The 57,671-nt window shown below is 48.5% G+C and carries 42 protein-coding genes, 1 tRNA gene and 1 pseudogene (1 of these 44 running past the window's edge); 26 read left to right on the top strand and 18 right to left on the bottom strand.

What is annotated here, in order from left to right; genetic code table 11:
* The 5 genes from IT233_01005 to gatB all read right to left on the bottom strand — a co-directional run.
* Positions 1-2,680: the 5' portion of a T9SS type A sorting domain-containing protein gene (locus IT233_01005; GenBank protein MCC7301196.1), read on the bottom strand. 1,013 nt of this gene lie to the left of the window's left edge; only the first 2,680 of its 3,693 coding nucleotides appear in the window; the start codon lies at positions 2,678-2,680; the stop codon falls past the left edge of the window.
* A gap of 249 nt (positions 2,681-2,929) precedes the next feature.
* The gene (locus IT233_01000; protein MCC7301195.1) at positions 2,930-3,682 is read right to left on the bottom strand and encodes a UDP-2,3-diacylglucosamine diphosphatase; all 753 of its coding nucleotides are present in this window, start codon (positions 3,680-3,682) and stop codon (positions 2,930-2,932) included.
* Positions 3,672-6,713, bottom strand: coding sequence for a hypothetical protein (locus IT233_00995; GenBank protein MCC7301194.1), 3,042 nt, complete (start codon positions 6,711-6,713; stop codon positions 3,672-3,674). The genes IT233_01000 and IT233_00995 overlap by 11 nt, the downstream gene beginning before the upstream one ends.
* Positions 6,710-7,888, bottom strand: a complete 1,179-nt coding sequence (locus IT233_00990) for an AhpC/TSA family protein (protein ID MCC7301193.1) — start codon at positions 7,886-7,888, stop codon at positions 6,710-6,712. The genes IT233_00995 and IT233_00990 overlap by 4 nt, the downstream gene beginning before the upstream one ends.
* Complete coding sequence (gene gatB / locus IT233_00985; GenBank protein MCC7301192.1) at positions 7,885-9,339, bottom strand: Asp-tRNA(Asn)/Glu-tRNA(Gln) amidotransferase subunit GatB; 1,455 nt, start codon at positions 9,337-9,339, stop codon at positions 7,885-7,887. Before gatB ends, IT233_00990 begins: the two co-directional genes overlap by 4 nt.
* A 62-nt stretch (positions 9,340-9,401) precedes the next feature.
* Here gatB and IT233_00980 point away from each other — a divergent pair, with 62 nt between their 5' ends.
* From IT233_00980 to IT233_00970, 3 genes are all read left to right on the top strand, one after another.
* Complete coding sequence (locus IT233_00980) at positions 9,402-10,016, top strand: peptidylprolyl isomerase (protein MCC7301191.1); 615 nt, start codon at positions 9,402-9,404, stop codon at positions 10,014-10,016.
* A 93-nt stretch (positions 10,017-10,109) separates the two neighbouring features.
* Positions 10,110-13,745 carry a S8 family serine peptidase gene (locus tag IT233_00975; GenBank protein ID MCC7301190.1) on the top strand — a complete coding sequence of 1,212 codons (3,636 nt, stop codon included), beginning with the start codon at positions 10,110-10,112 and terminating at the stop codon, positions 13,743-13,745.
* A gap of 102 nt (positions 13,746-13,847) precedes the next feature.
* Positions 13,848-15,014: a T9SS type A sorting domain-containing protein gene (locus IT233_00970; GenBank protein MCC7301189.1), complete on the top strand. Its 1,167-nt coding sequence runs from the start codon at positions 13,848-13,850 to the stop codon at positions 15,012-15,014.
* 30 nt (positions 15,015-15,044) lie between these two features.
* On the opposite strand, the gene IT233_00965 is transcribed toward IT233_00970, so the two are convergent.
* Entirely contained in the window at positions 15,045-15,260 is a 216-nt protein-coding gene (locus tag IT233_00965; GenBank protein MCC7301188.1) for a hypothetical protein, read from the bottom strand.
* Between the two features lie 155 nt (positions 15,261-15,415).
* On the opposite strand from IT233_00965, the gene IT233_00960 reads away from it, so the two are divergent.
* The 7 genes from IT233_00960 to IT233_00930 all read left to right on the top strand — a co-directional run bounded on the left by IT233_00960 (position 15,416) and on the right by IT233_00930 (position 22,010).
* Positions 15,416-15,489: transfer RNA gene (locus tag IT233_00960), tRNA-Asp, on the top strand.
* Between the two features lie 141 nt (positions 15,490-15,630).
* The gene (locus tag IT233_00955; protein ID MCC7301187.1) at positions 15,631-16,197 is read left to right on the top strand and encodes a DUF5004 domain-containing protein; all 567 of its coding nucleotides are present in this window, start codon (positions 15,631-15,633) and stop codon (positions 16,195-16,197) included.
* A gap of 299 nt (positions 16,198-16,496) precedes the next feature.
* Complete coding sequence (locus IT233_00950) at positions 16,497-17,666, top strand: hypothetical protein (protein ID MCC7301186.1); 1,170 nt, start codon at positions 16,497-16,499, stop codon at positions 17,664-17,666.
* A 45-nt stretch (positions 17,667-17,711) separates the two neighbouring features.
* A complete protein-coding gene (locus IT233_00945) occupies positions 17,712-18,086 on the top strand; it encodes a hypothetical protein (GenBank protein MCC7301185.1) in 375 nt (124 codons plus the stop codon).
* A 120-nt stretch (positions 18,087-18,206) separates the two neighbouring features.
* On the top strand, positions 18,207-19,049 hold the full coding sequence (gene gldN / locus IT233_00940; protein ID MCC7301184.1) for a gliding motility protein GldN: 843 nt from the start codon (positions 18,207-18,209) through the stop codon (positions 19,047-19,049).
* A 15-nt stretch (positions 19,050-19,064) separates the two neighbouring features.
* Positions 19,065-20,075, top strand: a complete 1,011-nt coding sequence (locus IT233_00935; protein MCC7301183.1) for a metal-dependent hydrolase — start codon at positions 19,065-19,067, stop codon at positions 20,073-20,075.
* A 21-nt stretch (positions 20,076-20,096) separates the two neighbouring features.
* Positions 20,097-22,010, top strand: a complete 1,914-nt coding sequence (locus tag IT233_00930) for an ABC-F family ATP-binding cassette domain-containing protein (protein ID MCC7301182.1) — start codon at positions 20,097-20,099, stop codon at positions 22,008-22,010.
* A gap of 47 nt (positions 22,011-22,057) precedes the next feature.
* On the opposite strand, the gene IT233_00925 is transcribed toward IT233_00930, so the two are convergent.
* The 3 genes from IT233_00925 to IT233_00915 all read right to left on the bottom strand — a co-directional run bounded on the left by IT233_00925 (position 22,058) and on the right by IT233_00915 (position 25,337).
* Positions 22,058-23,800, bottom strand: a complete 1,743-nt coding sequence (locus tag IT233_00925) for a PKD domain-containing protein (protein MCC7301181.1) — start codon at positions 23,798-23,800, stop codon at positions 22,058-22,060.
* A gap of 114 nt (positions 23,801-23,914) precedes the next feature.
* Positions 23,915-24,481, bottom strand: coding sequence for a DNA-3-methyladenine glycosylase I (locus IT233_00920; protein MCC7301180.1), 567 nt, complete (start codon positions 24,479-24,481; stop codon positions 23,915-23,917).
* Position 24,482: 1 nt separating this feature from the next.
* Complete coding sequence (locus IT233_00915; GenBank protein MCC7301179.1) at positions 24,483-25,337, bottom strand: ChaN family lipoprotein; 855 nt, start codon at positions 25,335-25,337, stop codon at positions 24,483-24,485.
* Positions 25,338-25,519: 182 nt separating this feature from the next.
* On the opposite strand from IT233_00915, the gene IT233_00910 reads away from it, so the two are divergent.
* Genes IT233_00910 through IT233_00875 form a run of 8 tightly spaced genes read left to right on the top strand, consistent with a single transcriptional unit; the run spans position 25,520 to position 32,542 of the window.
* Complete coding sequence (locus IT233_00910; protein MCC7301178.1) at positions 25,520-26,377, top strand: ATP phosphoribosyltransferase; 858 nt, start codon at positions 25,520-25,522, stop codon at positions 26,375-26,377.
* Between the two features lie 25 nt (positions 26,378-26,402).
* Complete coding sequence (hisD, locus tag IT233_00905; protein ID MCC7301177.1) at positions 26,403-27,701, top strand: histidinol dehydrogenase; 1,299 nt, start codon at positions 26,403-26,405, stop codon at positions 27,699-27,701.
* Complete coding sequence (gene hisC / locus IT233_00900; GenBank protein MCC7301176.1) at positions 27,698-28,753, top strand: histidinol-phosphate transaminase; 1,056 nt, start codon at positions 27,698-27,700, stop codon at positions 28,751-28,753. The genes hisD and hisC overlap by 4 nt, the downstream gene beginning before the upstream one ends.
* Positions 28,754-28,755: 2 nt before the next feature.
* Entirely contained in the window at positions 28,756-29,862 is a 1,107-nt protein-coding gene (gene hisB, locus IT233_00895; GenBank protein MCC7301175.1) for a bifunctional histidinol-phosphatase/imidazoleglycerol-phosphate dehydratase HisB, read from the top strand.
* The gene (gene hisH / locus IT233_00890) at positions 29,862-30,449 is read left to right on the top strand and encodes an imidazole glycerol phosphate synthase subunit HisH (protein MCC7301174.1); all 588 of its coding nucleotides are present in this window, start codon (positions 29,862-29,864) and stop codon (positions 30,447-30,449) included. The genes hisB and hisH overlap by 1 nt, the downstream gene beginning before the upstream one ends.
* Positions 30,446-31,171 carry a 1-(5-phosphoribosyl)-5-[(5-phosphoribosylamino)methylideneamino]imidazole-4-carboxamide isomerase gene (hisA, locus tag IT233_00885; protein MCC7301173.1) on the top strand — a complete coding sequence of 242 codons (726 nt, stop codon included), beginning with the start codon at positions 30,446-30,448 and terminating at the stop codon, positions 31,169-31,171. Before hisH ends, hisA begins: the two co-directional genes overlap by 4 nt.
* A gap of 14 nt (positions 31,172-31,185) precedes the next feature.
* Positions 31,186-31,944, top strand: a complete 759-nt coding sequence (gene hisF / locus IT233_00880; GenBank protein MCC7301172.1) for an imidazole glycerol phosphate synthase subunit HisF — start codon at positions 31,186-31,188, stop codon at positions 31,942-31,944.
* Positions 31,945-31,954: 10 nt separating this feature from the next.
* On the top strand, positions 31,955-32,542 hold the full coding sequence (locus IT233_00875) for a bifunctional phosphoribosyl-AMP cyclohydrolase/phosphoribosyl-ATP diphosphatase HisIE (GenBank protein MCC7301171.1): 588 nt from the start codon (positions 31,955-31,957) through the stop codon (positions 32,540-32,542).
* A 7-nt stretch (positions 32,543-32,549) separates the two neighbouring features.
* Here IT233_00875 and IT233_00870 read toward each other — a convergent pair whose 3' ends face one another.
* From IT233_00870 to purE, 4 genes are read right to left on the bottom strand one after another with little or no spacing between them, the layout of a single operon-like run.
* Positions 32,550-33,884, bottom strand: coding sequence for an MATE family efflux transporter (locus tag IT233_00870; GenBank protein ID MCC7301170.1), 1,335 nt, complete (start codon positions 33,882-33,884; stop codon positions 32,550-32,552).
* Between the two features lie 12 nt (positions 33,885-33,896).
* Positions 33,897-36,011: a hypothetical protein gene (locus tag IT233_00865; protein MCC7301169.1), complete on the bottom strand. Its 2,115-nt coding sequence runs from the start codon at positions 36,009-36,011 to the stop codon at positions 33,897-33,899.
* Entirely contained in the window at positions 36,008-36,820 is an 813-nt protein-coding gene (locus tag IT233_00860; GenBank protein MCC7301168.1) for a hypothetical protein, read from the bottom strand. The genes IT233_00865 and IT233_00860 overlap by 4 nt, the downstream gene beginning before the upstream one ends.
* 18 nt (positions 36,821-36,838) lie before the next feature.
* A complete protein-coding gene (purE, locus tag IT233_00855) occupies positions 36,839-37,351 on the bottom strand; it encodes a 5-(carboxyamino)imidazole ribonucleotide mutase (GenBank protein ID MCC7301167.1) in 513 nt (170 codons plus the stop codon).
* 143 nt (positions 37,352-37,494) lie between these two features.
* Here purE and IT233_00850 point away from each other — a divergent pair.
* The 5 genes and pseudogenes from IT233_00850 to IT233_00830 all read left to right on the top strand — a co-directional run bounded on the left by IT233_00850 (position 37,495) and on the right by IT233_00830 (position 42,475).
* A pseudogene (locus IT233_00850) lies at positions 37,495-38,909 on the top strand (adenylate kinase).
* Positions 38,909-39,916, top strand: a complete 1,008-nt coding sequence (obgE, locus tag IT233_00845; protein MCC7301166.1) for a GTPase ObgE — start codon at positions 38,909-38,911, stop codon at positions 39,914-39,916. The pseudogene IT233_00850 and the gene obgE overlap by 1 nt, the downstream one beginning before the upstream one ends.
* A complete protein-coding gene (locus tag IT233_00840; GenBank protein MCC7301165.1) occupies positions 39,913-40,482 on the top strand; it encodes a phosphatase PAP2 family protein in 570 nt (189 codons plus the stop codon). The genes obgE and IT233_00840 overlap by 4 nt, the downstream gene beginning before the upstream one ends.
* Complete coding sequence (locus tag IT233_00835; protein ID MCC7301164.1) at positions 40,479-40,841, top strand: CrcB family protein; 363 nt, start codon at positions 40,479-40,481, stop codon at positions 40,839-40,841. Before IT233_00840 ends, IT233_00835 begins: the two co-directional genes overlap by 4 nt.
* Positions 40,838-42,475, top strand: coding sequence for an alkaline phosphatase family protein (locus IT233_00830; protein MCC7301163.1), 1,638 nt, complete (start codon positions 40,838-40,840; stop codon positions 42,473-42,475). Before IT233_00835 ends, IT233_00830 begins: the two co-directional genes overlap by 4 nt.
* Here the strand turns inward: IT233_00830 and IT233_00825 are convergent, their stop codons facing one another.
* Positions 42,476-45,268 carry a PD40 domain-containing protein gene (locus IT233_00825; protein MCC7301162.1) on the bottom strand — a complete coding sequence of 931 codons (2,793 nt, stop codon included), beginning with the start codon at positions 45,266-45,268 and terminating at the stop codon, positions 42,476-42,478. It lies immediately after the preceding gene.
* Between the two features lie 146 nt (positions 45,269-45,414).
* Between IT233_00825 and IT233_00820 the strand changes: the two genes are divergently transcribed.
* Both IT233_00820 and IT233_00815 read left to right on the top strand, forming a co-directional pair.
* The gene (locus tag IT233_00820; protein MCC7301161.1) at positions 45,415-46,065 is read left to right on the top strand and encodes an O-methyltransferase; all 651 of its coding nucleotides are present in this window, start codon (positions 45,415-45,417) and stop codon (positions 46,063-46,065) included.
* Positions 46,062-47,078: an aminotransferase class I/II-fold pyridoxal phosphate-dependent enzyme gene (locus tag IT233_00815; GenBank protein MCC7301160.1), complete on the top strand. Its 1,017-nt coding sequence runs from the start codon at positions 46,062-46,064 to the stop codon at positions 47,076-47,078. Before IT233_00820 ends, IT233_00815 begins: the two co-directional genes overlap by 4 nt.
* Here the strand turns inward: IT233_00815 and IT233_00810 are convergent.
* Positions 47,075-47,686: a hypothetical protein gene (locus IT233_00810; protein ID MCC7301159.1), complete on the bottom strand. Its 612-nt coding sequence runs from the start codon at positions 47,684-47,686 to the stop codon at positions 47,075-47,077. The genes IT233_00815 and IT233_00810 overlap by 4 nt on opposite strands.
* A 3-nt stretch (positions 47,687-47,689) precedes the next feature.
* On the bottom strand, positions 47,690-50,218 hold the full coding sequence (locus tag IT233_00805; protein ID MCC7301158.1) for an OmpA family protein: 2,529 nt from the start codon (positions 50,216-50,218) through the stop codon (positions 47,690-47,692).
* Between the two features lie 153 nt (positions 50,219-50,371).
* Here IT233_00805 and IT233_00800 point away from each other — a divergent pair, with 153 nt between their 5' ends.
* The gene (locus IT233_00800; protein ID MCC7301157.1) at positions 50,372-51,931 is read left to right on the top strand and encodes a hypothetical protein; all 1,560 of its coding nucleotides are present in this window, start codon (positions 50,372-50,374) and stop codon (positions 51,929-51,931) included.
* 44 nt (positions 51,932-51,975) lie between these two features.
* Here the strand turns inward: IT233_00800 and IT233_00795 are convergent, their stop codons facing one another.
* Together IT233_00795 and IT233_00790 are read right to left on the bottom strand one after the other, a co-directional pair.
* Positions 51,976-57,153, bottom strand: a complete 5,178-nt coding sequence (locus IT233_00795; protein ID MCC7301156.1) for a gliding motility-associated C-terminal domain-containing protein — start codon at positions 57,151-57,153, stop codon at positions 51,976-51,978.
* 204 nt (positions 57,154-57,357) lie between these two features.
* Positions 57,358-57,671 (bottom strand): gliding motility-associated C-terminal domain-containing protein (locus IT233_00790; GenBank protein MCC7301155.1); only part of this gene is annotated, 314 nt, incomplete at its 5' end.

Genomic DNA, 57,671 nt, shown 5'->3' with positions numbered 1-57,671 from the left:
TTCCCAGTATTCCGTTGATGGTCCATGCCACTTTACTGAGGTTTCCTGTATTCTCCGACACAATCCATCCGTTGGTGCGGGTGATGGAACTCAGGTTGTCGCTGGTTACATTTATTGTTTGGCCATTCAGAAGCAGCTTGCCGTTTGTCATTGCCAGACTATCCTGAACCGTAGGTGAAACATTCAGCGTTACTCCTCCGGTTCCGGTGTTATTGATATGCAGGTCATGGAAAGTGGTAACGGTTGTACCGCCCAGGCTCTGTGTTGTTGCAGAGGTTCCATTGAAAAACACACGCCGTAATTGCTGCTGGAAGGTGCCATCGTTCGTCCAGTTCCCGGCTACATAAATATCCTTGTTGTTGGTGTTGAGCGTTCCTCCGGTGTTGATTGTAATGTTCCCTTTAACAACCAGGTTAAAGGTGTCAATTTTGGCAGTTGGGCTGTTGGTACTGTTAACTAAAAGGTTAAATATGGGAATATTTGAATTGATCTCCATAGTTTGACCGGCGGGAGATGCACCATCTCCAATTCGTAAAATCCCCCCTGTGATATTATAATTGAGAAGACAACCTGAATTTTTATATCCTAGGTCTTGGGCTCCTGTACCGCCCTCCCTTGTTAACCTAATAATGCCTCCTGTCCAATTTAAGGAAGACCCGATCACATCCACATGGAATGGATGCTTGGTAGTAGATGTTGAACTGAAGCGGGCCAGTACCAACTCTCCCCCTGTAACAGAAACGTGGGTAACGGCAACGTAACTGGGGCGATCAAGCCGGCCAGCAACTGTAACTATGCCCCCTGAAACGGTTAGCAGCGCTCCATCGGATTGCAGCATCTCATCCGCCGCATCTCCCACGTGTAAAATTCCCGCGCTGCAGGTAATAGCTCCCTGGAAGTTCAGCGTGGAATGTGCGTACATGGTAGAATTAGGTGCATTCATCCAAAGACCGGCGGTGTAAGGAATTGTAGCGATGGATGTAAAAATGTCAATGTTCTGTACGTTTACAGGAACGGAATATTTAAAGGTTCCGTTGCTTAGTGCCAGGAAGTTGGAGGGTGCTGAGAAGTTTGAAGATGTGACTTCACAAGTGTTACTTACAGAGGCTCCCATATTGAGAGTGATAAGGTTGTAATCGTTAAGTCCGGCCCCCGCCGTGCCACTGATGGTCTGGTTCCCGTTTCTGCTGAAAACAAAATTCGCTATGCGGTTGGCAACCGGCCGCATGGTAATGCTTCCGTTATTCACAATATTGCCCGTGAGGTTGATGGTATGCGTGGCGTTCACGGTATTATTCGGACGGAAGGTACCATTGGTGTTCACCGTTAAGTTTCCGAGAATATTAAAAGTGTAATTGGAGGCAGCATTTCCCAGGATCAGCAGAGAGGCTGCGCCACCTGTGTTAACAGTAAGATCAAAACAGCCCTGGTTGTTGGCGTCAATGGTTACCGTATGACCGTTTGAGATAGTTGCGTTATCTCCTGTTGTGGGTACGGCCATGGCATTCCAGATGGCAGGATTAGTCCAGTTTCCGGAAGCAACGGTGAAGAAAACACCTCCGGCCACGGTGGCTTGTGTTCCGGTGATGGGTGTGCTGATGCAGCCTTCTGTAACAGCGTACACTTTCCACCAATAGGTAGGGGAGGTGAGGTTCGTGGCAACGTAAGAAGTGGCGTTTGCCGCGGTTTGTGACATAAAGTAATAATTTACACCATCGGTGGAATAATAGATTGCATAACCGATTTCATTAGCTGCCCAGTCTGTCCAGTTCAGGGTCATGGTGGTATTTCCAATGGCGGAAAATGTAAGTACCGATCCGGGGTTCAGGGGACAAACGGGGGTAAAGGTGATCTGACTGTTCGGGGTGGGAACAGCGGTACTTAATGCAGGAATCGTGTTATTAAAAGTATTGGAATTGGTTCCTTGCTGCGCCAGTAACTCGGATGCAGCGGGAGGATTGGTAAATATCCTCTGGTTGATCCCACAGGAATAAGGGGTAGGAGAACCAACTGCGGGCGTCATGGTACCATATACATATTCAATTACGCCGGTGGTTTCGTACACTTTAATCTGAAAATTATAATCTGAAAGCAGAGGGCTGGACCAATCATCCATATTGGCATATTCTACAGTGAAGCAACGGTAGGGCGCTGCTCCGGTGGTGGCATAGCGGATGCTGTATGCCAGCGCCTGGTTTCCGTTGGCCGGCCACAAATCGCAGTACATGGCTGCCAATGCCCAATAAGTACCTTCATAGGAGGTGGGAGGGCTTCCTGTTCCACAAGTTGGAGATTGCCAAAGGGTAGAGCCCTGCTCACGGTAAGAATAAAATCCCCCGCACAGACAGGAACCGGTGGTATTCGGGTCACCACTCACAGGCGCATTGCCGTTATATGGGGTACTCGAGAAATCAATAAATCCATTGATGGAGATATTGCAATGGGTGTATCGTGTTCCGCAATACCAGAAGTCAAATCCGAGAGCAACAGGATTACTTCTGTTATCATCGTTCTGGTTAACAAACTGCCCGCGCCAGGAAGGTACGATGGTTCCGAATGCTGCAATAGAACTGTAAGTGATTCCTGTTGTGCGAACCGCAGTGTAGTTGGCCACGCTTTGGGCGGAAACTGCGAGACTGAACAAAAGAGCCGGAATGAAAATCAGTACTGATTTTTTCATAGAAGATGAATAGGTGTCTGTTACAACATATTGTGACTCAAAGGATAGACATGAATAGTACCCTGTGGGTTGCTTACGGCAGTATTCTTATGGAAAGGGTTCATTTTCAGGCTACAAGATAGGTTCAGCGCCCGGTACCTGCAACGATTAAGGGGAAAATTCGACCAACAGGTCTGCAGGGAGGGTAAACCGGGGTGGATTTCCTATGAATTAATAAGGATTCCTATTGAAAAGCACGTTGAATTCCAACTACTTGTCGAATTTCTTCAGTTCGCATCGTTCTCCGTCAAAAACAGCGTAGGTTGAGTAATTCACCCATTCACCCAGGTTGATGTACCTGGAGGTAGCTCCAATTTCCTTGTCGAGAGGCAGGTGACGGTGTCCGAAAATGAAGTAGTCAAAATGTTCCCGCTGCAAGGTGTCTTTGCAGAAACGAACAAGAAACTCCTTTTCGTCGCCAAGGTATTTCTCATCTGCTCCGGCGGTGGATATGCGGCTTCGCCGCGACAAATAATTTCCAAGCCGGAGTCCGCAATTCGGGTGCAGGCGGGCGAAGAGCCATTGACATACCTTGCTGGCGAACACTTTCTTTATGAATTTATATCCCTGATCTCCCGGTCCGAGACCATCCCCATGGCCGAGAAAGAACTTTTTACCATTTAGTTCTCTTTGTACCGGTTTCCTGTATATGGTACAACCGATTTCCGAAGGGATATACCGGAAGATCCACATGTCGTGGTTTCCGGTGAACCAGTGGATTTTCACTCCCGCGTCTGAAAGTTCCGCGAGTTTTCCCAGCAGCCGCACGTACCCGTTGGGCACCGCGCTTCCGTACTCGAACCAGAAGTCGAATACATCCCCCATGAGATAAAGTTCAGCCGCATCTTTTCGTATTTCTTCCAGCCAGCGGACGATCTTTTTTTCCCGTTCCAGGCTGGAGGTGCGGTCGGGTACCCCGAGGTGGAAATCGGAGGCGAAGTATATTTTTTTATCAGAGGTCAAGATTGCGGATCATGTTCAGGGGATTCACGCGGTTCAGGTCGAGGGAAAAGCGGATCAGCTCCCATCGTTTCCATCCGTAAAGAGCTATATCATTCGCGAGGTCTTCCGAAAATACCAGAGGAATGTAAACCGTAATGGTTTCGTTGAGGATTCCGAGGAATACGCCGGCCTCGAACTGTGTCGGTTGATAAGCGGCACTGTCTTCAGGAATGAAAGCGAAGCTGCCGTACAGTTTCAGCAGGGGCACACGCGGTATACCAATTCGCAGATGCGCCGACGCCATCCATTTTTTATTAACGCCCACGGGCGAATCATAGGTAAAGTTACTGTTCTCCGGTCCGATTTGCCGGGAGAGAAGACCGTCGGTCATATTGCGTGCGAGGAAGGCATCTTCATAGAGATAATCCTGGGCGCCGGTGGCATTGTTCAGGCGGAAGGAATATTTATCGGCGGCGGCACCGTTGTCCTGCAAAAACATTCCCCCGGAAAGGCGGAGTTCGGCGCTGCGTTTCAGGCGGACGAAATGATACTGGAAATTTCCTTTCCACATCAGTTTCATATGATCTTTGGAATATTCAGCGATCACTCCTGTGTTCCAGCCGTGAATCGCATGCGGAACACGAAGCTGGTAGGTGAACTGCTGAACAACAGTTTCATCCGTAACGGGATCGAATGTTACACCCGCTCCCTCCATGCGCACGGCAAAATTTTCCGCGAAGATCCGGTGATCACTTAATGTAACAGAATGAGATTTATTATCTCTGGGATTTTTGTTTCGGAAAACGAAGTGAGCGCTGTGTCGAAAAGCCATGAATTCCCGGCTGGAAGGGAAATCGTGATAGGAGAATTTTTTCACGCGACCCGAGAAGGTGATGTCACTGAAGAGCGATTGGGGATGAAAATGCAGGGAAGCATCGGCGATCCCGATGGGTTTCCGGCTGTAGAGGCCGAACATCGGCGCTACGGTAAATTCGAAGTGTTTTTGCGGAATAAGGTTATTGTACATGACCAGGCCGGCGAAGGCCCCATCGTAATAATTCCATCCGCCGGCAGGAACCCAATAAAGAGACGTACGCTCAGGGGAATCCAGGCTGCCGATGAATTTAAATTGCAGGGGTTCTGTTTTTTTCAGAATTCCCCGGCTGCGCATAATGTTATTATTCCGGTTGTACTCCGGAATGTCGAGCCGGGGATCAATCCTGAAATAACGCACTTCTTTTGCATCGGTGGTGAAGGAGAATGATTTTCCCGGCGCAAGTGGTTCCGACCATCCCAGAGACGTGCCGGTTGAATCTGCCGAAAGGAATGCATAGAGGTTAACAGGCGCAGTTATTTCCCCTGTATTTTTAACCGTAACGGTGTACTTGCCGTCACGTTCTTCAACGCCTGTAATCTTAAAATCAATCCGTCGCGTGGTACCGATGATTTCATCGAAGAACCAGCCGAGATCTTTTCCGGAAACTTTTTCCATGACGAAACGGAGATCTTCCGGGTAAGGATGTTTAAACTTCCAGGTGTCAAAATAGAGTTGCATGGCTTTGTCCATGGTTTGTTCTCCCAGCCAGGCCATCAGATAATCGAACATGATAGCGGTTTTGGAATATACGATGCCCCCGTAATTGAAAGGAGTATATTTTGCCGACTGTTCTTCTATGGGCTGATCTTTTCGCACCTTGCAGCCGATCAGGTAGCTGTAATAGTACTGCTCTTTATGAAGCACATTGTCAAGGTCCACCAGACGTGTATACCATGCAGGATCCGATTCTCCCAAAATGCCGGCTTTTGGATATTTTGTTTCAATATACCTGTTCTCGTTGAATGAGTTGATGCCTTCATCCATCCAGGGATGCTGTCGTTCGTTTGATCCGAGAATTCCGTAAAACCAGTTGTGTCCCACCTCGTGCATGATCACCGTTTCCAGTAAAAATGGATTACTCATCTGACCGATGACCGTAATGTTGGGATATTCCATTCCTCCGCCCGCGCTTAGCGCTCCATCAACGGCGGTAGCGTGGGCGTAAGGGTAATCGCCGTTCCACAGTGAATAGTAATAGATGGCATCGTTGATGTACGGTACGGCATCTTTCCAAAGTTTTGATTCGCCGTTGGTGAAGATCAGCCAGGTTTCCACTTTTCTCTTACTGTGTGGCAATTCCACCTCTCCGCGCAGCATATTGTACCGCTTATCAGCGAACCAGGCAAAATCGTGCACATTCTGCTGCCGGAACCGGAGTGTTTTAAAATTAGCTGACGATTCCGGGAACTCATCGTTATATAGTGGAGTCTCTTTTCCGTTCGGCAGTGTGGTGTTTTCTTCAAAATTTTTCTTGCGGGTTTCCTCATCCTTTTTTCTCCACCACTCGTACTCTTTTTCACCGTCCACGAGATCGCCGGTGGCTTTGATGACATAATTTTCAGGCAGGGTGATGGAGACATCAAAACTTCCGTACTCGGAATAAAATTCTCCCTGGTCAAGATAAGGCATCGGATGCCATCCATGTTTATCGTACACGGCCGGCTTTGGATACCATTGTGTGATCTGGTATTGCTGCCCGATATGCCCCATTCGGGAAAAAACACCGATCGGAATTTTCACATGAAAGGGGGTGGTGATGATAATTTTTTCTCCGGGTTCCATCGGCCGGGTCAGGAAAATCTGGCAGACATCGATCCAGTCCGGATGCTGAACCACTTCCACATCCTGTCCGTTCACTTTGAACTGAAGTTTATCTATACATCCTCTTTCATCATCGCGCGCACTCTGAAAACGCGTACTGCCGTTTTCAAGCAATTGCTTTCCGAGGGCCGTCTGATTGTTCTTGTAGGCATTCGGCCACAAGTGCATCCAGATGAAATTCAGTTTATCGGGAGAATTATTGGTGTAAACAATGGAAATGTTCCCGTCCAGCTCATGGTTCACATCATCCAGTTTAACCTGGATCGTATAATTTACCTCCTGCTGAAAATAGGATTTCTGGGAGCGAAGGGAAAAGGTCAGAATCAGCAGCAGAAACAGAATATTTTTTTTCATGGATTCAGCGTTTTCGCGATCATTTGTTCAAGAGCTTCTCCCCTCAGATTAGAGGCAATGATTTTTCCTTCTTTGTCCAGCAGCAGCGTAAAGGGAATGGACTGCACATTGTACATCTGGCAAACGGCGGAATTCCATCCGCGGAGTTCACTGCCGTGCTTCCAGGCGAGCCCGTCTGCAGCGATGGCGGCAAGCCACTTCTCTTTATTGTCGTCCAGCGATACGCCGAATATCTCGAACCCTTTGTCTTTATATTTCTGATACACTTTCACCACATTTGGATTTTCCTTGCGGCACGGACCGCACCAGCTGGCCCAGAAGTCCACCAGTGTTACTTTACCACGGAACTGAGAGAGAAGGATAGGATTGCCATCCGGATCGGCCAGTGTGAAATCCGGAGCCTCCGATCCCACCGCCAGCTTTTTCTTGCTTTCGATCCATGTGTAAAAACCGGAGAGGTTTTTATTGTCAGGATATTTGGCCTTCAGCTGATCATACACTTTTAAAAACTCCGGAAAATCAGACTCCTGATTCAGCAAACCGATGGCAACAAGGTTGGCGAAGGAGGCAGGGTGAGATTCAATAAAAGATTTGGCTTTGTCAATTCCTTCAGCGATCAGGGGTGTCAGCGCAGAATCGAGCCGGTTGAATTCAGGCTCCATGGCTTTATCCAGTGAATCAATGTATTTCTGGTTATTGTTCTTTCCAACGAGGTATTGGTAGGTCTGGATAATGGAGTCTTTTTTAGTGGCAATCGCTGATTTCCTTTTGGAGAGTTCCATGGAATATCCGTTGATCTCCCTGAACAAACCGGATTCGGGAGATCCCTCTATGGTGTAGGTATATCCGAGATTTTGAGCGTCACCGGTGACGGAAATCTTTTCACCCGGACTGATCACCAGCATAGCAAAGTTACGCTCATCGGACCCCAGCCGGTAAAATCCGGGCTCGGTTACATTAATACCCATGGAAAATTTCCCATCCTGATCTACAAACGAAGCTGCAACTTTTACGGCCTGCTGAGAGTTGACATCAAAAAGAAAGATAGAATCCGAACCGCGGTTGGTGAGGCCTCCGCTGACCATGGTGTATGCATCCGGAACATTGTTTTCCGAAGACCCGCAGGAGAGCAACAAGAGAGAAACGGGCAGGGAGAGAAGTGAGGTTGTTTTCATTTTGAGTTCAGTAATTCAGTTAGGATTTTATTGGCAAGTTTGGGATCTGCCTTGCCCTTGCTTAATTTCATCAGTTCACCCATGAACAATCCCACCAGGCCGGTTTTCCCACTCTTATATTCCTGCACTTTTTCCGGATACTTGGCGATCGCCTGTTCTGCGATCGACCGCAACTCGAGCTGATCACTCTGCTGGATCAGGTTCAGCTCCACGGCGAGAGCGTCAGGATTTTTAGCCGGTTGTTTGAGCAGGGCGGGAAACAGTTTTTGTGTTGCTGCTGAATGACTAATGGTTCCCTTTTCCACCAGTCCGATCAGAGATGCAAGTTTTTCGGGAGCTATGGGAAAGTTGTTAATCTCGAGTGTTGTTTCGTTCATCCAGGATTTTACCGGGCCCATAATCCAGTTGGCTGCTTGTTTTGTGTGTGGGGTAAAACGGAGCAGATCTTCAAAAAACAATGCAATTCCTTTCTGATCCGTCAATACTCCGGCGTCGTAAGAAGAGAGTCCGAACGCGCCGGTATATTTTAAAAATAATTCATGAGGCAGGGGAGGGAGTTCAGACCGTATCTTTTCTATAAGCTCCGGAGTAATGACCACCGGTTGAAGGTCTGGCTCGGGAAAATATCGGTAGTCATTGGCGTCTTCTTTCGTTCTCAGTGAAAAAGTAGTTCCGTCAGCGGCATCAAAGCTCCGCGTTTCCTGCACGATGGTTCCGCCCTTCTCCAGAAGATCTATCTGGCGCGTTACTTCGTATTCGATTGCACGCTGCACATTCCGGATGGAATTCATATTCTTCACTTCTACTTTCCTGCCGAATGCTTCTGTACCCTTTTTCCGGACGGAGATGTTTGCGTCACAACGCATGGAGCCTTCTTCCATGTTGCCATCGCAGATATCCAGGTACCGGACCAGTTTACGCACTTCTGTTAAATAGGCATAGGCTTCCTCGCTGCTGCGCAGATCGGCTTCGCTCACCATCTCAAGCAACGGAACACCTGCCCGGTTCAGGTCAATGAGTGTGTCGGTTGGGTCCTGATCATGAATGGATTTTCCGGCATCTTCTTCCATATGTATCCGGTGGATGCGTATGTGCTTTTCAGTTCCGTCTTCCCTTCGGAGGGTGATCTTGCCTCCTGTGCAGATGGGTGTTTTGTCCTGCGTAATCTGGTAGCCCTTCGGAAGGTCAGCGTAGAAATAGTTCTTCCGGGCAAAATGGTTGAATAGTGTAATGTCAGATCCCACCGCCAGACCGAGCTTTACGGCAAATTCCACCTGGCGCCGGTTCACCACCGGCAGCGTTCCCGGAAGACCGAGTGAAACGGGGCTTACATTGGAATTTGGCAAGGCCCCGAAATCGTTGGCATCAGCAGAATAAGCCTTGGTCCGGGTCAGGAGCTGAATGTGCACCTCCAGGCCGATGACCGGTTCATATGCGTCATAAACAGACATGTGTACGAAAAGGCAAAGTTAGCAAAAGGGAAAGCTGTAATTTTGAGGAAAACCAAGTAATTATGAAACGAGTCATCCGTATCGCCCTGCTCCTGCTTGTTCTTACAGCAGGATATTCTTTCTCCTTAAAGGAAAAGAAGAAGAAACTTGAACCCGGACTCTATGCCGAAATGATCACCAGCAAGGGAACCATCCTGCTCTGGCTCGAGTTCGAGAAAACACCGGTTACAGTGGCAAATTTCGTGGGACTGGCGGAAGGAAAAATCAAAAACACCGCCAAGGGCGATGGAATTCCTTATTATGACGGGCTTAAATTCCATCGCGTCATTGCTAATTTTATGATCCAGGGAGGAGATCCGTCGGGTAATGGAACCGGCGGCCCGGGTTATAAATTCAAGGACGAAATTCATCCGGACCTGAAACATACCGGCCCCGGTATACTTTCCATGGCCAATGCCGGGCCAGCCACCAATGGCTCTCAGTTCTTTATCACCCATGTAGCTACGCCCTGGCTCGACGGGAAGCATACCGTGTTCGGACACGTTGTGGAGGGACAGGATGTGGTGAATACCATTGCTCAGGGAGACCAGATCCTGTCGGTAAAAATTATCCGCAAAGGAAAGAAGGCAAAAAAATTCAAAGCAGCTGTTGTATTTAATGAGCTCAAAGACAAATAGTTAAATTGATTTAGGCTTGTTGAAAGAAGGGGCTTTTATTCGCCCCTTTTTATTTTTACCTTTCCACTTCAAACAAGACTAACCCTACACCATATGAAGCTGAAAACTTCTTTTTCTTCGCTGATGATGCTTCTCTGCGCATTTACTTTTGCGTCGGAGGCTAAGTATGATCTTCTTTTATCCAGTGGCACGGTACGTACGGCGCCCAATCTCGAAATGGCTTTATATATGGCGCCGGCCGGAGATGAAATTTTCGGAGGGAATTATTACCGGTACATTCAATTTCAGGATATCCCTGACAATGCCACACGGGAAAAGCTGAAAGCATCCGGGATCAGCCTGCTGCTCTATCTTCCCAACTATACATTTATGGCGGCGATCCGTAAAGATGCCGATCTGCAGGTGCTCCGGAGTTGTGGTGTGCGGGGACTGTACCAGGTTTTGCCCGAATATAAGATGCTGGAGGAACTGGCTGCCGGAGTACGAACGGGTCAGTTTCCCGGATTCGCGGTGGGAGCAAACGGAAAAATAGGAGTAACGTTTACCTACTATTCCGATCTCACACATGCGGCCGTGATGACCTGGCTTCAGAACGCGAAGATGGAAGTAACCTATCAGAATTTTTTCTCCAACCGGATTACAGTGTGGTTGGATAAAGGTGAAATTACCTCGTTTGTGGGAATGCCCTTTGTTTGTGCAGCAGAGCTTAAGGATGATCTTCCCGTGCCGGATAACAATGTAGGTCGTACACTTCACCGCGACAATTATCTGGCAACCGACTATTCCGGCGGACGAAAGTACAATGGTTCCAATGTGCGTGTATGTCTGCAGGACGACGGGGTGATTGGTCCGCATGTAGATTATACAGGACGACTCAACGCGCAGTTTATCACATTTAATAACGGCGATCACGGCGACCATTGTGCCGGAATCATCATGGGCGGCGGAAACCGCGACCCTCTGACTCGCGGAATGGGATGGGGAGCGCAGTTATATGTTTATGAGGCGGCACCGAATTACCAGGGATTCGATAGTATCAATATTCATTATAATTCCTACGGCATTGTGATTACATCCACCTCTTATTCGGATGGTTGTAATGCCGGTTACACAACGCTCGCCCAGCAGCTGGATCAGCAAATTTATACTATGCCCAACCTGATCCATGTTTTTTCTGCCGGTAACAATGGTACGGCAGACTGCGGGTACGGTGCGGGTGCAGGCTGGGGCAATGTCACGGGCGGACATAAACACAGCAAGAACAGCATCGCGGTGGGGAATCTTGATTACATAGATCAGCTCGCAAGTTCCTCCTCGCGCGGTCCGGTTCACGACGGGCGCATGAAGCCCGAGGTATGTGCACAAGGAACGAATGTGAATTCAACAATCAATCCTCCGGCGAATGGCTACGGATTGAAGACAGGAACCTCGATGAGTTGTCCGGCAGTTTCGGGAACATTCGCAGAACTCTATCATGCTTATAAAACATTAAACGGAAATCAGAATCCTCCCAGCGGACTTATTAAAGCCATCGTGATGAACACTGCCGATGATCTGGGAAACGCAGGACCGGATTATAAATTCGGTTACGGACGAATCAATGGTCTTAAGGCAGCCCAGACGCTGGAAAGTAACTATTATGTAAGCGGCTCGGTTTCTCAGGGCAACACCAACACACATACCATTACTGTTCCGTCGAACGTACGGCAGATTAAGGTTATGGTTTATTGGCACGATTACCAGGCCGCAGTTAATGCCAGCGTAGCGCTGGTAAATAATCTTAACACCAGCCTCACCGATCCCTCCAGCGCGGTATGGAATCCGTGGGTGTTGGATTATACTCCTAATGCAACAAACCTGAATGCATTGGCGGTACGGGGAACAGACATACGCAACAATCATGAGCAAATCACATTGGATAATCCGGCGGCCGGTACCTACTCACTTCGTGTGAACGGAGCGGTGGTACCGCAGGGCCCCCAGACTTATTATGTAACCTGGTTTTTTGAAACAGACGCTCCGGTGGTTACTTACCCTATAGGAGGCGAAGGATTTGTGCCCGGCGAAACAGAAACTGTCCGCTGGGATGCTTTTGGTAACACAGGTACCTTTAATGTAGAATACACAACAGATAACGGAAACACCTGGAATACCATTAACAATTCTGTTCCGGCAGCTCAGCGATACTTCAACTGGGTAGTACCATCCGCGCTGAGCGGAGAATGTAAGGTGCGGGTAACGCGCAATTCAGCCAGTGACCTGAGTGATGCCAATTTCTCGATCATTAATGTACCCACAAACATTCAGGTTTCATGGGCTTGTCCGGATAGTGTAATGCTTACCTGGAATCCGGTTACAGGTGCAACTTCCTACGATGTATTTAAGTTGGGAACCATGTATATGGACAGTGTGGGAACAAGCACCACCACAAACAAAGTGCTCACGAATGTGCCGGCCAATCAGACCCATTGGTTCAGTGTAAGAGCGCGGGGACCTCAGAATGCGGTAGGACGAAGGGCCTGGGCTATTGAAAAGACCCCCGGAACCTTCAACTGTCCTATTGCGGTTGATGCGTCTGTTAATATGATCAATTCACCCAACGGTACACTTCCCACATGCCAGAATCCGGGCACCACGGTGGTGAATATCACCATTTATAATCCCGGCACCTCTCCACTTACGAACGTCCCTGTTCATTATAGTATCAATAATGGACCGGCGGTGAATGAAACTGCGAATGGGACCATCGCATCGTTCGCGTCCATGAATTTTTCTTTTGTAACAACCGCCAATCTCGGAACACCGGGTAACTATAACATTGCCGCGTGGGCAACCTATCCGTCCGACGGCAATATTCTCAATGATACAGCCTATAGTACGGTGGTGGTGGCGAACGGCACCACGCAGAGCATTCCGTTCAATGAAAATTTTGAGACATTCACCTTGTGCGGAACCGCGTCTGACTGCGGAACAACTGTTTGTAATCTGATGAACGGATTTATCAATGAAAGCAGCTCATTGATTGACAATATGGATTGGAGGACGGATGAAAACGACACACCTTCTTCTGGCACCGGCCCTGCAACAGATTATAATCCGGGTACAGCTACCGGCAATTATCTTTACACGGAGGCCTCGGCCTGTTTCAGTCAGACCGCCTATCTGTTATCACCCTGCATAGACCTTACGAATGCCACGAACCCCTGGCTCACCTTCGCATATCACATGTACGGAGCAGATATGGGTACGCTCACGGTAGATGTGTTCGGAAACAATATGTGGAATAACGGAGCCTTTACCGCCAGCGGACAGTTAGGTAATCAGTGGAATGTAGCCTATGTAAACCTGAATGCGTACATCGGACAGGTGATCAACATTCGCTGGAGGGGAACCACAGGTGCCAACTTCGCCTCGGATATGGCACTGGATGCCGTAAGCATTTCCAATCTGACCAGCAGCGTTAATTCTCCCATTTTTGCTGATGATGTTATCCTGTTCCCCAATCCCGGCCAGGGGGTGTTTGAGATGATCATTCAGGGACTTTCAGACGAAAAGCTTTCATGGGAGTTGGTGGATATAACCGGAAGGGTGATTCTTTCCCATGATTTAGGAACAGTGAGCGGTAATGTGAAAGAAGTGCTGGATCTTTCAAGCGAATCCTCCGGAATCTATTACCTGCGTATCAGGAAAGGAGAGACCTATCAATACCTGAAGCTGACAAAGATTTGAACGCAGTAGTTATTAACAGCCGGGTCCCGAAAATTTCGGGACCCTTTTTTTTTCATCCTGTTTTTACTGGTACCTTTACGGAAACTTTAAACTTTAAAAAACATGAAGCGATCTTTACTGGTTCTTGCATTTGTGATGGGGATGATGTTCTCCCGCGGGCAAGTGATGGTGGTTGACACCTTTTATTTCACAGGATCTCCGGAGCAGTTTACTGTGCCGGCCTGTGTGGACACTTTATATATAAGCGCCTGGGGTGCACAAGGTCAGAACGCACTGATCGGCGGCACGGGCGGACTCGGTGGCTATGCCTTCGGAGATAAAACAGTGAATCCCGGCGATGTAGTTTATGTACGTGTAGGCGGGCAGAACGGATATAATGGTGGAGGCCGCGCCGGTCTCAATGGCAATAATGCATTCAGCATGCCCCCTCAGGGCGATTCAGCAGGTTGTGGCGGCGGTGCTTCGGATGTACGCATCAACGGCGTGGCATTACCGGACCGTGTGATTGTTGCAGGCGGTGGCGGCGGTGCCGGACATAATGGTGTTTGGCCGGCCTGTCAGACTTCAGGTCCGGGTGGAAATGGAGGTGCCGGCGGAGGTACAACAGGTGGTATCGGAACAGACGGAGTTGGAACGCCCTGTAACTGCGGTGGAGGAGGCGGAGCTTTAGGCCAGGCAGGAACCCCGACTGCCGGAGGAGCTGCAGGTGCCTACGCTGGTAGTACAGCATGCCTGAGAAGCAGCTGGACTATTGGTAACCCCGGAGTTCTTGGCGATGGCGGAGCGGGTTCAACATCCTTCCACAATGGTTCTGGCGGCGGCGGCGGCGGCGGCGGCGGATATTATGGAGGAGGATCAGGAGGACAGGGTTCAGACACTACTCCCGGGGGCGGCGGTGGCGGTGGATCATCTTTCACCGGAACACTGAGCAATGCTGGCACCACTCAAGGTCAGCGGAACGGAAATGGCATAGTGATCATACGCTATTTCAATCCCTGTGCTCAGGGAGTGGATGAGATCATGAGTCAAATCTCCCTGCATGCCTATCCCAATCCGGCCGGTGCTTCAATCAATGTAAGTATCACCGGATTGCAGATTGATGGAACGGTGATCGTTCGTGATGTGCTGGGAAATATTCTCGGATCCTACCAACTCAACAAAGGAACAACACAGATCGAAATCAGTACCGTGGAATTTAGCAGCGGTCTTTACAGTGTAGAGTTCAATACAACCTACGGATCGGTTACGCGCAAGTTCCTGAAGCAATAATGAGAATGATTGTAAAAGAAAGAGCCCTGGTTATTTTCTGACCGGGGCTTTTTCATTATAGCGAACACTCAACTTGCGGTAGGATTTTCTTTTATACCCTCCGTTACGATTGCGCTTATATTTGATCTCAACCTTTTTATATTCCCTTTTTCCGCGTTTTTCGCAGAGGCATATCTCCTCCCGGCAGGATGACAGAAGGAGCAGGCTCAGGGGAATTGTGAAAATCAGGTAAAATCTTAAATTCATGTAAATGAATTAGTTACGATCTAATGCGTAGTATCCTTCTGCTAATTTATAACAACTTTTCAACATTTCCTGAAAATTAGGGAGGCAGAATGCCTCTTCCCTGAAATTCAGGCTATTGAATTTTTCCTATTTTTGCATCCCTTTACGGGAATAACGGACCGGTAGTTCAGCTGGTTAGAATGCCGCCCTGTCACGGCGGAGGTCGCGGGTTCGAGTCCCGTCCGGTCCGCTTACACTGCAGATAACTCTTTGAGACTGAAAACTTCTCAGAGAGTTTTTTTTTGAACAGTGAATAAATAAGACCAGCATCATTTTTCTATAAACAGCCCTTGTAGTACCTTTGCGGCGCTAACACTTAAAACCTTATTAAATGAAAAAGAATTTTTTCCTGGTTATGCTCGCTATTGCTTCTGCGGTAACGTTCAATAGCTGTACAAAAAAGGGTGAGAATGATCCCTTCCTTTCACTGCGCTCCAGAAAGGCCCGCGTGGTTGGTGAATGGAAAATGACTGATTACAAGGCTACCGATACTGATGCAAGCGGTACAACTACCGTTACTTCGAATGGAAGTACCTATACCGTGACCAGCCCCTTCGGTAACATGAGCGGAACGATTTCATGGGAATACGCCTTTGATAAAGACGGTACCTACACCTACAGTTCTGTCGAAGACGGAAACTCTGAATCAGGAAAAGGTATGTGGAACTTCACTTCCGGCATCGGTGAGCTGAAGAGAAAGTCCCAGCTTACTACCTACGAAACTTCCAGCACGAATGCTGGGGGTACATCTACCTGGACTGGAAATTACGTTGACCGTGCCGTGGATCTGCTCGAACTGAGAAGCAAAAAGATGGTATGGTACTATAAGGTAACTTCCGTGAATTCTTCCGGACAAAGTTCTACTTACGAGGAAACCATTACCTGGGAGCCTAAATAAGGAACTTCAATGAACTGAAAACCCTGCTTTCTGAATGAAAGCAGGGTTTTTTTATGCAATTTTCTTTGGTGGAATTCTTGTTTGCCCATTCAGGATTCCCTGCTTTTTTCTACATCCGAATCCTTTGTTGCAAATTTTGCAATAAACGGACGGAGCGCCTTCCCACCCAACTCCCCATTTGCATTTTTTGCAACTGCCGGTTCGCATCACGCGGTAATCCGTTTTTATCTCCCACAGTTCAGGGATAAGTTTGTGGTGTGATTTCAACCAAAAAAACAATCAAACCAACAACTAAAACAATGAAAACAATCAGACAGATCATCTCCGGAGCGCTCATCGCCGCTTCCATTTTCTTCGGAGGGCTGGCCAACGCTCAAGCCTCCGGAAAACCCATCGCTGCCATTCTTGGTATTGATGCGAAGGGTGTAATCCACGACGGCACCGCGCTTTCGTATATGGTGCGACTGGAGGTAGAGAAAACGGGTATCTATGCAACAATGGATAAGTATGACATGAACGATATCCTGAGCAGAAACAATATTGATCCTAAAACCTGTATGGGTAAGACCTGCCTGGTAGGTGCAGGAAAGGCGCTCAAAGCAGATAAGGTGATCACCGGATCAGTGGAGCGGTTCGCAGAGAAAATTGTGATTACGCTGCGTGTAATTGATATAGCCACGGAAGGGGTGGAAAAAACCAACGCAACCGAATACCTGAATCTCCAGCCGGAGATGCAGAAAATGATTGAGATCTCTGTTAAACGCCTCTTAGGTCTAACACCAGATCAGAATATCGTGAACCTTTTGGTTGATTATGAGCAGCCGGTAACCAGCCCTAAAACCAGCCTTCGTCTGAATGGTCCGCGCATGGGTGCTTCTTACACATTTGGAGATAATGGATCCCGGATGACCGAATCTATTACTACCGGCGGCTTCGATATGTTCCCCGTTTCGTCGCAGTTCGGATGGCAGCAGGAGTTTCAGTATATGAGTGCAGGAAATTTCCAGGGGCTTATTGAAACCGTATGGATGATAGGCGGACTGGAGAATGGAAAAATGATTCCCTCGCTTACTTTGCTGAACGGATTCCGTGATGCTAAATCCGGATGGGAATTCGCCATCGGACCTTCTTTTCGTGTGGTTCAGAAAGCAAAAGGGTTCTATGATGAAAAAGGTTATTTCGGAGAGCCCGGACTCTGGTATCTCGAGCAGGATTATTCCGCTCTCGCCGGAACCGATAGTACCGGCATTATTGCTCCAATACAAAACCCCTATACCGTGATCAACCGTCTCGACAGCAGAGGTGATTATCAGGTATCCACCGGGCTCATTGTGGCAGTGGGTAAAACCATCCGTTCCGGTTACCTGAATATTCCGGTAAACGTATATGTGAGTCCGCGTAAGGAAGGAAGTATAGTTGGATTTTCTTTTGGATTCAATATTGCGAAAAAACAGAAAATCCAATATTGATCCTTCAATGCAGTAATCCGCTGAATCATTCTATAAACCATTCCTATGAACGCGATCGTATATTTAATCCTCCTTGTGGCGGTAATGCTCGTGATACCGATCACAAAAAGCAATCTGTCAGCCGCCCCTAAAAGGGTGAGCAAGACCAGTCATGTGCAAACAGACTCAATCGCCATCAGGAATTCACAGAAGAAGTGGCCCTTATGGCAGCTGGGAATATGTACCATCATTGAAACGGACGGCAGTGAAATAAGGCGGGCGGTCATAAAAGAAATTCATGACTACTGGGTGGTGTATGAGAAGGAAGGGAGTCTGCACGATATTATGATTGAGAAGATCGGCCGGATTCAATTGGGATCCGATAAAGCATGTTCGGTATTCTTTGATTCTATAGGAAAACCCTACATCTGGTATAACTGAGAAATTCCCTGCCGGACGGAGGTGCTGTCATTGATGAGCGTGACACTCCCCGCTCGTGCAGGGAAACCTTTTTCCAGACTTTTCGTTACACAGCGGTATCTGCATTTCAAACAGATGAGCATGAGGAATGAACTGATGTTGCTTAGTTGCTTGCTGGGATCTGCCGTTACCGCGCAAAATCCCACGATCATCCTGCCGGATCCCTGCCCGCCGGCGGATATAACTTACAAACCTCCAATTCCATATGCGTTTGTGCGTGAAGCCGATATAATGTGGTCGAAGAGAATCTGGAGAACCATTGATCTAAGGGAAAAGATTAACCAGCCGCTCTACTACCCCTTGGAACCCTCGCAGTGCCGGATGAGTTTGTTCGACGTGCTGAAAGAAGGAATCCGCAGCGGCCGGATCATTGCTTATGGCCGCCCGGCCATTGACGATGAGTTTCAGTACCCATTGACCATAGTTGAATTCAATGCTTTGGTTGACGAATTGGATTCTGTGATCACGCCTCGCTTGGACGGCTCAGGATGGGATACTGTTCCCGTGCTCAGAAGTATTACCTCGGCAGACGTAACCAGGTACTGGATCAAAGAGGAATGGTTTTTTGATAAGCAGCGAGGTGTGATGGATGTCCGGATCATCGCATTATGTCCGCTGGCCGAGAAAAAGGATCCGGAGACAGGCGAATTCCGTTCTTATCAGCCTCTTTTCTGGGTATGGTTTCCGGAATGCAGAGAATTATTCTCTACAAAACCGGTGTATTTTCACCGCGGAAACGCGGGAAGAATGCCCAGTCTGGATGAGGTCTTTCACAAGCGAATATTTTCATCGTACATACATAAGGAAAGTAACGTAGCAGATCGTTTTATTGTGGAATACATGAAGGGAATGGACGCCGTTCTGGAGGCCGAGCGAATCCGGCAGATGTTGTTCGAATTCGAGCACGATATGTGGCAGTACTGATGTACCTTTGCATCTGTGGATTCTCTTACACAGATTGTGCTGGGTGCCGCCTGCGGAGAGGCGGTGCTGGGAAGAAAAGCAGGCAATAAGGCTCTTTTGTGGGGAGCTATCGGAGGCACTATCCCGGACCTGGATGTTTTTCTGAACCCCTTTTTTCACCCGGTGGATGCTTTGTTCGTGCACAGGGGCTTCTCCCATAGTCTTCTGTTCGCCTTTCTGGTTGCACCGGTAATGGGAGGGCTCGTTGGCAGGCTGCATCGCCGGTTGGAAATTTCCTGGCGATCCTGGACCATGTTATTTTTCCTTTCCGTGTTCACCCACCCGCTACTGGATGCCCTTACAGGGTATGGTACCTCCTTGTTCTTACCCTTTCACGAGTACAGAGTGGATGTGAATTGTGTATTCATTATTGATCCTCTGTACACCTTGCCGTTCTTATTCTGCCTCATCATGGTGATGTGGTCCAACAGAGAAGAAAAGCAAAGAGAAAAATGGAACCGCAGGGGGTTGATATTAAGTACTGCATACCTGATTTTTACCTTTATCCACCAGCAATGGATACTTCGCAGAGCAGGAGAGGAACTGAAGCAACAGGGTATTAAATATTCAGAAACAAAAGCTTTTACCACACCCTTCAATTCGCTGCTCTATGGTGTGCTCGCGCGTACTGATTCGGGCTATTATGTCGGCTACCGGTCTATGTTTGACAGCGATCTTCCAATGGAGTTTTGCTTCCACCCATCCCGGGCACAACTTCTGGATCCGTGGACCAGGGATCCGCAGGTGAGTAAACTGATCCGGTTTACAAAGGGATGGTATCAGGTAGATACCATTGCGGATACACTGCTGGTTTCGGATCTCCGGTTCGGACAAACGTCCGGCTGGGCAGATCCCGGAGCTCCTTTTGTGTTCTCTATGAAAGTAATTCCACGGCCGGATGGTAGCGTGGAGATACGGAAAAACGACTGGCGTTCGGACCGGATGGCGGGCATCGCTACCATTCTGAACCGAATTAAAGGTAAATAGCGTATTTTTGCCCCCGTTTTTATGGTTTCGGTAAACAACGTATCGGTTCTGTTCGGCGGTGTGCCATTGTATGAGGATATTTCATTCCTCATTAATGAGCGCGACCGCATTGGTCTGGCGGGAAAAAACGGAGCTGGAAAGTCAACCATGCTCAAGATCCTCTGCGGACTCCAAAAACCGGATTCCGGCGAAGTAGCCAAGCCCAATGGATTCACCTTCGGGTACCTTCCCCAGGATATGAAGCACAATCTGGGCAAAACGGTGTTCGACGAGGCGATGTCGGCTTTCAGGGAAATACAAGAGATGGAGGAGCGGGAAAAATATATCAATGAACAGCTGACCACCCGAACCGATTATGAATCGGATGCCTACATGGCGCTCATCACTGAACTGCATGAGATCACTGAGCGTCTGAATATTGCCGGGGCTTACTCTAAAGATGCGGAAGTGGAAAAAACCTTACTCGGGCTTGGATTTGAACGGGAGGATTTCACCAGGCTCACCGATGAGTTCAGCGGCGGATGGAGAATGCGGGTGGAGATTGCTAAACTCCTTTTGCAGCGCCCGAATCTTTTACTCCTGGATGAACCTACAAACCATCTGGACATCGAGTCGATTCAATGGCTGGAGGATTTTCTACGCGATTATTACGGGGCCGTAGTCATGGTTTCTCACGATAAGGCGTTTCTGGATAATCTGACCAACCGGACCATTGAAATCTCGCTTGGAAAGATCCATGATTATAAGGCGAATTATTCCAAATACCTTGTTTTGAGAAAAGAGCGCAGGGCTACGCAGGAATCCGCTTTTAAAAATCAACAAAAATACATCGAGAAAACCGAGGCGCTGATCGACAAATACCGGGCGAAAGCCAATAAGGCATCTTTTGCTCAGTCGCTGATCAAGAAGCTCGACAAACTCGAGGAAATTGAAATAGATACTGACGATAGTACTGCTATTCGCTTTCGGTTTCCCCCGGCTCCCCGCTCCGGCCGGAATGTGGTAGAGGCGATCAGTGCACGTAAAGCGTTTGGAACGCGCGTTATTTTTGATAAGGTGGACTTTATGATTGAAAGAGGAGATCGGGTAGCGTTTGTGGGACGGAACGGAGAAGGAAAATCGACCATGGTGAAAATGATCGCAGGGGTGGATAGGGGAGAAGGACAGTTGAATATTGGTTCCAGCGTGAACATCGGGTACTATGCACAGAATGCAGCGGAAATTCTGGATGAAAATAAGACGGTCTTCGACACCATTGATGAAGTGGCCGTAGGCGATGCCCGCAGAGGTGTACGTAATCTGCTTGGCTCCTTCTTGTTTGGGGGAGATGACATTGATAAAAAGGTCAAGGTGCTCTCGGGCGGGGAAAAGGGCCGCTTAGCTATGTGTAAACTTTTACTTGAGCCTTATTCCTGTTTAGTGCTCGACGAACCTACCAACCACCTGGATATGCGTTCAAAGGAAGTACTGAAGAATGCACTGATGAACTATGATGGAACACTGATTGTTGTTTCTCATGACCGGGATTTTCTGACAGGCCTCACGAATAAGGTATTTGAATTCAAAGGCGGACGTGTTCAGCAATACATCGGTGATGTAAATGAGTACATTTCATCCCGGAAAATCCAGTCATTAAAAGATCTGGAATTGCAGCAGTCAGTGATCCGGAAAGCTCCGGCACCCAAAAAGGAAGTGGCGGAAACCGGCAATGAAAAGGAAGAGAAACAATTGAAATCCAGATTAAAGAAACTGGAGGAGGAAATAGCGCAGTCCGAGGCATTTATCCGGGATACTGAGCAAAAGCTTTCCGATGCCTCAACGTATCAGGAAGTGATGGAGAATAAGGAGATGTATGCCCGCTACGAGCAGACTAAGAGCAAGGTCAGTCAACTCATGGAGGAATGGGAAGATATTTCCCGTAGGATAGAGCAATAAAAAAACCTCTCCGGCCGGGAGAGGTTTTTTTATTGACTGTTCCCAGTTTATTTCACAAACTTCTTGAACACAGAAGTGCTTTCTGCACGAATCTCGGTAAAGTAAACTCCATTCGCCAGGTGAGAGGCCGGAATGGTGATTTGAGCTCCGGGAGTGATGTCGAATACTCCATTGAAAACAACTTGTCCGGAAGCATTCATGAAAAGCAAAGTGATCCTTCCTTCAAATCCGTTCGTTCCGTTATTCAGAAGAATGTTACCGGTATTTACATCATAGTGAATGCCGGCCTCTTCCGAAAGCATCTCCTCCACGTTGGTACAGTTCTGAACGTTAATGACCACAGAAAATGAATTATCTGTTCCGCAGGAATTTGAAGCACTTAGTGTAGCAGTATATGTTCCGGGCGTGGGGTAGGTGATAGTAGGTACCTGCTGCGTTGAGCTCGAAGGACTTCCGCCGGTGAATGTCCAGGCGTAAGTAGTTACGTTCATACTGCCGCTGGCATTGAAAGTAACCGACCCTCCGTCGCAGATTGTTGTTGTGGTTGTGGTAACAGAAGCCACGGGCAGGGGTGTTACATTCACCAGAGAGGTTCCTGTTGCCGTGCATCCGTTCGAACTGGTTCCTGTTACTGTATAAGTAGTGGTAATAGTCGGGCTGGCATTTACCGAAAGCCCGGTTGTGGCGCTGAGTGAACTGGCAGGAGCCCAGGCATAACTGTTTCCTCCTCCTGCTGTAAGTTGGGTGGTGGTGTTAATACAAATCGTAGTAGTTGGAGGATTAATGGTGATGGTTGGGGTTTGTTGTACCAGAATACTGGCCTGCATGGAATCCAGTGTAGGACATCCGCCTCCAAGTACATACAATTTTGTGGTATAAGTTCCTGCCGTATTGTACTGAATACTGGCGGTTTGTGTGGTGGCGCTGGTTGGAGTTCCGCCCTGAAAGTTCCATAGAAGCTGGGAATAGGGCAGGGAAGGTGCAGCATCATAGTTCACATACGACCCCGTGCAGGTGTTTGGAATGGGATTGGGAGTGAAGCCCACCAGGGTTTGCTGACTGGTAATGTATGGGAATATAAAGAGTGAAATGTCCAGTGCCCAGCTATTCGGTGTGTTATACCTGTACCAGGAATTGTCGCTCTGCTTTTCCCACACCATGGAAGGTGAGGTATTGGGCGTGCTGTTACTTACAATGGAAAGAGTGTCCTTGGGAAGTGAAGACCAGGTGAGTCCTGTCAGATCTACACTGATAAAAAACATTTTTGATGCGGGAAGATTCACAGCGGTCTGAAATTCCACCTCCGTGTAGTAGTTGTTCTGTACATCATACATGATTTGACCCATTGTGCGTGTAGCTGTAGCTATCTGAGCACCTACCACACTTCCTGTTCCGTCGTAAACGCGGAAAGTAACAATTTTGGAAGGGTTGGCTGACCATGCTCTTCCGAACTGAAGGAAGAACCCGTGCAGTTTGGTAAACGTGCTGGTGGAAGCATTGAACAGTTGCGCCTTTTCTTTATCGGCATACAGGTTGGGTCCGTTGATCCACCCATCCGCAAAGTTGCCGGTATAATAATTCACCGGCGGGAGCCAGCTGGGGGCAATCGGCCAGTTCAGGGTATCGCAGGTAGCTGCGGTGGGAACGTGTGCCGGATTGAATTTCGCCAGCGTGGAAGCGTTTTTGCTGGTCACCTGGCCTGCAGGAACGGATACCGGATTTTGTCGTGCATCCTGAGCTGCAACAAACAGTCCGGCGGTCAAGAACATAAGTGTAAAGAAATGTTTCATTGGATGGTTTTTGATTAGTTTTTTTTGCGGGCACAAAGATAGGTCAACTCCCTGCCTCCCACAATTGGTTTTCTACAGAATAAGAAGATTGTTGAAACCTTAAAATACAGGAAATCAGCGATTTCTGCGATAGCAGCTCAGCAGATGGTCATCAACAATTCCTACGGCCTGCATAAATGCATAGCAAATGGTGCTGCCGCGGAACTTAAAACCCCGCCTTCCCATGTCCTTACTCATTGCATCAGATAGGGTGGTGGAGGCGGGAATCTCACTGAGTTTACGGAAGTGATTCTTCTGTGTTTTTCCTCCCGTGAATTGCCATATGTATTTATCAAAGCTCCCGAATTCCTTCTGCACTTCAAGGAAACGGGCAGCATTGTTCACCGCTGCCTCTATTTTGAGCCGGTTCCGGATAATGCCTGCATCCTGCAGGAGCCTTGTTTTTTTCTTCGCATCATATCTGGCTACTTTCTTCGGATCAAAGCCGCTGAAGGCTTTTCTGAAATTTTCCCGCTTCTTCAGAACCGTGAGCCAGCTTAGTCCGGCCTGAAAGCTTTCCAAAACCAGGAATTCAAACAGTATACGGTCGTCATGCACCGGACGACCCCATTCTTTATCATGGTACTCCATGTAAAGCGGATCCCTGAGACACCAGGCGCAACGGTTTTTTTCTTTTTTCATTTCAATGGGTACGGGTCATGTTTTCAGGCGTCACCAGAACAAAATCGCCCAGTTTCTCATTTTCCTTCTCCAGAACGGCGAGAGACTTCTGCATTGCCGATGATATTACCACGATCTTAAGGTCGGGCTTTTCCTGCTTCAGGTACCAGCAGATGCTTTCATGGTAGTTGGAATGATAGCTGCCGTTGAAGTGAAGGAAAAGTTTTCCCTTTGACCAGTTTTTCAGAATGAAATGGGCCATGGTGGCATCTTTGATCGCTTGTGATTTGGGAAGGTTATCTCCTCCATGCCCGCCTGCGTTCGCCACAATGTCTTTATAGCATTTGAGATCGCCGTTGTATTTCATTGGAAGCGGCACCATCCACTGCTTCGCTCCGGGTTCCAGGCTGTCTAACGCGGAGAGTCCTTTGGTGTATACCAGGTTGGCATACCTTCTGGGAATATTGGTTGCGATGAATTGTAGTTTATATGTTTTTGCAAAATCCAAAAGGGGTTTGTAATCTGTTTTGTGGTTCGGCCATAATTTGCATTCATCTTTAAAGGTTTTTTCGGAAATCTTTCCGGTCAGGTACTCATTCACTACCAGCTGATCGTCCGATTCAAGCATTTCCGCACCCATCAGCAGATTCGTTTTCTTTAGTTCGTGGAGATCTTTTGCCAGCTCATATTGCAACCAGTGATGGATGGGGTTATCATGCAGCTCCCCGAAAAAAACGATGTCAGCTTCTGCTGCCGCTTTCAGCACCGCCTCATATTTACTTTCCTTACCCGCCTGATCAAAGAATTTATAGGCTTCCTTACTTCCGGTGAATCCCAGGCCAATAGCAGCCAGAATGACATAGAGCGATTTTTTCATTTTTTATGATTTTGGCAAAGATACCGTGTATTTAAAAATATTCATATATTTGCCGCCGGATGAATAACCAATTCCACAATCACCATCACGCTTCTTATCCGAAAGGGTAGGCCGCAGGGTATTGTGCAAAATGATACAGGGCTTACCAGTGGTAAGCCCTTTTTTATTTAACACTTGTTCGTATGACAAAACTTAAGATCGCAGTACAGAAATCAGGTCGTTTATTCGACGACTCCCTCCGGATGCTCCGTGAATGTGGCATCGTGATCAATAATGGAATGAATAAACTAAAGGCAGAGGCTCATAACTTCCCTTTGGAAGTGTACTTCTTCCGCGACGATGATATCCCTCAGTATGTGCAGGACGGGGTGGCCGATATTGGAATCGTCGGCGAAAATGTGCTGGAAGAGAAGAAAAGGCGGGTGGAAAACGTACTTCCTCTGGGATTCGGCAGATGCCGCCTCTCGCTTGCGGTACCGAAGGAAATGGACTGGAAAGGAATACAGAGTATTAACGGCAAAAGGATTGCAACCAGTTATCCGGATCTGCTGAGCGATTTTTTGAAACGAAAAAGAGTGCGGGCAGACATTCATACAATCAGCGGATCTGTGGAGATTGCTCCCGGGATCGGATTATCGGATGCGATCTGTGATCTTGTAAGTTCAGGCAGTACGCTTTTTTCAAACGGCCTGAAGGAGGTGGAAACGGTAATGAAGTCACAGGCGATGCTGGTGGCGGGTAAATCACTGGGAAAGGAGAAAAGGGTACTGCTTTCCCGCCTCCTGTTCCGGATCAATGCACTCCGCCAGGCCGGGAACAACAAGTATATTCTGCTGAATGTGCCGGATAAAAAGCTGGATAAAATCTGCTCGATTCTTCCCGGCATGAAAAGCCCTACGATTCTTCCGTTGCACCGGAAGGGCTGGAGCTCTGTGCACAGTGTGGTTAAGGAGGATGATTTTTGGGAAATCATTGAACTGCTGAAGAAAAATGGCGCACAGGGTATCCTCGTTGTTCCTATAGAGAAAATGATCATATGAAATCACTACCTGAAAACAAAGGAAAATGCTAAGAACATTCGAGTGGAATAGTATGAGCAGGGAGGAAAAGCGCGCTTCGCTTTTACGACCTTCTTTGGGCGCGGAACCGGTGCGTGAAAGCGTTAACGAAATTCTGCGCCGGGTGAGAGCGGAGGGTGATAAGGCGTTGCGTGAGCTCACGTTGGAACTGGACGGATATTTTCCCCATGAGCTGGAAATACGGGTACCGGGAGCGGGTACAGTGAAACTTGATCCGGATTTGAAAAAAGCGATCGATCTTGCAGCAAAAAATATTAGCCGTTTTCACAAGTCGCAGTGTGAAAAGGAAAAAGCGGTAATGATTATGCCCGGCGTAAAAGCATGGAGGAAATCGGTTCCTGTAACAAGAGTCGGTTTATACATTCCCGGGGGAACTGCTCCTTTGTTCTCAACGGTACTCATGCTGGGAATTCCTGCACGGCTTGCGGGTTGCCGGGAGGTGGTGATATTCACTCCTCCGGGTAAAGATGGAAGTATACACCCGGCCATTCTGTACGCTGCGGCGAAGGCTGGTGTAAGAAAAATTGTCCGCTGCGGTGGCGCTCAGGCAGTGGCGGCTATGGCCTATGGAACCGAGACCATTCGCCCCTGCGACAAAATATTCGGGCCGGGGAACCGCTATGTAACGCTTGCAAAGCAGAGGGTGCTCTCGGAAGGGATAGCTGTTGATATGCCCGCTGGTCCTTCGGAAGTGGCAGTGTTGGCAGATACTTCCGCGAATGCTTCTTTTGTAGCAGCAGATCTTTTGTCACAGGCCGAACATGGTCCTGATTCACAGGTAATATTGGTTACGGATAATCGTCGTTTTGCCGAACAGGTTAACAGGGAACTGGAAGCTCAGTTGAAGAATTTACCGAGAGCATCCACTGCGCGTCGCTCACTAGCCGAAAGCAGGGCCATCCTGGTCCGGAGTATGCGGGAGGGAATGAACTGGATAAATGATTATGCTCCGGAGCACCTGATACTGGCATGCAGGAAAGCAAAGATGTATGCTTCCGGAGTTTGTAATGCCGGCTCTGTATTTATTGGAAATTATTCCTGTGAAAGTCTTGGCGATTATGCAACGGGTCCGAATCATACTCTTCCCACGAACGGATACGCCCGGGCATGGTCAGGGGTGTCGGTAGACAGTTTTGTGAAGAAGATTACTTTTCAGGAAGTGAGTCAGGCCGGCCTCGTTCGCCTGGGTCCTTCCGTTATCACTATGGCACGGGCGGAAGGACTTGAAGCGCATGCGGAGGCCGTACGAATCCGGCTAAAAGGAAGCAAAAAGGAAATGAAATGAATATAGACCTGCTGGTTCGGGAAAACATAAGGCAACTCAGGCCGTATTCTTCCGCAAGGGATGAGTTTAACGGTGAGGCTTCGGTTTTCCTGGATGCCAATGAAAACTGCCTCGGTGACCCTGAAGAAAAAGGGATGAACCGTTATCCCGACCCGTTTCAGCGGAAACTTAAAAACGCGCTCGCAAAACGGCTGAACGTTAGCCCTTCTCAGCTCTTCCTGGGAAATGGGTCAGATGAAGCCATTGATCTTCTTTTTCGCATTTTCTGTGATCCGGGTACGGATAAAGTGCTGCTTTTTCCGCCAACGTATGGGATGTATGCCGTAGCAGCTTCCATTAATGGTGTGGAAATTGTAAATCTGCCCTTGGGTCCTGATTTTACGTTTCCGGAAAAAGACTTTTCCCGTATGAAGGATCAGAGGCAATTGAAACTCGTATTCATTTGTTCTCCGAATAATCCCAGCGGAAACTGTTTTCCGGCTGAACAGATTCTGCGTGTGCTTGACACTTTTCCGGGTATAGTGGTGGTGGATGAGGCATATGTTCACTTTTCCGGCCAGCCGTCGCTGACCGGACTCATTGAGAAGTACCCTAATTTGGTTGTACTGCAAACATTCTCTAAAGCGATGGGTATGGCCGGAATTCGCTTAGGTATTGCTGTTGCCAGCAGGCAGGTGATCAGGTATTTCAACGCAGTTAAACCTCCCTACAACATCAGTACCCTTACCCAGAAAGCGGCACTGAATGCACTTGCAAATGAAACATGGACGGACAATGCGGTCAGGATCATCATCACCAACAGGAAATTACTGGCGGCAGCTCTTGAACAATGCAAGCTCGTGGAAAAAGTTTACCCCTCGGATGCGAACTTTCTACTGGTGAAGGTGAGGGATCCAAAAAAAATATACGCTTCGCTTCTCCGGGCTGGTGTGGTGGTGCGTGACAGGTCGGATGTGCCATTATGTGAGGGATGCCTCAGAATAACAATAGGAACGATGGAGCAAAACACCATCCTGCTGAACTTACTCAACACATTAACGCTTACAACATAACGATGAAAAAGATTTTATTTATTGACCGCGATGGAACACTGATATGGGAACCTCCGGATAACTTTCAGATTGACAGCCTGGATAAGCTGGAATTTATTCCGGGAGTTTTCACCTGGCTGGGAAAGATATGCCGCGAACTCGATTTCGAACTGGTCATGGTGACCAATCAGGATGGCCTCGGAACCGCCGCTTATCCGCAGGAAGCGTTTGACCTTGTGCAGGGGAAAATGATGAGAGCACTGGAAAGAGAGGGTATCCGTTTTTCTGAAGTTTGTGTGGACAAATCCTTTGAGAAGGAGAATCTTCCCACCCGGAAACCCAACACCGGAATGCTGAAAAAATATTTATCCGGCGATTATGATCTTGCATCTTCTGTAGTGATCGGCGACCGGATCACGGATGTTAAACTGGCGGTGAACCTGGGCAGTCGTGCCGTGCTGATCCGCAATTATGATGATCCGTCGGGATGGGAAAGTAAGATTGATCTTGTGGCAGGTAACTGGCAGGAGATTTATCATTACCTGGTGCGGGTGTGCCGTACGGTTGTACACGAGAGAAATACGAACGAAACAAAAATCCGTGTTGCACTTAATCTATCGGGGTCGGGCATTTCAGCTATCGATACCGGCTTGAATTTCTTTGACCACATGCTGGATCAGCTGGCCCGTCATGGAGGACTGGATCTCAGTATTACCGCAAAAGGTGATTTGCACATTGATGAACATCACACGATTGAAGATACCGGCATCGCGCTGGGTGAAGCCTTTGCGCAGGCATTGGGTAACAAACGGGGAATAGAACGCTACGGGTTTTATCTCCCGATGGATGATTGCCTCTCCTCGGTGGCAATCGACTTTGGAGGCAGAGCATGGATAGAATGGTCGGCTGAATTCAAACGGGAGAAGGTGGGCGATATGCCTGCCGAAATGTTCTATCACTTCTTTAAATCATTTTCGGATGCGGCACGGTGCAATCTTAATATCAAAGCGGAAGGAGACAACGAGCATCACAAGATAGAGTCCATATTCAAAGCGTTTGCAAAAGCAATAAAGATGGCGGTTACCCGCGACACCCGGGGAATACTGCCTACTACGAAAGGAATGATATAATGAAGACGGTGATTATTAAATACAATGCCGGAAATGTACAGTCTGTACAGTTCGCATTAAAGCGATTGGGCGCTGAAGCAGTTCTTTCGGATGACCCGGACGTGATCCGTGGTGCGGATAAAGTAATTTTTCCGGGGGTAGGTGAAGCGTCAGGTGCGATGCAGTATCTCAGGACCCGGGGACTGGACAAAGTGATTGTTTCTCTACGGCAACCGGTGCTGGGAATTTGTCTGGGTATGCAACTGATGGGAACATTTTCGGAAGAGGGCCATACGGCCTGTCTGGGTATTATTCCGGCCCGGGTGATTAAATTTTCGGGTGATCTGAAGGTGCCGCAGGTCGGTTGGAATAGAGCACAAAAAGTTCCCGGAAAAAGTCCGCTGTTCTCCGGCGTTCCGGATATGGCATATTATTATTTCGTGCACGGATATTATATGGAATTGTGCGGCCACACCGATGCAACCACAATGTATGGTATAAACTATTCCTCTGCAGTACACAGTACTAATTTTTTTGCAGTTCAGTTCCACCCGGAGCGGTCGGGGCGGGCCGGAGAACTGATCCTGAAAAATTTTCTCGCGCTATGATAGATCTTATTCCGGCCATTGATATAATTAACGGAGAGTGTGTGCGCCTGACGCAGGGAGATTTTTTGAGAAAAAAGGTCTACGCATCTGACCCGCTGGAGATCGCCTTGCGGTTTGAGAAAGCCGGAGTAAAACGTCTTCACCTGGTTGATCTGGACGGAGCCCGCAGCGGGAGTGTAAAGAATCTGGATGTCCTGCGCCGATTAGCTTCCGGCACCGGATTGAAAATTGATTTTAGCGGTGGTATTTCGGATGACAGTATTCTGAAGCAAGTGTTTGATGCGGGAGCGGCATGGGCGGGGATAGGTTCTCTCGCTATTCGCGACCCCAAAAAGGTAAAAGACTGGCTGCTTCGATTCGGGAAGGAGAAATTTCTGTTTGGGGCAGATGTGAAAAATGGCAGGATCGCGGTGAAAGGATGGACAGAGGATACATCATTGGATGTATATTCGTTTATTGAAATGTACATGGAAAGCGGAGTGCTTAGTTTTTTCTGCACGGATGTTACGGCAGACGGGATGATGCAGGGACCCTCTCTGGACCTTTACAGAAGCCTGCTGAAACGCTTTCCGGAAATGAAACTGATTGCCAGCGGGGGAGTGCGTGACCTGGAAGATATCAGGACACTGGAGGAAGCCGGATGTACAGGTGTGATTATCGGGAAAGCGTTGTATGAAGGAAAGATTTCAACAGGCCAACTCAAACGTGAAGGAAATAGCTGAAAATAGTAAGCACCATGTTAACGAAAAGAATCATACCCTGCCTGGATGTCAAAGACGGTAAAACCGTCAAAGGTGTCAGCTTTGAGAATTTACGGGAAGCGGGAGACGCTGTGGAGTTGGGAGCCCGTTATGTGAAGGAAGGTGCCGATGAACTGATATTTCTGGATATCACAGCAACAAACGAAAAGAGAAGAACACTGACGGAACTGGTCTCGCGGGTGGCGGAGGTGGTTAATATTCCTTTTACAGTGGGTGGGGGTGTAACATCGGTTGATGACGTTCACGCGCTGCTGGCTTGTGGTGCCGATAAAATATCTGTGAACAGCGCTGCCGTGCGCCGCCCTGAGCTCCTGACGGAGCTGGCTTCCCGGTTCGGATCTCAATGTGTTGTTCTGGCAGTGGATGCAAAAAAGGAGGAGAATGACTGGTATGTTTATCTGAACGGAGGACGCATGCGTACGGATCTCCGTGTAAGAGATTGGGTGAGGGAAGTCTGCAACCGGGGTGCGGGAGAAATACTTCTTACGTCAATGGATGCAGACGGAACCAGAAAAGGTTTTGACCTGGCGTTAACCTCTATGGTTTCCCATTCCGTTCCTGTTCCGGTTATTGCGTCCGGGGGGGCTGGTACGATCAGGGATTTTGAAAATGTTTTCAGGGAAGGTTGTGCAGATGCTGCGCTTGCGGCCAGTATTTTTCATTTCAGGGAAGTAGAGATTGCTGAACTCAAGAAATATTTAACAGACGTGAACATCCCGGTTCGTCCGGTTTAAATTACACACTATGGACTTCTTAAAAACAGGGGGCTTAATTCCGGCCATTATTCAGGACGCCGGCACCGGAAAGGTTCTTATGCTGGGCTACATGAATGAGGAAGCGCTGGAAAAGACAAAAGCAGACAAGCGGGTAACTTTCTACTCTCGATCTAAAAAACGCTTGTGGACGAAAGGGGAAGAAAGCGGAAATTTTCTGGAGCTGGTATCCTTAACCGAAGATTGCGACCAGGATACGTTGCTGATAAAGGTAAGACCGCAGGGTCCTGTTTGTCATACCGGTACTGACACCTGCTTCCGGGAAGTAAATACTTCCCCTGATTTTCTACTCCAGCTCGAAGCTGTTATTGCTTCACGGCGCAGCGGCACTGACAGCACTTCCTATACCGCATCCCTTTTCTCGAAGGGGATCAACAAGATCGCCCAGAAGGTAGGAGAGGAAGCAACGGAGCTGGTGATTGAAGCGAAGGACAACAACGATGCGCTGTTTTTGAATGAAGCAGCTGACTTGCTTTTTCATTACCTGATTTTACTTCAGGCGAAAGGGAAGAGACTGGACGATGTAATTCAGGTGCTGAAAGTACGACAGAAGAAATAAGTTTTGCCTATTGGTTCCGCTGCGCTTTTCCGCCTTCGGTCAGATGGTGAAAACGCCAGAACAGCAGAATGGCCGCCAGGGTAAGCCCGATGGATAATCCGTACCAGATACCGTGGATGCCCCATCCCAACTTAATTCCCATCCACCAGCTGCAGGGAATACCGATCAGCCAGTATGCTACCAGTGTGATTACGGTAGGTACTGTAACATCTTTCACGGCACGCAGTGCGCCAAGTCCAATGACCTGACTTCCGTCGGAGAGTTGGAAAACAGCAGCGATCACCAGGAGGGAAGCAGCCAGATCTGTAACGGCCGGGTCAGGGGAGAGAATGGCAGCAAGCATTTTTCCGCCCAATAAGAACAGAAGAGCGGCGCAACCCATCAGCGCTACGCCAAGATACCAGGCAGTAAATGCGGCGCGCCGGCTGAAGAGCGTGTCATTCAGTCCTACTCCGTTGGCCACCCGAACGGAAGCCGCTGCGCTGAGTCCGCTTGCGATCATATACGAGATGGCCGCCCATGAAAGTGCAATCTGGTGCGCCGCCATCTCTTTTACGCCGATCCATCCTACCATTACCGCGGCAAGGCTGAATGCGCCCACCTCAAAAAGCCACTGAAGGCCGGTGCCTGCGCCCAGGCGGAAGATTTTTAAGGAAAGCGAAAGAGAGAATAGACCCCCTTTCCCGTAAATGCTGTACGAGGGGTGATAGTAAACATACAGGTACATCCATGCGGCCATGATCACCCTCGAGGTAAAGGTTGCCCATGCTGAGCCCATCATTCCCATTGCGGGCATGCCGAGTTTTCCGAAAATGAAAATATAATTCAATGCGATATTCAAAAGGTTGGATACAACGGTAATAACCATGGCCATACGTGTATCGCTGAGGCCTTCCGCAAACTGCTTACATGCGGAGAACACACTCAACGGAATGAGTGAAAGCATCAGCACATTGAGAAATGGAATCGCCTTGTCTACCACCTCCGGCGGCTGGTTCATGTAACGAAGGAGTGGTGAGGCAGCCAGCAGCAGGCCGAATAACAAGCACCCCAGCAGAAGATTCTGAATAATGCCGTTTTTGAGCAGTGAGGCATTGAGCGCGTGATCTTGTTTAACATGCGCCTCTCCTGCCAGCGGTGTAATTCCGTAGGAAACGCCAATACCGAATACCAATGCCAGAATATACGGAGTGTTCGCCAGCAAAATAGCTGCCTGTTCTGTACTTCCGATCCTTCCTACGAAAGCAGTGTCGGCAACGGAAACGGCCATATGTCCGAAGTTGCTGATGCAGATCGGAACGGCAATTTTTACGGTTTCACGTATATGAGAAGTGATGTTCATAAACTCTCCTGCTTACCATTTCACCCGGAGCATCAGTCGCGCTTCAGATTTCGTGTTACCGCTGATTTGGGTCAGACTTCCTTCACTGATTATCTCCCGGTCCGAATACCAGGTCTGGGAAAAACGTCCGAGGATTTCAATGTAACGGCTCAGATCGCAGGAAATATTCAGGTACGTGCGGCTTCCGTTTCCATACAAGGCAGGAATGGAGAATGATCCGGGAAGGTCATTTTCATAGATATATACGCGGGTGTCGTAACTGTCCGTATCAAAAAGGGCGTATCGGGCGGCAACCGACCACCTGCTTCCAATGGGCTTCCATAAAACATCCTGCGCGATCACAAATCCGTTCTCTGATAAGGCCCGGGATGCGGACAGCAGCCGTATGAATTCAATACGTGTTTTAATGCTCAGCGAGCGGCTCAGCATGTGAACAAGATTCATACGGATATTCTCTTGTTGATGTCGTTCCGGGGCGTCCAGCGTTCCCGATGATTCGTCCTTCTCCGTTTCCCTGTGGCGGAAACGAATATATAATTCTGTCTTTTTTATGGGTTGCCAGCTGAATTGCGCGGTGATTTCATAACCGGCGGACGGGGCACTCACCTGGTATTTTAGCCAAGGGAAACGGAATTGGTCGTAGTAACCACTCAGACTCAGATCTTTTCGTAAACGAATGTTCACCCCCAGATAAACACCGGATTCGTTGGCCGCTGTACTGCTCTCCGACACAGGATTTGAAAAAACAGAATGATATCCGCGGGAATAATGCCGGTAAACTGCTGAAAAGGAAAAACGCGGATCGGCAACGGCAAGCATCCCGTGGACCATGGCAAACCCGCCGCTCTCGTTTGTTGCCATCTCTCCGAAGAAATTCATATTGCGGTGCACCCAGGAATAATCTGCCCCGGCACTCCAGGTTTGTGAGCCGTTAAAAGTGTACTGATTATACAGTGCAAGTTCCCGGCCGGAAGGGAGATCATAGGAGGTACTGACCCCTGTGATACCTGTTTTAAGCTTCTTTCCTGAATACCGGAGATTTCCTCCGAAAACTGTCTGGCGAAGTACCTTCCGGTCCGATAGTTCCGATAATGTACTGTGGTAACCACTTGTCTGGAGGGAAGAGAAAGAAAAATTATCTGCCGACATACTTGTATCCGCAACAATATTCGCGTCAACCTTTTTGGAGGAAATGAAAGTGGTCAGCTCCAGGGGACCGTGTCCCAGTGTGACCCCTGCACCTCTGAGAAACAGATTTTCGTCAGTTCCCGTGTGGGGCTTCAGGCCGGCGGCGTTGCGACGTACGCTGATGCCGTCAGGGTTTTTACCATACGCCATTCCGGACCATGCTACCAGCCCCTGTCCAAATCCTGCCTGAAAATCTCCTGCAGCCAGTGCCCGCAACCAGCCGGAAGTTCTGAAGAAGAAATGCGCGGAGTAAAAATCGAAACCGCGGTGAGAAAAATGCTTCAGACTGTCGCGGTAGAAGGCATAATCCGGTCCGTAACCGGGAAGGAAAACTTCGCCCGGGTCTTTTTCACCTGTGATACCCGCACTCACCCGGTTCGAAAATGTAAAACGGTACCGTGCATATAGTTTGTACGGATCGCCCGCGTAACGGGAATTCAGGGAGCCGGCAAGATCCAGTGAATCGACCGGCGAGAATCCTTTCTGTTTTTCAAGTACCCGGCTTCCCCGTAGGATGAACTCGTGTTTGCCATCGTATAGCACCGCCCGGGGGGTGTATGAAGGGCGGTTTATATTCTCCCCTGTAGTAATGAAAGGCAGCAGGGCATGAATGGTCATTTCATCCCACCCGTCTATGGATTGCAACTCATAGACAGATAATAATCGTCCGTGTTTAGCAATATGGGCACGAAGCATCTGGATCTGCAGGGAATTGATCAGTTGCAGATCTTCCAGTTCCTCGTCGGTGGCATAATTCAGATCCAGGGGTTCCGTCTGGTAACCTGTGAGCAACTGGATAAGTGAGGAATAATCTTCTTCTTCATTCCCATTCTGTTCGCTGAGTAGTTCCAGAAGAAATTCAATCCGTTGCGGGATGGTATCCTGCGCCGGTGAAAGTACTGCAGGAAGAAGAAAGAGAAACAGCAAGCAGGTTCTCACCGGAAATGATATTGCATGGAAAGATGAGGTGTAAAACCCAGCACCGGATGCCAGGCTCCCCCGGCATCAACAGAAAACGACGAAAGATGAATGCCTGTACCGAAAGTAACATGGTAAGGGTAGGTGGAAAAACCGGCACGAAGCGCTATTTCTTTCATCGGTTTATATTCCAGACCGAACCGCACATCGGCGGGATGGTAGGAGTTCTTCTCCACTTCCGCCGTGGCCAGTGCTTTATCAGACATTCTGTAGGTGAGACCTACGGAAAGAACGGAGGGTATTTTTTCGTTTTGCCATGTGTGAAGGGAGGCCCTTGTAGGATTGGCCAGGTGTGCTCCGAAAATAAAATGCTCATTCAAGATAGCTAATACACCCACCTCACCGGTAACCTGATGCCTTATCCCATAATTTTCACCTTGAGTAATCTGCAGATAGTTGAGCCGCATACCGGCAGAAAATTTTTTGCCGAACGACTTTGCATAACTCAGACCACCTGTTAGTTCGCCGTATAAAGTGTATCCAATGCGTGAAATATTCAGCGCGAATACACCTTGTTTCACGGGCAGAACGCCGCAAAACCCATAGGTTGCTGTTTCTTTGAGCAGAAAGTAATTGGTATAGCGAATGCCGAATCCTCCTTTGGTGAGCAGACCCAATGCTCCCTGGTTATGTTCTGAACTCCACAGATCACTGAGAGCTACGCCCGCGCCGCCTATGGCAGCAGACCGGCCGCCTCCTGTATGAAGATCTCCGCCCGGATAAACAGCACAGGAGATTAGAAGTGAAAGAATGAGGGCATTAATGCGCATATGCTCCGCAATTGCGGTTCAGCCCACCCGGTTTCTGAAGGTGTGCGATTTTAATTCTTCATTGGCCTTCAGAATCTTGCCCTTGAGTGTTTCCTTGAATTTTTTAATCTCCGCACGCAGGTCATCCCTGCCCGTGGCCAGCATCTGCACGGCCAGGATGCCTGCATTCTGAGCCCCGTCAAGTCCTACCGTAGCCACTGGAATTCCCGGAGGCATCTGCACAATGGAAAGAAGCGAATCCCACCCGTCAATGGAAATGGAGGACCGGCAGGGTACTCCGATGACAGGACAAGGCGTCAATGCAGCCACTACTCCCGGCAAATGGGCGGCGCCTCCTGCACCTGCAATAATCACTTTTATTCCTCTCCCGGATGCGTTCCTGGCAAATTCCATCACTTGCTCGGGAACCCGGTGCGCTGATAGTGCATTGATCTCAAAAGGAATATTGAACTGATCCAGGATCACTGCCGCTTCCTGCATCACCGGCATATCTGAGGTGGATCCCATAATAATACTTACCTCTGCTTTCATTCGCTTTTGTTTGGGATACAAAAGTAGGGGTTTTTCAAGGAGCAGAATCCACAACTTCTCAACATGGAGTTATCCTAATTACTTGAATAATAGGTGTTTATAAAGGATACGCATCCCCCCTTTTTGCGTAAATTCGTAACCCTATGTCTCATTCATACGGAAGCCCTGTTATTCGATTGCACGACAAGCTTTTCAGCCCTTACATTGCCTCAGCGCACATTCAGGAGGTAATTGACGGAATGGCGGAAAAAATGAACAAGGATCTCGACGGAAAGGATCTGGTTTTTGTTTGCGTGCTCAACGGTGCTTTTTTATTTACTGCGGATCTGATGAAGCGCATCCGCATTCCTTGTTCAGTCCAGTTTATCCGGGTTAAATCGTATGAGGGCACGGCAAGCAGCGGGAAGGTGAAAACGGTACTGGGGCTTGACGGTGACCTGAGCGGGAAGAGTGTTGTATTGCTGGAAGATATCGTTGACTCGGGGAAAACCATTTGTCATTTGCTAAAACTTGTGGAGGAAAAGGGAGCGAAGGAAACATTTATAGCCACCCTGTTCTTCAAACCGCAGGCATATAAGGAAGATTACAAGATTCATTATACCGGAATGGAAGTGGGTAATGAATTTATTGTAGGTTACGGACTGGATTACAATCAGCTGGGACGAAACCTTCAGGATATTTACGTTCTAAACGAAAATGCAAAATAAAAGCGATGCTGAACATTGTATTATTTGGTCCGCCCGGAGCGGGAAAGGGTACACAGGCCGTTAAACTTGTAGAGAAATTCAGACTTATTCACTTGTCCACCGGTGACATATTCCGGGCGAATATCCGGTACGGTACTGAACTCGGACTTTTGGCAAAGAGCTTTATGGACCAGGGCCAGTTGGTTCCGGACGAAGTAACGATCCGAATGCTGGAAAGCGAACTGGCCAAACATCCGGATGCTTCCGGTTTTATCTTCGACGGATTTCCCAGAACAACGGCGCAGGCGGAAGCGCTGGATGCTTTGCTTCACACCAAGGGCACACCTGTTTCGGTGACACTGGCATTGGAAGTAAATGAAGAGGAGCTGACACGACGCATCCTTTCAAGAGGAAAGTCGTCTGGCCGTGCCGATGATCAGGATCCTGAAACAGTACGCAACCGGGTGAATGAGTATAACAATAAAACATTGCCTCTTAAGCAGTTCTACAAAGCTCAGGGAAAATTGCATTCGGTAAATGGGATTGGAAGCATAGAAGATATTTTTGAAGCACTGGTTAATGCGGTTGAACATGTGATAGCGGAAAGGGAAGTGAAAGATGCTATCCGGCAGGCTTTCAGGCAACCACCGAAGAACAAATCGCCGAGGAAATCATCACCACAAAAACCGAAAGTGCGCTCTGTAAAGAAGAAGGTTGCGGGAAAGAAATCGGGAAAGAAAGCAAAAAAAATCAAACCGGTCAGGAAAGTGCGTAAGGCCGCACCTGCAGCAAAGCGCAAGGCGGCAAAGAAAAAGGCTGTCAGGAGGAAGGCAGTCCGGACTGGTAAAACTGTCCGCCGGAAGAAAAGGTAATGGCCGATTCTAACTTCGTTGATTATGTGAAGATCTGCTGTCGTTCCGGAAACGGCGGAGCCGGATCGCTGCACTTTCACCGAAGTAAAAAAACCGCCAAAGGAGGCCCCGACGGGGGCGATGGTGGAAGAGGAGGACATGTAATTGTTCGTGGGAACAGGCAGCTTTGGACCCTGCTGCATCTGAAATACAGAAAGCACGTGATGGCGGAGGATGGAGAGAAGGGAGGAGCTCAGCTGATGACAGGGGCCTACGGGAAAGATGAGATACTGGAAGTTCCCCTGGGTACTGTTGCCCGTGATTTCGAATCCGGAGAGGTGGAATTCGAAATTACCGAGGACGGAGAAGAGCGCATATTACTACCGGGCGGCAGAGGCGGTAAGGGAAATGCATTCTTTAAGACCTCCACCCGCCAGGCCCCGCATTATTCTCAACCCGGAGAGTCCGGTCAGGAAATATGGAAGATACTCGAGCTTAAAGTACTGGCCGATGTGGGACTCGTAGGATTTCCCAATGCCGGAAAATCCACGCTGCTTTCAAAGGTCTCTGCTGCCAAGCCTGAGATCGCGAATTATCCCTTCACTACACTGGTTCCGAACCTGGGCATTGTGAAATACCGCGATTATAAATCATTTATTATGGCTGATATCCCGGGAATCATTGAAGGCGCTCATGAGGGAAAAGGCTTGGGACTTCGCTTCCTCCGCCATATTGAGCGTAATTCAATACTTCTTTTTCTGGTTCCGGCGGATTCAGCAGACATTTATAAAGAATATAAGATCCTGCGCAATGAGCTCAGGGAATTCAATCCGGAATTGCTGGACAAGGACAGGATACTCGGCATTTCAAAATCCGACCTGCTGGATGAAGAACTCATGGACATGGTGACCAAGGATCTGAAAAAGCGATTTAAGGACAAAGGCGTACCGGTGGTGTTTTTCTCCTCACACAGCGGGAAAGGACTGACTGAGTTAAAAGATCAGGTCTGGAAAATCATGAATAAATGATAGAAGCGCTGGAAAATTTAGACCGCTCAATCTTTCTTGCACTCAATGGAGCGCACAATTCGTTCTGGGATGTGGTCATGTTCTGGGCCAGCAATAAATGGGTGTGGATGCCTTTTTATGTTGTTCTCTTTATTATCGTCTATATACAATTCAGAAGAAGAACGGGACTCATTCTGTTGCTTGCCGCAGGACTCGTAGTGTGTACTGATCAAAGCGCCAATCTCTTTAAAAATAAGCTCGTTCAGCGGTACCGTCCTTGTCATAATTACGAATTGAAGGAAGTGATTCATCTTAATGGAGAATGCGGCGGAAAGTTCGGATTCGTTTCATCACACGCATCCAATACCTTCGGAATGGCCGCCTTTCTGCTGTTGCTTCTGAGGTTCAAGTCTGCGTTTGCATGGGTATTGATCCTGTTGTGGGCCGCACTGGTTTCCTATTCCCGGATATACAACGGTGTTCATTATCCGGCCGATATCCTGGGAGGCGCTTTAATTGGCATCCTGATGGGAGTGTTGTGTTATCGTCTGACAAAAAAACTTGAACTCAAAATCTTTAAAACATGAATTGGTTACTGGTTTTTGCCGGGGGCGGTATTGGTAGTCTTTTAAGATATGGTATTACATTGGCCTCTAAGCAGTTTTTCCTGACTACTTTTCCAGCAGGCACGCTGCTCTCAAATGTGCTGAGTTGCCTGATTATGGGGTTAACCATCCGCTATGCCGCACCACCCGCGAGTGATTCACTGAAAGCATTTGTGCTGGCGGGAATCTGTGGCGGCTTCAGCACATTTTCTTCTTTCTCCCTGGAGAATGTTGAATTGGCAAGGGGTGGTCATTGGCTGATGGCAGGGGCAAATATCCTGATCAGCACCCTTGCCTGTTTTCTTTTACTGTATCAACTTACAAGAACAACTAATCCATGAGAACGTTCCTCCTGATTATTTTGCTTTCTTCAGTCTTGTCACATTCGGCACAACCTCCTGCGCCTTCCTCCTCCGGACCGAACAGACCGAAGCTGATTGTTGGTATAGTGGTGGATCAGATGCGGTATGATTATTTATACAAGTACTGGGAAAAATACGGTTCCGGAGGGTTCAAGCGCCTCATTGGGGAAGGTTTCATTTGCAGGAATACACAGTTTAACTACATGCCTACCTACACCGGACCTGGGCATGCGTCTATTTATACAGGGACTACTCCTTCCGTACACGGAATCATTTCGAATTCATGGTATTCCGCTGAGAAGAGTAAAATGATGTACTGCTCGGAAGATCCGCAAACCACCGGAACAGGCACAGTGGAGCGGGAGGGTATGATGAGTCCTGTGAATATGCTCTCTACAACTTTTTGTGATGAGTGGAAGCTGTTTACCAATTTCGGCGCACGGGTGTATGGCGTTTCACTGAAGGACAGGGCTGCCATCCTTCCGGCAGGTCACAGCGCGAACGGAGCCTTCTGGCTTGAATCTAAAAGCGGTCACTGGATCAGCAGTTCTCATTACATGAAGGAGCTTCCGAAGTGGGTGCAGGAGGAGAACAAGAAGGATAAAGTCGGACTTTATTTATCATCTGACTGGAACACGCTGCTTCCGATCGCTAAGTACACGGAAAGCGCTCCGGATAATAATCCGCATGAAGGATTATACGCAGGAGAAACGGCACCTGTTTTCCCACACAAGCTAAAGGAGATATCACAAAAATCAGGCAAGGGCCTGATCAAAGCCACTCCTTTTGGAAACACTCTTCTGAAGGATTTTGCCATTGAACTGATTCGTAATGAACAACTGGGGAAGGGGAAAGTGACCGATATTGTCGCCATCAGTTTTTCTTCCCCGGATTATATTGGGCATCAGTTCGGCCCACAGTCGGTAGAGTTGGAAGATACCTACCTCCGGCTTGACAAAGATCTGGCCGATCTTCTGAGTTTTCTGGATACATGGCTGGGGAAGGGACAAGTGCTGGTATTTCTCACCGCTGATCATGCAGCAGCCGAGGTGCCGTCGTACGTTATGACCAGGAAAATGCCTGGAGGATATTACGATGAGAAGGGCGCCACGGATTCGCTGAAAAAGTGGAGTTTTAAAAAGTACGGAGACACATTGATGCGGAATCATTCAAATTTCCAGATTTTTCTTGATGAGAAGAAGATTCTGGCAAAAGGACTGTCGCTCGTGCAGGTAGAGGAACAATTTGCAGAATGGATTCTACGGTTTAAGGGGGTTACGGAAAGCGTCACAGGTCATCAGCTCCGTTCTACTTCATTCGTGCAGCGTCCGTATGCAACAATGCAGGCAGGATATCATCCTCGCCGGAGTGGGAATGTGCTGTATAATCTCAGTCCCGGCTGGATAGAATATGAAACCACCGGAACAACGCACGGTTCACCCTGGAGTTATGACACGCGTGTGCCGCTGATATGGTATGGATGGAAGATTCCAAAGGGAGAGAGCAGTGTGCTCTGTCATATTACGGATATCGCCCCAACGATAAGCATTTGGATGAATATGAACTTTCCAACAGGTTGCACAGGAATACCCATCGGGATACCGGTTCGTTGATCAGTTGACGGCTTTTCCGTAGAAGTTGACCTTGATAAGATCGGTCAGAAGCACGCGTTCACCTTTATATACGGCAGTGATCCATGCGTCGGTGATACCCCGCTTTATCACGATCTGCCTGAATTTTTCAGCATCTTTCAGGTTGGTGAACTGCTTCATGGTGAAGCGTGTTATTCCGTCCGGATAAGCGATGATCTCAGCCGGACCGAATTCCTCTACCGTTGGGTATTTGAAATTCTGAGGGAAACGGTATGCACCGATCTGAACTTTGAACACAAGCCCGTCGGTGCAGAAATTCCCTCCGGTTTCTATCAGCTTCTTATAAACGGTTACATCGTTGAGGTCCTTTCCTACGAACCAGGCGAAGTCAATAAAATCCGACTTACAGGGTAGATCCTGCCATTCATCCAGCGTTTTCCGTTCTCCGAATACGAATACGGTGATGATGGATTTTTCCGAATCGGGTTCTTTGCTGATAAGAACTTTTTTGAATTCTTCAGCATCCTGCAGCGTTTTGAAAGGGCCAAATGAATAACGGTACTTACCATCGGGAAATAACTTTTTCTCGATCTTACCGTACTTTTCCCAATGCTGCAGTTTAAAATCGTTCGTATCTGTAACGGATGCAATCTCCACCTTAAAATGCAGCCCCTCAATCTGCTTGTCACCGTTGTCCTTTACCAGGTTCTGATAATTTTTATCATCCAGGCCCTGTATAAGTCCTTGTGCGATCACAGGGATGGGAATAGGTGGCGCACACCCCCCTTTCTTGTATTCGTCGTTGAAGAAATCGTAGAGTACCCTTCGGTCTGCCTTGTGCCGCACCGTGATCTGGAGGGCCTTGTAGGTGGTGTCACGTTTTCTTATCTCCTTAACAAGAGCGTTTGCATCAATAAGGGTGGAAACGGGTCCGAAGAAAAATGTTGTATTGTTAAAGGGATCCTTTTCACTCTTGATTGTTCCCAGGTCGCGGATCTTCTCCGAGCGAAAATCGCTCGAGTTTTCAAATGTTCCCATTTCCACGTGATAGCCAACATCCGGTGAAACCAGGGTGCCGTATTTTTCAAGCAGGCGGTTGAATACCTTTTCATAGCAGAATTCAGATTTTGCCTCCAGATAATATTTATCAATCTGGTTCTCCATTTTCTTCTGGAGGGTATTGGTGGAATCCTGAACCGAGAGATCACCAACGGGTTTCATTTTAATGTCGTGTTCCACCTGAATATAAGTGTCCAGTTTCTTTACATCTACATACTCTATATGCGGCTGCATACCTTCAAATTCAAAGGCAACCTTATACTCGCTGCCCGGTGTGAGCGCCACGAGATATTTTCCCGTGGAGGAGTTGGATTCATAGGTGCCCACATTTTCGCCTGTTTGGTTATTGCTGACAGAAATAGTGGCATTCACAGGCTTATTATCTATGCTGGAAACCACACCAAAAACAAGGGCGAGCACCGGCTTCTCACCCAGGAAACCGGGTTGAATGGTATAGATATCCTGTTGCCCGAAGCCTCCCTTGCGGTTCGAAGCATAATATCCCGTTTCGCCATCGGCGGAGAGAACATAGTAGATGTCGTCCTCGGTAGTATTGATCGGGTAACCCAGGTTGGTGGGAGTAGTCCAGCTGTTATCCTTCAGCACAGAATACATTACATCGTATCCGCCGATACTATTATGCCCCTGGGAGCTGAAAAAAAGTGTGATCCCGTCCGGGTGAATAAACGGCGCATCATCATTGTACGGAGTATTAATGCCCGGACCGAGGTTTTCAGCCGGCCCCCAGTTGCCATCTGCCATTTTTTTCGAACGATACAGATCCCGTCCGCCGAATCCACCCGGCCGCTCGCTGGCAAAGTAAAGCAGGTTTCCGTCGGCAGAAATGGAAACGCTTCCTTCCCAATATTTCGTGTTGATGGTGCTTCCCAGCCTCACCGGCGCACCCCATACGGAACCATTGAGCGAACTCATGAAAATGTCACCCCTGTCTTTTGCTGTGCTCTTGAAAATGAAAAGTTTTTGACCGTCCGGCGATAATGCAATGGCGGCATCGTGCATAGTTGTGTTGATGCTGGGACCGATCGGAGCCGGTGTGGTCCATTTTTCTTTTACAACCTGACTGATGAATACATCCTCGTAGTATTCACCTTCCGGATCCGGACGGAATTTCAAATCCTGAAGACCTCCGGTGCTTTTTTCGCCGCGGTAGGTAAAAATCATCACGGATTGATCTGCGGAGATCACGGGAACGTACTCTCCGGCGCCTGTATTGATGATGGAACCAATGTTGCTGATTTCAACCTCTACCTCCAGGTCCTCGTTCACCAGTATCTTTCCGTTATTGCTATGTTCAACGTAGCGCGAAGCCGTTGGCGCAAGCTTGCTCTTTGGGTTCTTTTTCAGGAAATCATTAAGAAGGGAAATGGCATCGTCAAATTTGTAATTCAAATGGTAGGCCCGGCCGAGATAATATTTGATGTCTTCCAGTGAGTTATCCAGGCTGTCGGCAGTTAGAAGTGCCGGAATGGCGCCTTCCTTCTCATCGCTCTTATACAGGTAACATATCCCTGCACGGTAGTGAAAATAGGCATAAGCAGGTTTTTCGGCCCTCAGCTTGTTGAATAACGGCAAGGCCCTGAGGTAGTTCTTCTCCTCGAAGAAATACTCGGCCTTCGATAGCAATTCCAGCTGCTCTTTCGAGAGCTTATCATCCTTCTTTTGGGCGGACAGGAAGCCCATTCCCAAATTGAGAACAAAACTTGCCACTAAGGCCAACCGCAAAGTCGCTTTCATGCCTCGTGGCTAAATTCAGGCAATTACCTTGGTTGTGAACAGGTTGTGAACAGCAGTTTTAAACAGGGCCGGGTTGAAAACCACCCTCCAATATTGTGATTTTTAGGAGGATGGCGTACTTTTATGCCTCTCAACCCCGCCTGTTTATGGAATTTCTCCCTCAGGAAATTGAAGCCTACGCTGCCGCGCATACCCGTCCTGAAACAGCTCTACTTGCAGCGCTCAACCGCGAAACGCATGCCCGGATGATGAAGCCCCGGATGCTTTCCGGTCATATGCAGGGAAGACTACTCTCCATGATCTCCCGGATGATTCAACCTGAACGTATTCTTGAAATAGGAACCTATACTGGCTACTCCGCTCTATGCCTTTCAGAGGGTCTGAAGTCAAACGGCATACTGCACACGATAGATATCAACGATGAACTGAAGCCCATATTGGATCGTTATTTAGGTCAGTGCGCCCGGGCTGAACAGATCCGCGTTCATTTCGGCCCTGCCCTGGAGATCATTCCTACCCTTGGAGAGAAAAAGTTCGATTTAGTTTTTATTGATGCGGATAAGGAGAATTATTCCCGTTATTACGATAGTGTATTTCCCATGCTGAATACCGGTGGCTGGATCATCGCTGATAATGTGCTGTGGAGCGGGAAAGTGGTTGAACCGCTGAAAGCGTCCGATCTGGAAACAAAAGCACTGAAGGAGTATGCGGAAAAAGTGAGCGGGGATCCAAGGGTAGAGCAGGTTTTACTTGCCGTGCGGGACGGATTAATGATATGCCAAAAACAGAGCGAATGATAGATTTAAGAAGTGATACAGTGACCCGACCTGTGAAGGGGATGCTGGAAGCGATGATGTCGGCGAAAGTAGGGGATGATGTTTTCGGGGAAGATCCCACTGTGAATGCCTTGGAGGAAAAAGTGGCGCGTATGTTTTCGCATGAAGCAGCCTTGTTCTGTCCCAGTGGCACAATGACCAACCAGATTGCCATGAAGGTACACACACAGCCTGGAGACGAGGTAATCTGCGATATCTCTTCTCACATCTACAATTATGAGAGCGGGGGATTGGCTCTGAATTCAGGTGCTCAGGCAAAACTGATACACGGCGACCGGGGCAGAATCACGGCAGCCCAGGTGGAGGAAAGTATCAATCCTGTGTTCGACTGGCTCGCCCGTACCAGTCTGGTATCAGTAGAAAATACATGCAATAAAGGCGGAGGAAGTATTTACCCATTCAGAACAATGCACGAAATAGCTGAAACCTGCAGAAAGAATCATTTAAAGCTGCATCTGGATGGCGCGAGAATATTCAACGCAATTGTTGAAACAGGTGATTCCACCGAGATGATCGGGGAAAAGTTTGACTCTATATCGGTCTGCCTGTCCAAGGGACTCGGAGCCCCCGCAGGCTCCCTGCTGGTGGGTTCCAAAGCATTTATCAATAAGGCCCGGAGAGTACGAAAAGTGTTCGGCGGAGGGATGCGGCAAGCCGGGTATATTGCGGCCGCGGGTGCCTGGGCGCTGGAAAATCATGTGGCCCGCTTGAAGGAGGATCATCGCAGAGCGAATGAGATCGGAACGATTATGAAAGAACATCCGCTGGTTGAGAGCGTCCTTCCGGTTGAAACGAATATTGTCATTTTTACTTTACATAAGAGCTGTACCGCAAATGATATGATCCGGAAAATGAATGGAGCAGGAATTCTTGCTGTGGCGTTCGGGAAGAATGCCGTCCGGTTAGTAACCCATCTCGATTTTACAGATGATATGCTGGAGTCTTTCTTGAAAGAAATGAAGAAGATTGGCTAAGCCTTGCAGGGCTTGCGCATATCCACGAGAACCAGGTACCAGTTTTCTCCTGACAGACCAAAGAAGAACGTTACACCGGGTGCGAGCAGCACCGTACGCGTGGTAGATTGAATAGCCTTCTCAGTGAAATGCTGATCTTCAGCACTCAGCCCTCCGAATTTCCAGATGTCGCTGCCTGCAAGCAGGTTCGTGTCCCTTCTGAAATGGCCGGTTTTGCTGTAAAAGTCGGGTAGTTCGCAGTCAACCTTTGGAAGAGGCTCTTCCCGAAGTGTTACACGATCAGGTACCGAGGTAAAGAGATCTTCCATCGAAGCATCATAGGCCTTCTGATCGTTCTTTGCGATGAGGATGGCCGGGAGTGCACCATCGGCGCGTATCACCATCAAACCGAATTCCGGCGATATGTATTTGCTCAGTTCCGCTTTGTTTTTACTCTTCAGGGCATGAAGGATCTCATTGAAACGAAGCCCAAAATCATCGCCCTTGTCAGCGTTTTGCGGTGTAAGAGTATCCGCAGCTGAATCTCCGGACGGCTGAGTGGAAGAACCTTCGCACCCCGTAAGGAGGAATGCGAAGGTGATGATTGCTACCAGTACAGTTTTTTTCACGGATCACTCGATGATTAACATTTCTACACGACGGTTCTTCTGCCGTCCTTCAGGAGTCTTATTGCTGGCCACAGGTTGGGTTTGTCCGTACCACTTCACAATGAACCTTTCCTCCTGAATACCCTGTGCTGCAAGATACTTTTTCACGGCATTGGCCCGTTTCTTGGAAAGTTCCAGGTTCTTCGCCGGTGCTCCCACGTTGTCCGTGTGTCCGCTTACCTTCAGCTTCCAGGTACCTTTCTTTTTCATCAGACCTGCCAGCTCGTTAAGAGAGGCGTACGATTCCGGCTTGATGATATCTTTTCCGGATTCAAATTCAAGGTTGTCGAACGCTTTTTTAAGTACCTCCTCTTCTTCCTTGGTCAACACCACTACCTTGTCTTTTTCATTGAGCTTGTTGAGTTTGGTGGGGTCAGGTTTCAACACCTCAAATCGGAAGTAGCCGTCTTTTCCTTTCTTCGCAACACGTACTATGGTTCCTGTGCCCGCGCGGACTTCCAAAATTTCCGGTGGCTCATTATACGTTTCCAGTTTGAACATCGCAATTTCGTCCGGGGGCAATTGAGGGAACAGGAAATTTCCTTCTCCATTCTTGGTTGAAACACCCAGCTCGCGTCCATTCTGATCCACCAGGAAGAGGCGGTCAATCGGACATCCCTGGTTTTCCAGTGGTCCGGCTTTGGTGGGACATTTATCATGCTTGTCCATTATAGAATCACCATCCGTATCCGGACATCCGCGGAACATTACTACGCCGGGTTCATCCGGACAATCATCCTCCTTGTCAATGATACGGTCTCCATCACGGTCCGGACAACCTCTGTATTCCGCGAGTCCTTTGTCATCCGGACAGGCATCTTCCTTGTCAATTATCTTATCCCCATCGCGGTCCGGACAGCCGTTGAATTCCTTAAGACCCGGATCGTCCGGACATACATCCACCACATCTTCAATATGGTCGCCGTCGCGGTCGGGGCATCCGGCAAATTCCCAAACCCCCGGAACGTCTTTACATTTATCCTTCTTGTCGGAAACTTTGTCAAGATCCTTGTCCTTGGGTTTCCTGTACAGGATGGGTACGCGCAGCAGGAAGTGGAAGTCAGCTCCGTAAACGTCACGCTTTCCGAACAGCCCGGCAAGGCTGTTGGTGCCGATGAACAGCGGACCGAGCCTGAGATCAATTCCGGTATTAAAATTCCTGTACGCATTGTAAGAGAGCGGCAGGTAAACTCCAAGCCACTTCCAGTCCCAGCGCGGTGTAAGAGAAAATGTAGAAATCTCATGTACTTTATGGGGATTCTTTTTCATCTGAAGCGCCCAGTAGATATTCAAACATGCATAGAAATCCTTCCAGATGTTGTAATCAATCATTGTATTGATTACAGTGGGTGTATTCATAAAAAAGGATTTATCCTCCGGTTCCTGAGGGAACCGGTTGAACAAAGTGTCGTCGAACGTGAACAGGGAAAAATTCATGGTAGTAGTATCCACGCCCTCAATAATCTGCCCGTGAAAATCAAGCGTGTCAATATACCAGTCGGTCACGTTGGCTGTAAAATTCCTGCTCTTGGAACCTTTGTTGAACCGCATTCCTCCGATGTCCATGATCGAGAAACCCGCCTTGAATTTGTATTTATTGGCGTAGCGCATATCCAGATCTTTTTCGCCGTCCATTTCGTAGCGGAATTTAGAACGCTCGGGGCGGTATTCGTAAATCACTCCGAGATCCAGGCCAAAGTTGATATTGGAAATGTATTTGTACTTGAGTTTATTGGCGTCGAATTCAAGATTAGTGGAGTGGCCGTACTGGATGTGGGAGTTGATCAGCGTGATCGTGTCTTCGTGATTTACTTCGTAATGGAGGTCATTCACAAACATATAAAGCGCCCCCAAGCCCTGTAAAAGTTTGAGGGATGCTCCGGCCTTGATGAAACTGGCATCTTCATCCTTGAGCACTCTGGCATAAGTGAAATTATATTCTGCCCAGCTCATAAACTGGGCACTGAATTTTTCGTTGTGATAAGCCTCGTTCCATTGCACGGAATCTTCAAGCGCAAGATAAATCTGGTGGGCGAGGTTGGGTTCTACACCGTCAATGTTCAGGTAATTACGCTCTCTCCAGCTGAAACCAAAAGCGCTGCGATCCTTGAAAGATATCTGGAAGGAGGGAAGATAGATATTGCTGTAGAAGAAAACAGATTTGCGAAGATTATCCTGCCGTTCGAACAGGTATTTATCCTGAAATTCATCTTCACTGAAAGCAGGGTAACTGCCTTCCCCAAAATAAAATTTACCATGATCCCCGTTGTCCAGTGCATCCCGCTTCAGGCCAATATAGTTATTCTGAAAGCCGATGCTCGCGCCAACCAGTGTCATATCGAACCTGTGCCGTGAGTCGGCAATGGACGCCGGATTGAGATGAACTCCGAAAATACCGGAGTAGTTGCTGTTGAAATAGCTCGTAAAATCCTGTGCCTTAAGCGGAGATGCCGCAATGCTCAGCGCCAGAAGAAGAAAGATCGGTCGAATCATGGAAAGTGATTAGGGTGCGTAAAGATACGAGGATTGCGACAAACAAAGAAAACTGCAAGTGCCTTAAATTCAGGATTCTACATCCATCACGCAACAAGGTTCAGGATCAGTGCTTTTTTGACCCATCACAGGAATTGGTTACCTTTAGATACTATGAAGCAACCTTCAGACGAATTGTTTCAGCTGATCAAGGCTTTGGATCGTCATGAAAAGCGTTTCTTCAAAATGTACGCCTCCCGGCGTAAGGAAGATAGTCAGCATGTGCGTCTGTTCGAAGCGATGGATCAGCTGGATATTTATAATGAGCGGGAACTCCTGAAAAACCTTGGCGACAGTGATCTGGAGAAAACCATCAAATATGCTAAGCGGGATCTCTTCCGGGTGGTGATGACTTCGCTGGAGTACTACCATGAGGAGGATAGTGTTAAAAACAGACTGGCAAAGAAGCTGCATCAGATACGGATACTGGCTGACAAGAATCTGATGGGACCTGCCACAAGAATTCTGGCAGAGGCTAAATCACTGGCAACAGAAAATGAGTTATATCCTCACCTGTTTGAGATATTGGCAATGGAGTCACTTCTTTATCGCAGGAAAGAAGAAGTCGGTAAATGGCAGGAAATGATCAGGAGCGGACCCGCAATCTATGATGAATTGCTGGACAAGTACAGAGATCAGCTACGGTTCCAGACGTATGAGATGGAGGTAACCTACCACCTGAGTACAGGAGAGTACCAGGCCAATCAGGAACACCACCGCAGGCTGGAGGAACTGCTTCAGATCATTACCTCAACACCACCGGCTTTCAGAGACAAGCATACCGAGTTGGATTACCATAAAATGTGTTTCCTTCTCAACGCAATGTTGCGGAACTGGGAAGTTGCGTACAGCTTTCAGAAAAAGTTTATTGAGCTCTATGAGCAACAGCCGGAGCTGAATGAAATGGCTTCACAGTACCTGACGCATCTCTACAATTATGCACTCACCTGTGTATTCTTCAAGAACTTTACGGAAGTGGTCAAAACATGGGACAAAGCCAAGGCGTTCGAGGAGATTCTTCCCACCAAACTGAATACGAGGGCTGTTCAGGAGCGATTGCTGACCATTCAGATTGCGGTTGTAGCGGCGCTGAGTACATCCTGCCTGTTTGATGATGCCATCCGGATGGCGCAGGAGATCAGTGAATCGCCTCATTTTAAATTACTGGGTACACCAATCAAGAAATCCCTGATCTTCACTCTGGGTTCGGCTAATTTTATCACCGCAAACTATAAAGAATCTCTTTCGTGGATCAATAAAATTGTGAATGCGCCTGAATTCAGTGCAGAGATCCGGCAGGATATTGATTTGTCTGCTGTTATCCTGAATATCCTGATTCATTATGAGTTGGGTAATTTTGATCTCGCCGAGAGTCTGGTTAAATCTGCCCTGAGAGTAAGTGCCAAAAAGGAAGATGAAAATAAGCTGTTCCGGTATTTCCTTAAATTTTTCGGCGATATGATTCTTAAAAAGTCTCCGGACAAACCGGATGCTGCTGAGTTCGAAAAATTCAAAGTCGAGGTGATGAAGCTAAGGGAGCAGGACTTCAAAGCAAGGTATATTCTGGAAGATATGGATCTTATCACATGGGCGGAGAGTAAGCAGATCGGCACCCCCTTTGTTGACCAGCTTAAGGATAATTTCAATCGCCAGAAGGCAGAACCTGTTGGATAAAAAAAGCCCCCTTTCCGGAGGCTCTCTTTTTCTGCAATTTAAGTTTACCTGATCAGACTAACATGTCCTACGTAGGCATGCTTCTTTCCCAGATAATCGTACACCACAATCTTCCACACGTAAACGTCTTCCTGCGCGATTTCGTTGCCGCCATTGGCTCTTCCGTCCCAGCCTTTACCCCAAATTTGTGTATACCAGATATTATTTCCCCATCGGTCGAAGATCCACATCTCGAATTTGTCGGGATCAATTCCTTCTCCCAGTGGCATGAATAATTCGTTGATGCCGTTTTCATCCGGAGTGAATGCGTTGGGTACGTAAAGCGTAAAGTCAGGCATCACATAGATACAATGCGTGGTGGAGTCTGCACAACCATATTGGGAAGTAGCTGTGAGCTGGATACAATAGATGCCGGTGTCGCCGTAGAGGTGACACGGATCTGTTAAGGTGGAATTATTGTTCTGATCCTGCGGATCTCCAAAATCCCACCAGTAAGTAGAAGCAAGGATGGACTGATTGGTGAAGCAGACCTGTGGATTCAGAACCGAAACACTATCGGGGCTGGCAGTGAATGCTGCGGTAGGGTTGGGATGAACCACAACGGTACTCACTTGTCCTGAATTGCTGCAGCCGTTATTATCTGTTACAGTCAGCGTTACACTGTAAGTGCCTGGAAACGTCCAGCAAACCTGCGGCGTTGGTGAAGTAGTGGCCGAGGAGGGCGTGCCTCCGCTGAAACTCCAATTCCAGGAAGCGGCATTGGGCGTAAGGTCGGTAAAAGTTGTACAGAATGGTGCACAGGATGAATCCGGGGGAATAACTGCCAGCACCGGCAGGGGATTTACGGTCAGGGTAACAGTAGCCGTTGCAGAAGGTGTTCCGCAGTTATCTGTAAGTGTTACTGTATACGTGGTGGTACTGGCCGGTGAAACGTTCACGCTTGAGCCCTGCAGGTTGCCTGGATTCCAAACATACTGATAACCGGATCCGCTGCCACCGTTTCCGGTCGCGGTCAGCGTGGCAGTAGCTCCGATACAGATGGCAGTAGGATTAACCAGGGCGCTTACTGTGAGCGGAGGATTAACGGTTACCGTTACCGTTTGTGCAGTGGTAGTACAGCCATTCGCATCGGTTACGTTCACCGTATAAGTTGTAGTTACCGTCGGACAAACGTTGGGTCCGGCAGGTGTCCAGGTGGTTGTATAGGCAGGAGTTCCGCCTGTAATTGTTGCTGTTAGTGTAACACATTGTCCGATACAGATCGGTGATGGAGTGGTGGTGCTTACAAGCAGCTGGGAAGGTTCTGTGATGGTGACCACGGCCGTATCCGTACAGCCAGATGCGTCTGTTACTGTGCAAATGTGGATTCCTGCACAGAGGCCCGTTGCCGTGGGTGTCGTTTGGTTTGTAGGTGACCACAGATAAGTATATGGACCGATACCTCCGCTTGCATTTGTTGTAGCTGAACCATCGCAGGTTCCGAAACATGTGGCATTGGAAGAAGCGGTAATACTTCCGATCACTCCGAGTGCCAGAGGAACGTTGTCACAAACAGTTAGTGTACATCCGTTGGCATCGGTAATTGTTACGCAGTATTGTCCGGGAGTAAGTCCAGTGGCACAGGAGCCGGTTTGTGCCGGAACCGTATTCCAATTGTAAGTATAGGGTGCGGTTCCGCCGGAAGGTGTCACACACACAGAGCCGTCGGGCTGGTTGCAATGCGATGTGTCTGCAAGTGTGGTGGCTGTAATGGGAGCAGGCTGACTAACAATAGCGGTATCTGTAACTGTGCAGCCGTTGGCATCGGTAATCAGAACGGTGTAGGTTCCTGCACAAAGGCCATTGACGGACGCCGTGGTCGCGTTGCCCGGTGTCCACAGAATGGCAAATGGCTGCGTTCCACCTGCAGGAATACATACTACCTGTCCGTTACACGCTCCATTACAAAGTGCAGCAAAACCAGCAGATGTAACGGACAGCAGGGGCGGTTCTGTGATCACAATTGTTGCGGTTGCTGTACATCCGTTGGCATCGGTAACTGTTACCGTGTACGTACCGGCTGTCAGACCCGTTGCATTCTGGGAATTACCACCCGAAGGTGTCCATGTGTAAGTATAGGGAGCCGTTCCGCCGGAGGGTGTACTTGCGGCACTGCCGGTATTTCCTCCGTTACACAACACGTTACCGGTGTTGGCTGCAGTGATGGTTAAAAGGGGAGGTTCCGTGATCGTCACTACCGTGCTTGTGGTACAACCATTCGCATCTGTAACTACACAGGTATAAGTGTTGGCGTTTAATCCTGTGGCGGTGGCTGCGTTTCCTCCTGATGGTGACCATGCATAAGTATACGGTGCAGTACCTCCGGTTGCAACCACTGTGGCTGAGCCATTATTGCCTCCAAAACAACTTACATTGGTGGAAGTAGATACTGAAACATTTGGACTGGCTGCGTTGGGAACTGTCACCGTTGCTGTCATAGTACATCCATTGGCATCGGTAATGGTGACGGTATAGGTATTAGCAAACAGACCTGTGGCCGTAGCTGCATTGCCTCCTGAAGGTGCCCATGTATAAGTGTATGCGGGTGTTCCTCCTGTAACGGTTACAGTGGCAGAGCCATTGGATTGTCCGCAGGTAGCCTGAACAAAGGAAGTGGTGGCCGACATGGCGGTAGGTTGCGTAATCGTGAAGAGAACATTGAATGTACAGGCATTGGCATCGGTGATGGTGCAAGTATAGGTGCCAGCGCATAATCCTGTAGCTGTTGCCGCATTACCACCGGAGGGTGCCCATGCATAGGTATAGCCGGGTGTACCACCGGACGCGGTCACAGTTCCACTGCCTGTGCATTGTCCGTTACAAAGTACATTCACCTGAGTTTGTGTAGCCGTAACAGCCGTAGGTTGTGTAATAGTAATGCTGGCTGTTGCTGTACATCCGTTAGCGTCAGTAACTGTAACAGTATAGGTGTTTGAATTCAAACCGGTAGCTGTGGCCGCATTGCCTCCCGAAGGCGACCATGCGTAGCTGTATCCCGGCGTTCCGCCGCTGGCCGTTGCCGTTGCAGTTCCTGTGTTGCCGCCGTTACAAAGAACAGGAGTCATAGTTGCCGAAACTGTCAGTTGAGGTGGCTGCGTGATAGTAACGGTAGCCGTGGATGAGCATCCGTTGGCATCCGTTACTGTTACTGTGTAGGTATTGGCAGAGAGTCCGGTGGCGTTAGCGGAGTTTCCACCGCTTGGCGACCAGGAATAAGTGTAGGGAGCTGTTCCGCCGCTGGTGCTTGTACTGGCCGAGCCATTGCTGCCGCCGAAACAGCTTACATTGGTAGATCCGGTGATGATAATCGTAGGTGAACCGGCTGCGGTAACCACCGCCACTGCAGTAACAGTACATCCGTTCGCATCGGTAATAGTTACGGTATAAGAGCCGGCAAGCAAGCCCGTGGCAGTGGCTGTGGTTGCGCCGGAAGGTGACCAAAGGTAGGTGTACCCGGGTGTACCGCCGCTCGCAACTACTGTGGCAGAACCATTGGGCAATCCGCAGGTGCTGATTGTTGTTGAGGTAGACGCAGAAAGCGCCGGAGGCTGAGTGATGGTATACGTAGCCGTTCGTGTACATCCGTTGGCGTCCGTTACTGTTACGGTGTAATTTCCGGCACAGAGTCCTGTTGCAGTGGCCGCGTTACCACCGGAAGGTGACCATGTGTAGGAATAACCCGGTGTACCTCCTGATGCCGTCACCGTGGCCGTTCCGGTGCATTGTCCGTTGCAAACAGGATTGGTTTGTGATTGCGAAAGTGTGACCACCGTAGGTTGCGTGATTGTATAAGTTCCTGTTGTTGTGCAACCGCTTGCGTCCGTAACCAGCACAGTGTAGGTTCCTGCACATAGTCCGGTGGCTGTTTGTCCGGTCTGATTACCGGGGGTCCACAAATAAGTGTAAGGTGCATTGCCGCCGGTAACCGACATGGAGATGCTCCCGTTGCATTGTCCGTTGCAAAGTGCGTTTGTGATGGTTGGAGTAAGTGTGAGTCCTCCGCCGGTTGTAGTGATCGTGACAGTAGTGGTTGCACTCAGACATCCGGTGGCATCTGTAACCTGTACGGTGTAGGTCCCTGCGCAGAGTCCTGTTGCGGTTTGTGTTGTCTGATTGGTGGGGGTCCAGAGATAGGTGTAGGGTGCACTGCCTCCGGTGGCCGTAACAGTTGCCTGACCGTTACAGTTCGCACAGGTAGCAGGAATCGTAGTCGTAGTTAATGTCAGACTATTGGGGAGCGGACAGGTAGTGCATGTGTTTGTTCGGTAATATAATCCCATCACTACCCAGTTATAACAATCATTCAGACCAGCGTGAGAATATGCGGCGGTGGCCTGCGCAGCAGTTACTGTAGTGGCCACTTCATTGTAGTTCCACCAGTTCCACGGGATGTTAATTGCGCTGCCGTTCCATACTCCTGTGATTCCGTTCAGCTGCCAGTCTCCCGTCATGCAAAATGCTCTTGCATAGATCGAATTGGCACAGGCATTTATTCCTGTCAGTGTTTGTGCCGTATTTCCTCCAATACCGACTAAACAGCCGTCGTGGATAACCATATGCCCCTGATAGTTTGCAGTAGGATCAGAGAAGATGATGAAGAGTGTTGCGCCGTCTGTATCTTTCTGGGCGGTGGGAGGATTTGTTGGGAAGCCGCTGATCATGTAAACTCCATTTCCGCTGATGGCAGTGGTTACATCAACGCGATAGGATGAGGTACCTCCGTATCCCCAGCATTTGTCGGGACCTGTACCCACATTCACAGCGGGAAAAGTGAATGATTGCCCCAGTGGATTAACGATGGTTACGTTGAACGCCATCGCTGTTCCTGACATAGAGGCCCAAATATATGCCCGCTCAATGGTTCTGCACACAGGAATTCCTGTGATGGTGTACGGTGCCGGTTGATTCACACCGGCCAGTGATCCTCTTTTCCCCAATCGCTGCGTTGCCTGCGTGTAATTCAACCCGCATTTCGACATATTAAAAATCTGTCCCAGCGATCCATTTCCGTTTTGCGGCGAAGGTGTATAATGTTGATTGGGTGCAGGTGTAAAACTGCATGTGCCCAGCGGGGGAAATTCATCCGGTGTGCTTGTGTTGTTAGATGTCGTATTCTGTGCAAGGCTAAGTCCAAAAACAAGAAATGCAATCAGAACAGTCAGGAACGGTCTCTTATGAGTCATGATGGGGCTTATAGGATACTACTATGACACCTAAAGTTCACTTAAAGTGTCATAGAATCGATACTTTAGGGTGAACTACCTGCTTTTTTAGACAAATCCCTTCTTCTTTAGTATGAAGTGGGATTTTTATTCGGTGAATGAGCGGAGATGCAAAAAAAAAGGGGGGCTTTGGCCCCCTTGAGTTTTCAACAAGATATTCACTATTTACTTGATCACGCTCACATGCCCCACAAACTGGTGCTTGCGGCCGAATACATCGTGGAGTTGAACCTTCCACACATATACGTCTTCCTGCACAATCTCGGAACCTCCGTTGGCCGTTCCGTCCCAGGGCTTTCCCCACACGTTGGTCTGCCAGATCAGATTGCCCCAGCGGTCAAAGATCCACATCTGGAACTTGTCCCTGTCTATTCCGATTCCCTCGGGTACCCAGGCCTCGTTAAAGCCGTCACCATTGGGTGTAAAGGCATTGGGCGCATAGAAAGTGAAGTCGTCAGTGATCACAATAATCATCGAAT

This window comes from Bacteroidia bacterium (assembly GCA_020852255.1).
Lineage (GTDB): Bacteria > Bacteroidota > Bacteroidia > JADZBD01 > JADZBD01 > JADZBD01.
Note: the sequence above shows the minus strand (reverse complement) of the source record. Positions and strands in the feature narration are given on the sequence as shown.

Bases quoted from the DNA above. Each gene is read 5' to 3' on its own strand.
- IT233_00995 (MCC7301194.1), bottom strand. From the start codon at position 6,713: ATGAAAAAAAATATTCTGTTTCTGCTGCTGATTCTGACCTTTTCCCTT.
- IT233_00990 (MCC7301193.1), bottom strand. From the start codon at position 7,888: ATGAAAACAACCTCACTTCTCTCCCTGCCCGTTTCTCTCTTGTTGCTC.
- gatB (MCC7301192.1), bottom strand. From the start codon at position 9,339: ATGTCTGTTTATGACGCATATGAACCGGTCATCGGCCTGGAGGTGCAC.
- IT233_00980 (MCC7301191.1), top strand. From the start codon at position 9,402: ATGAAACGAGTCATCCGTATCGCCCTGCTCCTGCTTGTTCTTACAGCA.
- IT233_00975 (MCC7301190.1), top strand. From the start codon at position 10,110: ATGAAGCTGAAAACTTCTTTTTCTTCGCTGATGATGCTTCTCTGCGCA.
- IT233_00970 (MCC7301189.1), top strand. From the start codon at position 13,848: ATGAAGCGATCTTTACTGGTTCTTGCATTTGTGATGGGGATGATGTTC.
- IT233_00965 (MCC7301188.1), bottom strand. From the start codon at position 15,260: ATGAATTTAAGATTTTACCTGATTTTCACAATTCCCCTGAGCCTGCTC.
- IT233_00955 (MCC7301187.1), top strand. From the start codon at position 15,631: ATGAAAAAGAATTTTTTCCTGGTTATGCTCGCTATTGCTTCTGCGGTA.
- IT233_00950 (MCC7301186.1), top strand. From the start codon at position 16,497: ATGAAAACAATCAGACAGATCATCTCCGGAGCGCTCATCGCCGCTTCC.
- IT233_00945 (MCC7301185.1), top strand. From the start codon at position 17,712: ATGAACGCGATCGTATATTTAATCCTCCTTGTGGCGGTAATGCTCGTG.
- gldN (MCC7301184.1), top strand. From the start codon at position 18,207: ATGAGGAATGAACTGATGTTGCTTAGTTGCTTGCTGGGATCTGCCGTT.
- IT233_00930 (MCC7301182.1), top strand. From the start codon at position 20,097: ATGGTTTCGGTAAACAACGTATCGGTTCTGTTCGGCGGTGTGCCATTG.
- IT233_00925 (MCC7301181.1), bottom strand. From the start codon at position 23,800: ATGAAACATTTCTTTACACTTATGTTCTTGACCGCCGGACTGTTTGTT.
- IT233_00920 (MCC7301180.1), bottom strand. From the start codon at position 24,481: ATGAAAAAAGAAAAAAACCGTTGCGCCTGGTGTCTCAGGGATCCGCTT.
- IT233_00915 (MCC7301179.1), bottom strand. From the start codon at position 25,337: ATGAAAAAATCGCTCTATGTCATTCTGGCTGCTATTGGCCTGGGATTC.
- IT233_00910 (MCC7301178.1), top strand. From the start codon at position 25,520: ATGACAAAACTTAAGATCGCAGTACAGAAATCAGGTCGTTTATTCGAC.
- hisD (MCC7301177.1), top strand. From the start codon at position 26,403: ATGCTAAGAACATTCGAGTGGAATAGTATGAGCAGGGAGGAAAAGCGC.
- hisC (MCC7301176.1), top strand. From the start codon at position 27,698: ATGAATATAGACCTGCTGGTTCGGGAAAACATAAGGCAACTCAGGCCG.
- hisB (MCC7301175.1), top strand. From the start codon at position 28,756: ATGAAAAAGATTTTATTTATTGACCGCGATGGAACACTGATATGGGAA.
- hisH (MCC7301174.1), top strand. From the start codon at position 29,862: ATGAAGACGGTGATTATTAAATACAATGCCGGAAATGTACAGTCTGTA.
- hisA (MCC7301173.1), top strand. From the start codon at position 30,446: ATGATAGATCTTATTCCGGCCATTGATATAATTAACGGAGAGTGTGTG.
- hisF (MCC7301172.1), top strand. From the start codon at position 31,186: ATGTTAACGAAAAGAATCATACCCTGCCTGGATGTCAAAGACGGTAAA.
- IT233_00875 (MCC7301171.1), top strand. From the start codon at position 31,955: ATGGACTTCTTAAAAACAGGGGGCTTAATTCCGGCCATTATTCAGGAC.
- IT233_00870 (MCC7301170.1), bottom strand. From the start codon at position 33,884: ATGAACATCACTTCTCATATACGTGAAACCGTAAAAATTGCCGTTCCG.
- IT233_00860 (MCC7301168.1), bottom strand. From the start codon at position 36,820: ATGCGCATTAATGCCCTCATTCTTTCACTTCTAATCTCCTGTGCTGTT.
- purE (MCC7301167.1), bottom strand. From the start codon at position 37,351: ATGAAAGCAGAGGTAAGTATTATTATGGGATCCACCTCAGATATGCCG.
- obgE (MCC7301166.1), top strand. From the start codon at position 38,909: ATGGCCGATTCTAACTTCGTTGATTATGTGAAGATCTGCTGTCGTTCC.
- IT233_00840 (MCC7301165.1), top strand. From the start codon at position 39,913: ATGATAGAAGCGCTGGAAAATTTAGACCGCTCAATCTTTCTTGCACTC.
- IT233_00835 (MCC7301164.1), top strand. From the start codon at position 40,479: ATGAATTGGTTACTGGTTTTTGCCGGGGGCGGTATTGGTAGTCTTTTA.
- IT233_00830 (MCC7301163.1), top strand. From the start codon at position 40,838: ATGAGAACGTTCCTCCTGATTATTTTGCTTTCTTCAGTCTTGTCACAT.
- IT233_00825 (MCC7301162.1), bottom strand. From the start codon at position 45,268: ATGAAAGCGACTTTGCGGTTGGCCTTAGTGGCAAGTTTTGTTCTCAAT.
- IT233_00820 (MCC7301161.1), top strand. From the start codon at position 45,415: ATGGAATTTCTCCCTCAGGAAATTGAAGCCTACGCTGCCGCGCATACC.
- IT233_00815 (MCC7301160.1), top strand. From the start codon at position 46,062: ATGATAGATTTAAGAAGTGATACAGTGACCCGACCTGTGAAGGGGATG.
- IT233_00805 (MCC7301158.1), bottom strand. From the start codon at position 50,218: ATGATTCGACCGATCTTTCTTCTTCTGGCGCTGAGCATTGCGGCATCT.
- IT233_00800 (MCC7301157.1), top strand. From the start codon at position 50,372: ATGAAGCAACCTTCAGACGAATTGTTTCAGCTGATCAAGGCTTTGGAT.
- IT233_00795 (MCC7301156.1), bottom strand. From the start codon at position 57,153: ATGACTCATAAGAGACCGTTCCTGACTGTTCTGATTGCATTTCTTGTT.